Consider the following 51786-nt stretch of genomic DNA (forward strand, 5'->3'; position numbering starts at 1 on the left):
TTTGATTTTATTTTAACAGGTGATGAAAGCGCAATTTATGCCAGGCTGATATATCATTGGATGTCGACATTTTTAATTTCACCGGGCATTAACAGCACTAAGGCTATTTATTCCCGAAACCAGACCGAATAACGCCGTGTAAATCAGGTATGAAGTGGTGACTCCCTCTGCGAGAGGATGAGTCAGGCTTGCCTGAAATGATACATTTCAACCTTGCAAGGAGTACATGATGAGCCATAACCCCCTGAATCAATCATCACGTCGGATATTATTGAAACATACCCTTGCTGTATCCGCTCTCTCGATCACTGGACTGGCAGGTTTATTAGTGCCCACTATCAGCCTGGCAGCATCGCTTAGCAAAGCAGAACGCGATGCGATGACGCCTGATCAGGTTATTGAGCATTTCAGGCAGGGCAATGCGCGTTTCAGGGAAAACCGTCCTGCAAAACATGATTTTCTGGCGCAGAAACGCAGCAGCGCTGCGGGTCAATATCCGGCAGCAGTGATCCTCAGTTGCATTGACTCGCGCGCACCGGCTGAGATTTTGCTGGATGCCGGGATAGGGGAGACGTTTAATGCTCGCGTTGCGGGCAATATCAGCAACCGGGACATTTTGGGTAGCATGGAATTTGCTTGTGCAGTTGCCGGAGCGAAGTTAGTACTGGTTATGGGCCACACCAGCTGCGGTGCTGTTCGGGGCGCAATTGATAATGCAGAGTTAGGCAATCTGACGGGGTTGCTCGATGAAATTAAACCCGCAATTGAAAAAACAAAATACAGTGGCGAGCGTAAAGGCAGTAATTACGATTTTGTTGATGCGGTTGCCAGGCAAAATGTCGAAATGACGATTTTAAATATTCGAAAAAATAGCTCGGTGCTGAAAAGTCTGGAAGACGAGAAAAAGATTAAAATTGTTGGCAGCATGTATCACCTCGTGGGTGGCAAGGTTGATTTTTTTGAGGTGTAAAATCTTGCGAGTAAATTATTTTATTGGAATTGCCCTGATGGCTCGGAGGCCATGACTTCAGGGCAAGACCCGATGATATCTTGTTGGTGTTAAAAGATTCCCAATGGCTAAAATTTCAAACCTAAAACCTTCCGTACCTTCGCATCAAAAACTCTCTGTATGGTCGATTTTTAACGACAGCAGCCTTGGTAGCCGCGCAGCACAAGCCTGTCACTCTTCCAGTTGTTTCGGTGTTGGTGGTGTGCCATGAGTATGGAAAGTTTCGATCGTCTTCAGGCCCCATGCCTGTCCTTTTTTACGCTCGGTTTCCGTCCAGACGACTGTCTGCCAGTCAGGAGCCAGAATCAGCCGTGCCCCAGAATTTGCCAGCTCAACACGGTTGCCAGCAGGTTCCCATACGTATAAGAAGAATGTGCCCTGAATGGCATGCTTATGCGGTCCGGTTTCGATATGTACACCATTTTCGAGAAAGATATCCGCGGCACGCAAAATATCTTCACGGGTATCTGTCGCATAGGTGACATGATGAAGACGAGCATTACCCCCACCATGCTCTTCGGTGCAGGCCAGATCGTATGTTTTATTATTGATCGTGAACCAGCAACCGCCGATGCGTCCGTTATCAAGCTGAATCATTTCGGTGACACGCGAGCCGAGGCAGGTTTCCATAAAGGTTTTAAACTCGCTCACATCGGCTGCCAGCAGGTTGAGATGATCGAGACGACGTGGGCAAGCGCCGCGGCCATGATAGCGTTGCGCTAAGTTTTTTAATGAAGGGCGCTCAGCCGCATCTGCCTGATAACGTACCGTGTCGTAATAGATTTCAAATACGTGTCCGAAGGGATCTGAGAAGCGAAAAGCACGTCCATGTCCAGGTTCATCATCAACCCAGCCAATAACATCATATTTACTGGCCTCGATCGCCGCCACCCGTCGCATCAACGCGGCCTCTGAACTGGCGCGGTAGGCGATATGGCCCACACCTGTCGTTGAGTGGCGCGTCAGTTTCAGGGTATGGAATTCGTAGTCATCCCATGCCCTGAGCCAGGCATGGTTCTCATCCTGCGCAGAGACAGTGAGACCATACACGTTGACAAAGAAATCCAGGCTTTCCTCAAATTTATTTGAGAACATCTCAACATGTGCCAGGTGTGCAATATCATGACATGGCTCGGCTAAATGGTTTGTCATTCGAGGCTCCCAAAATCTGATCGTATCGTAGAGGTTTATTTATCCTTCGGTCAGGGTATCTTTAAGCGGCACTGGAAAGCAGGTGGCTTTCGCTTTTCAAGGTATGAGTTCCATTTATACTGTGACGGATGTATCACCGGATAGGGGCAAAACGCGGCGGATCGGCGGGAAAATGCCAATAGCGTATAAATTTCATAAATTGATCAGGCAGAGTGGCTGGCGGCAAACTGAACAAAGCATGAGGGCATCTCATGGCCAGATTGACGGATTTCTAAAGAAATCCGTTCCAGATAGCGTTGATTCTGTCGGGTACTGAGATTGATGCTACAGATAATTAAAATGACTTTACCCTTACCCGGGCAGTTTCTGGTTTACATCAACACTCAGGCTCACCCATTTGGCCCCGGTAATGCTGGCCAACTTTTCGGGTGAGATACGCACCCCTGAGCGTGCATTGCCGCCCGCAGGCAGCACTTCAGGATAACTGAGCAGGCTTTCATCACAGTAAATGTTAACTTCCGGGTTGATGCCGAATGGGCAGACACCACCCGGAGCAAAGCCCGTTTGCATCTCCACCTCATCGGCTGCCAGCATGCGCGCCTTCACACCAAAAAATTCTTTGTATTTTCGGTTATCCAGTCGACGATCGCCCGCCATAACCACCAGCACGACCTGGTCATTAACCCGGAAGGACAACGATTTTGCGATTTGTCCATGTTCAACGCCAAATGCTTCGGCCGCCTGAATCACGGTTGCAGTTGGTGCTTCCAACTCGGTCACGGTAATTTCTGGTGCGTGTGTTTGCAGGAAGCTGCGAACGCGTTGAATCCCCATATTGCTCTCCATGTTGCTGATTTCAGCTCGACGATATGATGAAAGAAAGCTCATCATTGTTATGAAATCAGATCGTTTTCTGTTTTACCAGTCCGGCAACGGGATCTAACTTTCTCATTTCCTGCTATTTAGATTAATTGTGGTGGTGGAGGTATTCTCAAATCTTACGTGATGATCCCAACATCAGCGCGGTGTATAACGTTGCTGGTGTGAATTAACGTGGATAGTTACCCACAGCACGATTCACCGCCGCCCATGCCGTCTTAAGATCCCGCTGGCTCATTGCCAATGCCTGACGTGCCTGAATATCGCTACGTTGGGCATCCAGGACATTAATAAAACTGGTTAATCCGCCGTTATAGCGTGCCTCAATCAAGGCCAGCGCCTGAGCAGAACTCTCAGCCCGCGTTCGTTGTTCAGCGAGTTTTTGTTGGGCTGCGCTATAGCGACTCAAAGCGTCATCAATTTCCTGCCACGCTCTCAGGACAGTTTTCTGATAATCGACAGCGGCCTGTTGCTGATCAGTCTCCCGCAATACGACAGTCGCTTTACGCCGTCCTCGATCGAAAATCGGTAAATTGAGGCTTGGGCCAACGGACCAACTGCGGCTGCCCCATTCACCGAAATTACCCGCGCTGTAGGTATCCATCCCAATTTGGGCACCGATTGTGATACTGGGGTAGAGTTCTGCTTCAGCCACGCCAATTCTGGCTGTGGCAGCATGAAGATGTGCTTCCGCAGCTTTGATGTCAGGTCGGTTTGACGCGACCTTTGAGGGGATACCTAACTGTAAAGGCGGCAGATTGCCTGCCTGTAAGCTGCCAGGTTTGAATTGCAGCAACGTTTTCAATGCACCAGGACGTTCATTCAGCAGCAGAAGAAGCTGATTTGTCGTCACACCCTCCTGTGCCTGTAATTCAATAAGATTTGCCCGCGTCGCTGCCAGTTCACTGCGTTGCCGTTCAAGATCCGTATTATCCTGTGCACCACTCAACGTTCGTGCTCGAATCAACGACAGACGTTCATCAAGTGCTCTTTCATCATCTTTTGCCAGGCTGATTTGCTGCTGAATCCCCCGCAAAGTCCAGTAACTGTTAACCACGTCACCAACAATACTCAATCTGGCAAATTCAAGCTGTGCCTGCTGCGCGGCGCTGTCAGCTTCGGAAGCCTCAATGGCGCGACGGACGTGCCCCCAGAAGTCAATTTCCCAGCTAAAATCCAGTCCTCCCTGATACCAGTTGTAGGGATCGGTCATCAACGTGATGAGCTCATCCGGATTTGGCAGCACCTCTTTTAACGCTCTGGTCGAAGGGCTGTTTTCGCTTTGCTGATTGCGGGTGATACTGGCTGTCGCATTGACATTTGGCGTTTGTTGCGACGACGTGATGTGTTGCTGTGCGCGTGCGCTGGCAAACCGAAGCGCGGCAGTTCTGATATCAGGACTGGCAGTTAAGGCCTTTTCAACCAGCACATTGAGCGTGGGGTCATCGTATCTTTTCCACCACTGGTTATCCGCTACCGCAGCGGCACCGGGAACATTAAGCAACGCAGGATCAGCACTACGCCAGCTTGTCCAGTCAGCCGGAGCTTTCTGCTCTGGTTTTTTGAAATCAGGACCAACGGTACAACCGCTAACGAGTATCATCGTCAGCAACGTTGCCACGACGGACAACCCAGGACGATTTAAGTGGGAAACACTGAGATTCATCTTCATTCCTGCATCAGTACAGTCGGTTACGAAACAACCATGCAGCCAGCGGCATAGTGACAACAGCCAGGGCAAGCATTGGAATAAAATCAAAGGCGATATCAGCGAATCCGGCTCCCTCGAGATAGACCCGGCGCACCAGATCGATGGCAAAGCGCAAGGGGTTGGCATAGGTGAGGGTATTGAGCAGGTCAGGCATGGTTTGTACCGGTGTCAGCAGCCCGGAAAGCAGCATGAGCGGCATAATCAGCAAGAAGGTGTAAAGCATCGCCTGTTGCATATTGATGGAAACAGCCGAAATCGACAGCCCCAGACCAACCGCAGCAATGTTGAAGCACAACAGGCCGGTGTAGAGCACCAGAAACGAGCCGTTCATCGGTATCCGGAACCAGAACAGAATGATCAGTAAAATTATCGTCGACTGTACCAGGCCCACCAATACAGGTGGTATGGCTTTGCCAACCAGTAACTGCATGGGTGTAAAAGGGGTCACAAGCAACTGATCAAATGTTCCCTGTTCCCGTTCTCTGGCGACAGACAGAGCAGAAAGTAACAGGGTTTGAATCATGCTGAGGGCCGCAATCAGAGTAGGCATTATTCCCCAGCGAGACTCAAAATTTGGGTTATACCAGGCTCTGACCACGACGTTCATGGCAGAAGGGCCAGCACTTCTCTGATTGAAGCCAGTGACTACCGCAGAGATATAACTCGCTGCGGCCCCGGCCGTTGAAGAGTTACGCCCATCCAAAATTACCTGCATGGGGGAGGCTAAGCCCTGGTTGAGTTTATCCTCAAAGTCGGGTGGGAAAGTCAGTACCATAAGCGCTTTACCGTCCATGACAGTCTGCGCTATCTGGGCAGATGAAGTCAGGGTCGCCGTACGGTTAAAAACACCGGTGCCATCAAGATGCGACAGAATCTCGATGGAAGACTGACTTCTGCTTTGATCCAGGACGGCGTAGTCAACATGATTGACATCATAGGTTGCGGCATAACCGAAGAGTACGGCCTGCAAAAATGCCGGTGCAATCAGGATCACCCGGTTGGCGGGTTCTTTGATGATCGTCAGCATTTCTTTTCTTATCAGAAAGCTGATATGTCGCAGCCACTGTATTAATGAATTCGTCATCTTTTTATCTCAACCGTTTACGAAGTGAGATCCGCGAAGCGTTAATAAGCAGCACTGCGTAAAGCAAAAGAATGCCGCACTGGCGGAAAAACAATGGCCAGTCATTCCCCCCCAGGAAAAGCGTTTTTATCAGAGACATGAAATGTGTGGCAGGCAGGATCTGACTGACTACCTGGATTGCCACCGGCAAATTGCGAAGATCAAAGACAAATCCTGACAGCATCATGGCTGGCATAAAGCTCGCAATCAGTGCCACCTGACTTGCCATGAACTGACTCGGCGCAAACCCAGAAATTGCCAGCCCCATACCCAGTGCCACCAGCAGGTAGAGCAAAGAGGCGATGATGATAGCGAACAGAGAGCCACGGATGGGGACGTCGAAAAGATAATGTGCAGCCAGAAGGCACATCATCAGGTCAACCGTGCCTATCACCATATACGGGGCAAGCTTGGCGAGTACAAGTTCCAGTGGGCGAACCGGGGTGACAAACAACGCTTCCAGCGTTCCCCGTTCTCGCTCCCTGGCTATCAGTAACCCGGTAAGAAAAGCACCAATGAGCGTCAGAATCAGGACAATGATCCCAGGAACGATGAACCAGGTGCTGTTGCTGGCTTCGTTAAACCACATACGCTGCTCGATGGAAACAGAACCCACCACCGAGGGGGTATTTTGCCTGTCTGATTCAACGGCAGACTGCACGGCCAGTGCCCCGGTAATGTAATTCTGAGCGGCAGATGCGACGCTGGTCACCGCCCCATTCAGGATTACCTGCAACTGTCCTGTGCCGACGCTACTACTCTGCGCATAATCTGAAGGAATACGGACAATGGCATCCGTTTTCCCCTGTTGCAGCGCCCTCTGCGCCGTAACGAAGTTTGGATACTCCTGCACTGACAGATAGCGACTTCCCTGCAATGCGCTAATCACCTGATGGCTTTGCGGAGTATGTTGTTCCTGAACGACAGCAACACGGGCATTGGCAAGGTCGAAAGAAATACCGTAACCAAATAAAAGAATTAGCACCACGGGTAACAGGAAACCCACGGCCAGATTGCTTTTATCACGAACCAACTGGCGTGTCTCTTTCCGTGTCAGCGAGATAAGACGATGAACGAATGTGGAGTCATGCATGTGATGACCCTCTCTCTATGGCGTTGGCTCGTGCATTCTCGACAATCGCAATAAATGCCGTATTCATATCGACATCGTGATGCAACCCGGCAAACTGTCGTACTTCTCCTGGGGTACCCAGTGCCAGCATTTTTCCTGCATCCTGAATCGCTATGCGGTCGCAATACTCGGCTTCTTCCATAAAGTGAGTGGTGACAATGATGGTGATCCCCTTATCGGCCAGCTCTCCGATGGTGTACCAGAAAAGGCGTCTGGCCAGCGGGTCGATACCACTGGTGGGTTCATCAAGAAAGACGATTTCGGGTTGATGCAATAATGCGACAGCCATCGACAAACGTTGTTTAAACCCACCCGGCAATTCACCACTGATAGCATCAGGATTGAGTTTGAACTGTTTAAGAGAGGCTTCAATTTGTCGAGTTAACACGTCCCCGGACAAGCCATAAGCACCGCCAAAGAATGTCAGGTTTTCCCTGACGCTGAGATTGCCGTACAGAGCAAACTTTTGCGACACATAGCCAATGCGGGCACGCGCTTTTGCTCTTGCGGTTCGCAGATTCATTCCGGCGACTTCCAGCTGACCACTGGTCGCAGGCAGTAGTCCACACAGCATGCGAAAGGTAGTGGTCTTTCCAGCGCCGTTCGGTCCGAGAAGACCGAAAATCTCCCCACGTTTTACCCCAAAAGAGGTGCTGGCAACCGCAGTAAAATCACCAAACTTACGGACCAGATCCTTTACAAGGATGACAGGGTTATCACTGTCATCTGCGGAATCACGGGATGACACCATTTCTGGCTTCACCGGGGCAGAGAATGTTGAGGGGTGTTCCTTCAATTGTGCACGATGCAGCAACAGCATGAAGCCGTCTTCAAGCTCAGGTTCGCGTGGTGTAGCGTTTATCCCGGCAGGGGTCGATGTGTCTTCAGGGGACTGACAAATAAACCTTACGGCATCCCCTTTAGGGACGGCGTCAGCAATCTTTTCCCGCTGTTCAAGTAAATGTGCCTGCAAGGTTCGTGATTTGATGCCTGATGCAGGAATTGCCTGCCATGTGCTGCCATTGGCGACCAGTCGAAGCTCGTCTGGTGTGCCAGAGGCGAGAATTTTACCCTGATCCATAATGTAAACCTGAGCACATCGTTCAGCTTCATCCATGTAAGCTGTGCTGATGATAACGCTCAGATTTTCTTCCTGGACAAGTTGCTCAATAATCTTCCATAAATCGCGACGGGAAAGCGGATCAACGCCGACACTGGGTTCATCCAACAACAATAAATCCGGGGAGCGCACCAGGGTACAGGCCAGACCCAGTTTCTGTTTCATACCGCCAGACAGCTTTCCTGCCGGGCGAGCGGTGAAACGTTCAAGGTCAGTAATAGCCAGCAAACGGGCAAAACGTGACTGCCTTTCCCCGGCTGGGACACCATGCAAGTCAGCATACAGGTCAAGATTCTCCTGCACGCTAAGATCCTCATAAAGACCAAATCGTTGCGGCATATAACTGATGCGGTTTTGCACAGATTGCGGGTCAGCAACTACATCGGTCCCCAGAACTGTCAGGGTACCCGATGTGGGGGTATACAGTCCGGCGATCAGTCGTTGAAAGGTGGTTTTGCCAGCACCATCCGGCCCGACGAGCGCCGTCACTTCACCGGCACGAATCCTCAGCGTGAGTCCATCCAGCGCTCGCAGGTCTGGCATATTTTTCCCAGGGGCAGGAAACTCGCGCACTAAATCTTGAGCCACCACCACGTCCTGACGATCAGTGAGGGGCATCATGTTGTTTCTCTGGTTGAGTGTTGATAGTGACCGTTGCAGGCTGTCCCATACGCAATACATCATTCGGGTCTTCAGCAACAATTCGCACTTCGTAAACCAGATTGGTTCGTAGCTCCTCGGTCTGAACCGATTTTGGGGTGAATTCGGCGACAGAAGAGATAAAGCCGACTTTGCCCTGCACGGGGTTATCAGGAAAGGAGTCTGTCCTGATCTGGGCGGGCATGCCTGACCTCACCCGGCCAAGATCATTTTGGCTCAGCCATACCCGAACCCATTTGGGTTCACTCAGTGCCAGAGTGAAGACGGCTTTCTGAGGTCCGGTCATGTCACCCGGCTCCTGAAGACGGGCACGTACCACAGCGTCGACAGGAGAACGTAACTCGGCCTGTGAAATGTGGTACTGCATCAGTGCCAGCTGGGCCTGCGTGGCGCGGACCTGAGCGACCGATGCCTCACGCTGCTCTTTTCGAACCCCTTTTTCCATTAACGTGAGGTTAGCCTGCCGCTCTTGCACACTCGCCTGTGCAATGAGCAGGGAACTTCTGGCCATATCCAGTTCCTGCTTGCTGATACCTTTACCACCCGTGGTGGCTGAAATCCGCTGGATCCGGGTGATATCCTCAGTGGCTTTTTGCAGTTGTGCCTGAGCGGATGCCAGTTGCGCTTTCGCCTGTGCGATTTCTTCCGGACGCGCGCCCGCCTGCTGTTCACGAACGGTCTGCTTTTGAACATCCAACTGCGCCACAGCCTGTTGTTCCTGAATTTCCAGCGCTTTGGTATCCAGCGTAGCCAGAATCTGCCCGGCTTTGACGTGGTCACCTTCATCAACGGCAACCGTACTGATACGGCCATTATTCTCAAATGCCAGTGAGACCTGACGGATGTCGACATTGCCATACAGTGTCAGTTGACCCGTATTCTGGTTGTTTCTGCCAAACAACCAGAAAGCGCCTGCGACAACGATGAGAACCGCCACGATCCCTCCAGCGATGATTTTTTTGTTCATGGGCATTGCGTCCTGACGCTCTTCGATGCTTAGTTTAAATTTAATTTAAACTTTAATTGTGTGATAATAAACCCCTTATGGTCATAAATAACTTATCCGGGCATTTTGAATAATGGGCAGAGCACGACGCAGCGATGGAGATATCACCCGCGAGAGCATTCTGGAGGCAGCAGGGGAATTGATTGCTGAGAAGGGGTTTGCTCAGACCACTAACAAAGAGGTCGCCAAAAAAGCCAATGTTGACCTGGCAGCGATCAACTATCACTTTGGCGGTAGAGATGGGCTATATCTGGCTGTGCTGACACTGGCTCATCATCATTACCTGGATGGTGATCAGCTTGCTCAGTTAGCGGCATCAGACCTTCCCGCTGAAGATAAACTGGGTGTGTTTCTGGAAACGTTTCTGGCGAAACTCAGCAATCCGGATGACTGGCACGGACGCGTATTTGCACGAGAACTGTTGTCTCCTTCGGTACAACTCGGTGATTTTATCAACTCAGAAGGTGCAGGAAAAATTCAGTCAGTCAGGCGGATTGTTGCGCAGGCAGCCGGTCTTGCAGAGGATGATCCCCGCCTGCTTCCCTGCATGCTCAGTGTCGTGGCACCCTGCATGATGCTGATGGTGGCCGGGAACCGGATACCTGGCCCGGTGCAGGAAATTGTCGCGATGCAGACGCAAGCGCTGACTGCGCATTTCAAACTTTTTTCTCTGGCTGGGTTAAAGGCGATACGTGGCGAGAACAGCAGTGAATCGCCGCAAAAAAGTTAACCGTCAGCTTAACCAGCGTTTCAGACACAGGCCTGTGCGACAGCGTAACTGTCTTCAAACAGCCGAAAACGCGTAATCAGGCCATCAGTCACCGTAAAATCAAGCACGAACTCGCTCTCGATCAGTTTTCCGGTTTTGTTCACCCGGGAGGCCAGCCTGCCGGGGATCATTACTCTGCCACCCAGCACCAACATCTCGCCGACTTCAAAGTGTTCCGAGCTAATCTGCTCGCGGATCTGCCGATAAAACTCGACGGCACCGGCTTTGCCGTGCTTGCGGCCAATCCACGGCACAACCGCCACATCTCCCGCCACGAACCAGTCAACCTCCTCGCTGACCAGCTCAGCAATGGTTGAAACATCTGGCGATGTTGCCGCACGTTGCAAAAATTCCTCAATAACCTCAACCGGTTGTCGTTCAGACATCATGCGCCTTCTATTCTGTAGTCAAAAATATATAATTGGTTCTAACCCGGCTGGATGATGCAGTCAATAATTTTGTAGTGATATTTACAGAAATGGTGTGCTATGACTTCTCGCGGAAGACCCCGCAGTTTTGACAGGCAAGCGGCTTTACAGGCGATGATGGAAGTCTTTTGGATTCGCGGCTATGAAGGCGCGCAACTCTCTGATTTAACTGCCGCAGCAGGTATTAACCCGCCCAGTTTTTACGCTGCATTTGGGTCCAAAGAAGCCGCATTTTGTGAGGCGGTGGATCATTACCTGGTGACAGTCGGAGAAGGGTCGCGGCTGGCGCTGGAGACGCCGCCAACGCTGCGGCAGGCGCTGCGTAATATGTTCCTGACCAGTATTGAGGCTGCGCTCGCCCATCAACCGGGCGGATGTATGCTGATCCTCGGTGTAGTGAATTGCCTGCCGGGTAATGAACAGGCAAGGCTGTACCTTAAGCAGGCACGGCACAAGATTGTTGAGGCGATTACCGCCCGTATTGAACGTGGACGTCATGACGGCGACATTCCCGCAGAAACCGATATTGGGCAAATGGCGGCGTTTTTTTATGGCATAACCCAGGCGATTTCCTTGCAGGCGCGTGATGGATCATCCAGAGAAGAGCTTATCGCCATGATTGATTTTGCCCTTCGTGCGCTGGATACAGTGGTGGTTACAGGTTAAAGCGGTCAGATAAAGAAGAGAGAATGCTCTGCGCAGCCATCAGGGCAATGGAATATTTCCTGTCGAAATTTTACCGCAAGAGTAAATAGAAAAAATGTTAATGTCTGATGGCGACTTTAGTCACATGTGAAGGTTAAATATGCAGAACATGTCTGTGTATGGCGTGTTTTCAACTGTCGAAATTAATGTTTGTTTTATGTGATTTATATCACTCCATTGGTCTTTCTGGCCTTTAATTATTATCTCCTTATTAATGTAATTTACTTAACTTATTGATTTGTATTTTTTATTTTAGCGCATGAAAGAAAATATAATGATATGCAACGATCTAAGTTTATGCCCGGAATCATATAGTAAATACATATAAACGTCCTGTCTAGATCTTGTTATTTACTGTGAGTGATTACTCCTGTTGCATTTTTTCAATGTTTTTAATAATTGCTAATCATTAATTGCAGATGTATTCTCCTTGCTCCTTTTTCGTAATATAAATAACTATATAACGCAATGATATGAACAAGAGATTAATCGCGATACTACTCGCCGGTTTGCCTGGGATGGTCGGTGCAGCAGTAACGAATGAACCTGTTGCGACAAAAGATAAAAGCACGTCGGCAAAAGAACCTACCCATGATGAACAGATGGTGGTTAACGCAGTGCCCTCGGGGGACATTTATTCAGACAGTCAGGGTGGAGCAGGGTTTACCACGCCGGATGTCAACCTGGGTCCCATTGGCAATAAGTCATGGACTGAAACGCCGTACTCGACCACGACCGTTACTCACCAGATGATTGATAATCAGCAGGCGAAAAGCGTCAGCGAATTATTGAAATATTCACCCAGTACGCAGATGCAGGCACGCGGTGGCATGGACGTTGGGCGGCCACAAAGCCGGGGGATGCAGGGTAGCGTGGTGGCAAACAGCCGTCTTGATGGTCTCAATATCGTTTCAACCACCGCATTTCCGGTAGAGATGTTAGAACGTCTTGATGTACTGAACAGTTTGACGGGAGCACTTTATGGCCCCGCCAGCCCGGCGGGTCAGTTTAATTTTGTTGCCAAACGTCCCACTGAACAACCGCTGCATCGGGTCACTTTGGGTTATCAAAGCCGCAATGCTTACAGTGGTCACGTCGACCTGGGGGGGCATTTTGGCGATGACGATAAGTTTGGCTACCGGGTGAATCTTCTTAATGAAGAGGGTGAGGGTAACGTGAAGGACAGCACGTTACGCCGCAAACTGGTCGCAGTCGCGTTTGACTGGAATATCCGACCGGGGACGCAGTTGCAACTTGATGCCAGCCATTATGAATTTATACAAAAAGGTTATGTTGGTGGCTTCAGCTATGGTGAGAGCATAAATCTGCCGAAAGCACCTAATCCGAATAATAAAAACTATACGTTGCCGACATCAGGTAATGACCTGACCACTGACACCATCAGCACCCACCTGATTCATTACCTGAACAGTAACTGGTCAGTAAATGCCGGGGTTGGCTTCCAGCAGGCTGACCGGGCAATGCGCACCGTATCTAACACGATTACCGATAATTCGGGGACACTCAGTCGCTCCCTTTCTGATTCTGCGGCTGCGGGGCGATTCAGAGTATTAAGCAATACGCTGACGCTGAACGGACACGTCGATACGGGAAGTATCGGTCATGATCTGGCCTTCTCCACGGGAGGATATGTATGGTCTATCTGGACCGCTAAAGGCAGTACCCAACGTTATAGTCTGGGAACGACTAACTATTATGATCCGTCGGCTATGCAGGAACCGGGTGATGGCAAAATTATCACTGATGGTGCGCGTTATAAATCGAGTGTGACCACGCAACAAAATATCACCGTTGGCGATACCGTCACTTTCAATCCACAGTGGTCAGCGATGTTCTATCTCAGCCAGAGTTGGCTGGAGACCAGTAACTACAGTAATGCGGGCCAGAAAACCGGGGTGGTTAGCCAGGATGGCTTAAGCCCGAATGTCGCGTTGATGTATTCGATCACCCCAGCCTTGATGGCATATATCAGCTATGCCGACTCGCTTGAACAGGGTGGCACGGCGGCAACAGGTGAAGGCATTAAAAATGAGGGGCAGACACTCGACCCTTACCGCAGCGAGCAATATGAAATTGGGCTGAAAGCGCAGGTTCAGGGGTTGAATCTGGGTGCCGCGCTGTTTCGCCTGAAACGTCCCTTTGCTTACGTTGACCCATCTGACATGGTCTACAAAGAGCAGGGTGATCAACTCAATAAAGGACTCGAACTCACCGCCAGCGGAAATGTGTTTGACGGGCTGAATATCTATAGCGGCGCCACTTTCCTTGATCCGAAATTGAAAAACACCGTTTCGGAAGACACCAGTAATAAACGGGTGGTCGGCGTACCGAAAGTTCAGGGGAATGTGCTGGTGGAATACAACCTGCCTTCCATGCCAGAACTGGTGTACAGCGCCAATGTGCATTATACCGGCAAGCGTGCAGGTAATGACCTGAATACCACATGGGCAGACAGTTATACCACCCTGGATCTCGGTACCCGCTACACCACGATGGTTGGAAATATCCCCACCACACTGCGCGTTGCGGTAAATAACGTGACGAATGAACACTACTGGGCGTCTATTTTCCCGGGTGATACCGACGGGAGTGGCAGCTCGGCAAGTGCCTTTGTCGGCAACGGCCGTGAAGTTCGCGCTTCAGTCACTTTCGATTTCTAATATCTGGAGCGGTGTCTCCCGCCAGGAGGCACCGGGATTATATGGAAAACTTTATTCGTCGATTAACGACGGTTTTATTCGCCGCCCTGTTGGCCTGGCCGTTGTATGGTAATGCTGCAAATGAGACGCACAGCGATATTCGTGTCGCGTCTCCCTGGCCTGCACAAAATACCATTATTGCCATGCTGGGTTATGGACCCAATATTGTTGGCACCTCAGAAATTGCCAAACGCATTCCTTTGTTTCGCCAGATCTATCCAGGCATCGAAAAAGTACCGGTCATTGGTGTGAACAGTGCGCATGAAATCAATCCTGAGCAGGTTATCGCACTCAATGCTCAGCTACTGATCATTCCCGCCAATATGCATTTGTCACAACCTGAACTGTTATCTCAGGCCGGTGTTAAGACGCTGGAGCTGAAAGCGAATTCGATGGATGCCTTGCGTGAGCGGGTATCACTGACGGCGCAGGCACTGGGGCCATCTGCACAGGTTATTAACGATCGTTATCAGCACTATTTTGACCGCAATATCGCGCTGATAAAGCAACGACTGAACGGGCTGTCGGAAAGTGAACAGGTAACACTTTATCACAGCATGGGAAGCCCACTAACGACCAGTGGTCGCCCTTCTCTCAACCAGGACTGGATGGATTTAGCTGGCGCGCGTAACGTGGCAGAACATTGGTTTGGCGTAAAACGGAACAACATGGGTGAAGTCCCGCTGGAGAAAGTCATCGCCAGTAATCCTGAGGCAATTGTTGCCATGAACAGACGCGATGCCGATGAAATCATGCATTCTCCCGCGTGGCAGGCTGTGTCTGCGGTAAAACAGCACCGGGTGTATGTCAATCCGCAGGGGATGTTCTGGTGGTGCAGGGAAACCAGTGAAGAGGCAATACAGATCTTATGGCTGGCGAAAACCCTTTACCCGACGCGATTTACTGATATCGATATGGCTAAGGAAACGCATGATTTTTATAGCCAATTCTTTGGTGTAGACCTGTCATCGCAGCAGGTTGAAGACATCCTTAATCCTGAGTCGTGAAATGAGTTGTATCTGTCAGGGTCGGATTTTCAGTACGGCTGAGCTCGACCCCGTGATGAAGGTGTTGCCAGATCATAACTATCCTCTGATTTTTGATATCATAGAAGTTGATATCAAAAATCATAAATCATAATTTTCTTTATTTCTTAAGTGCTGCCACCATTGACTCATCGACACACTGACTGGATTAAGAAATGAAAAAAACACTACTGGCTGCCCTCCTGAGTTCTGCTTCACTTTTCGCCGTGGGAAGTCATGCCGCACAGCAACAGGTATCTCCACAGATGCAGACTGAGGGATATGGCCCTGTCATTGTATGGCCCAAAAAGTTTACCCCGGGCACCACAGATAACTATGTTTCTAATGAAGTGGTAGTTAAGGGACTCACTATCAATGATGTCTGGCCTTTGCTCACTCATGCGTCTGAATGGCCGACCTACTACAAAAACGCAGCAAACATCATTTTTCATAAGAAAGGTGAAACAGAACTGCATATGGGAACCCGTTTTAAATTCACCACATTTGGTTTCCCGGTTGAGTCTGAGGTCACTGAGTTTCAGCCATCCGTTAATGGTGGGCCAGCACGCATCGCCTGGCATGGCTGGGTGGAAGGCGATGCCCAGCATCATCTCGATGTTCATCACGCCTGGTTACTGGAGAATCTTCCGGGGGGGCGCCTGCGCATCCTGACAGAAGAAAGCCAGATTGGTGTTCCTGCTCAACAACTGCACAACACATTACCTAATCCTATGCTCAACGCTCACCAACTTTGGCTGACAGGTCTGGTCCAGGCTGCGGAACAAGCCAAACAGTAATTTTCTGGCCTGAGTGGCCGTCTGGAACCGCACGCCGGCGGCTGTTAAGGAACTGGCTTCTGCCGGGGCTATCATCGGCAAAACGCCGCGTGAAGCGGTAGCCAGTGCTGATGTGGTTTTATCAATGGTGCGCGATGATGATGTCTCACATGAGGTCTGGCTTGATGCCGAGCACGGTGCGCTTGCCGGTATGCAACCGCATTCAATTGCTATAGAGAGCAGTACTCTCACGCCGGGCTGGATTAAGACGCTTGCCGCAGAAATGGCTACGCACACCAGGCACTTTGTTGAAGCACCGGTATCAGGTTCACGGCCTCAGGCTGAAGCAGGAACCCTGGTCTGGTTTGCTGGCGGAGAACAGGATGTGATCAAAAAAATCCAGCCTGTGCTTCTCCAGATGGGGTCTGTGGTTTACCACACCGGTGCGCACGGTTCAGCGGCACTGACCAAGCTGGCCACCAATGCCCTGATGGGCGTTCAGGTCACCGCGATTGCTGAGATCATTGGCATCCTTAATCAGGAGGGGGCTGATGTGGCCCGCGTACTGAATGCGGTTTCCGGCACGTCATGCTGGAGTCCGCTGGCTGGCGGTATTCCAGCGAGCTATCGACGCCGGACAGGGCGCGGACAATATGTCAGGTGTGGTAAGGCTGTTTCGCTGAAAGAGGAAGAGGCTTTGCGCAATAATTTCGCGGTCACTATCGCGGTAGGTCAGCCGACACTTCACGGCGGTAAAATCTGCGGGTGACTTCATCCGTAAATGCTCATTTACTCATTTGAGTAAACTCAGTCAGCAGTTATCAGAACACATCAGGCGATGGCAAAAACCATCGCCTGATATTTACCCTATTTTCGTTGTCGTCTGCGTACGAAAAACAGAAGAATCGCCAGGACAATAACACCACCAGCGACCATACCGCCTTTCGCCACGGCTAATAGCGGCGAAGGGTTACCGCCTGCTCTTAACTCTTTCACGCGCTCGGGTGTGGTCTGAACACGGGCATCGCCAAAATTATCGAACAGATAGTTAACCAACGTGGCAACCTGTTGGTCGTTCATATGCCGGGAGAAAGCTGGCATCGCTTGTCCGTGGTCGGGTACCAGACCATCCAGCACTGCCATGACAGCGTTATCCGCCACCGGGCGTCGAAGTGCCGCGTTGCCAGCCAGGGCAGGGAGTCCGTTACGTCCTTCTCCCGACAGCTGATGGCAACTGGCGCAGTGGCTGTTATACAGATTTGCGCCTTCGGACGCATTGCCCGATAACAGCTCCAGCTCATTCACCTGCTTTGCCGGGGTTATCTGCGTTTTCGTTGCCGTTGGATTGATTTGCTGTGCGGGTACATCGCGCAAATATGCGGTAATGGCTTTGATATCGGTGGGCGTCAGGTGACTGAAGCTTTTGTTGATGGCTTCCAGCATCGGGCCACCTGCCTGCGATCCTTCCCCTGAATTACCGGTAGTGAGATAAGCAGACAATGCCTGATCTGACCAACTGCCGATACCTGCATGGACATCCGAGGTAATGTTGGGTGCAAACCAGGTACCGAGAGATGCACCGGCCAGCGCCTTACCCGACTCTTCAGCCATCAGGGCGTTGCGTGGTGTATGGCAAGTGGAGCAGTGGGCTAACCCCTCAACCAGATACGCGCCCCGATTCCATTCAGCCGATTTGCTGTTATCCGGCGTAAACGGTTTATCGTCTGCAAACAACAAATTCCATCCTGCCATCGACAGGCGAATATTGAAGGGGAAGGGCAGATCGGTTTGCGGCCCTTTGTCGTCGACGGGTTGGACACCCTGCATGAAATACGCGTACAGCGCCTTCATATCCTCATCAGTAACTTTCGAGTACGAGGTGTAAGGCATGGCTGGATAGAGGTTTGCACCATCTTTGCGTACCCCATGACGTACCGCTTTTTCAAAATCAGTCAGGCTGTAAGCACCGATACCTGCTGTTTTCGACGGAGTGATGTTAGTGCTGTAGATACTACCGAGCGGCGTCTGGAGTGATAATCCACCGGCAAAGGGTTTGCCACCCGGCGCAGTATGACAGGCACCACAATCTCCCGCGGTGGCCAGATACTGCCCTTTGGCGATAAGTGCAGCGGATGCCGACTCATCAGCCTGGGCTGCTGCACTCAAGGAGAGTGCCAGCGCCACGCCTGTCAGACTTAAAGAAAGCGTCTTTTTCATTTACGGCTCTCCTTAAATTTTGCCAAGAATGGCGTCGGCAGTACGTAATCCGAGCGCGCAAGCGGTGAGGGTTGAGTTTGCGGTCGCAACGGTTGGCATGACACCCGTCGATACCATGTAGAGATTGTCGTATTCCCAGGCTTTGCCATGATGGTCAGTGACTGAGGTCTTTTCATCAAAACCCATCGCCAGCGTGCCGGTAATGTGTTGGTTATTGCTATACACGCCCGGCGTGGAGTAACGCACATTGGTGGCACCCAGCATTTTGGCAATATCGGCATACACCGCTAAGGAGTGCTGCATCCCTTTTTCAACATAACTGTCGAATGAATAAGAGAATGCCGGGGTGGGTAAACCCAACGCATCCTTTTTCGTGGTACTCAGCATGGTACGGTTGTTAGGATCGGGCAATTGTTCTAACACGTTCTTAAAACTCAGTTCATGGGAGGCGCGAAACCGGATAGCGTCATCCAGTGCCTGACCGGTAAGACCTTCTTTAATTGCACCCGCAGTGACGCCGGCGACCCGCGATGAGTTGGAAATATCAATACGAAACGCGGCGGATTCAGAACGGAAAGCACCATCACGCAACTGCTGGATAGAAGAGGGACTCATGGGGCCGCGTCCGGGCCAGAGGGGTTCATCAGCGAAAAAGGTGACGGAGTTTGATGGATGGTCCATCAAATTACGTCCCAGTTGGTCATAGTTATTGCACAGACCATGAGGGTTTTTCGCATCGGCAGACATGAACAATATTTTGGGTGTTTCAACCGCATTTGCCGCCAGCACGACGATCTCCGCTTCTACCCGGTGAGATTGTTTGTTCCAGTCGTAATAGTGAACAGCCGTGATCTTACCTTTCCCGTCCTGCTCCAGTTTGTAAACCACCGCCTGTGGCAGCAGTTTGACACCCGCTTTTTCAGCGGCATCCGCAGCAATGCCACCGTGATATTGCGCATCAATCGGACAGATTGGCATGCAGTTATTGTTACCACAGCATTGAGGACGACCATCATAAGGCAGTGAGTTACGCCCGGTGGTATTCGTCAGCACTTCATATTTCGGTGCCAGGCGGTCGGTAATTCGCTGCTCAAGCCACGATTTGGTGACGGGAGGCATCGGAAATGGCTGTTTTCTGGGTGAATATTTCGCCATTTCTGGCGGGCCTGATACGCCCCAGAGGAGTTCGGCCTCGTGATAATACGGTTCGAGATCGTCATAACTGATCGGCCAGTCGCGTCCAACGCCATACTGAGTTTTCAGGCGAAAATCAGCCGGCACCAATCGCCATGCCTGGGCTGCCCAGTGCCAGCTGGTCCCACCGACAACGCGCAGATATTCGGGTTTATAGTCCTTTGGACCCGTCTGGTCGAGATAACCGTTATCTTCAGGTTTGTAATCCGGAAACGGGGCGATTTTTGAATTTGGGTAGGGAGCGATGAAATCGTCCTTACGGGCAGAATGACGGAAATTGCTGACAATGGTGTCTCGTTCAATACGCGGGCCAGCCTCCAGCATCAGAACCTGGCGTCCCGCCAGCGCCAGCTTACGCGCGGTTAATGCGCCCACGACCCCGGAACCGATAACGACAATATCAGTAGTAATAGTTTCAGACATATTAGTTACTTAATCTCAATGGATAGATTGAACCCAGGGGTTAGAGCGGCTTTGCAGCCCAACTGCCATAAGCGCCGTAAGCGTAGGTCGGTGGTCTGAGCTTGTCGGCCACAACCTGATTCGCGAGCGCTTCGATATAAGCCACGCAAATGGCGTTCTCTCCTTTGCCGACGACCCCGAGATACCAACCAGTCAAAATGTCGGTAGGGAGGTGGGCTAAATCGGCTACTGAGGGATCGGCTGCCAGCTTGCTGCTCATTTCATTGGCGCTCACTGCGTGTTGGTCAATCCACTGCTGAAGTCTGGACGTTTTACTGCTGAAACTGCTGTCAATTCTGGAGAATGCAGCAAGAAGGACCCTGGTAAAGTTTTCCGGTAATTGTGATTTACCGGTTAGCAGGGTGGATAATTTTGCGAAACTACTGTCTTCGGGGGCACTGGCATAGGAAGGGAATGCAGGAATAACCGTCAGTGCAGCCAGTGCACCCATTCCCTGCAACAAACGCCTGCGCGAAACACGACTTGATTGCTCAACCATAAATAAATGACCTGCCATGTGTGATTCTATTGTTATGACTGAATGCTGCCAGCCACAGGTGTGGTGACATAAATTCAATCTCTCAATAATTATAGGGATATAAAAACTTAACCTGTATCACAAAAATGACGGTAAAATTTCACAAATTACATTTAATGTGATCTTTTCTTAAGGAGGTGTAACATTTTGTGTGTTGTGCGGCTTATGTTGTCAGTACATCTATGTATTACGCTTCTTCACTTCCCTTCTGCCAGATTTATCAAGAGCGGTGAGCCTGCAAGCCAGTTGTGTCAGAATTACCTCTACGTTGCCGGTTACTGATTCCGCAGTGAGTTTTTCACCGAGCGGGATACAACGGCGTTCGAACATTTCAGTATGAATTGAGTGGGGGTTTCATGAGTACAGGCAGTCTTTTCCTGCTACAGCCGCTTTCAGGCGACATCATTGAATTTAATCCTGAAACCGGGGAACGCGCTTCTGTTGTTTCCGGCTTACGCTCCCATCCCGATGGCATTGCCATAGATGTTATAAATAAGAGGATTTATTGGACAAATATGGGGGAGCACAAAGAGCCTGATACGTTGGAATTTTTCCAGGCCGATGGCAGTGTTGAAACCGCGAACCTGGACGGTTCTGGCCGTAAGCGCCTGGTTGAAAATGGGGTGTTTGTTACGGGTAAGCAGCTTCTCCACGACAGCGACAATGGTCATCTTTACTGGTGCGATCGAGAAGGAATGCGCGTTCTTCGCTCAAATGATGATGGCTCAAATCTGACGGTACTTATTCAGACGGGGCTGTTTCCCAAAGATTCCAGAGACTATACGCGGCATTGTGTTGGGATCGCGATTGATCTGAAAAATGATTTTATCTACTGGACCCAGAAAGGACCGTCAAAAGGTGGGAAGGGGCGCATTATGCGTGCATCACTCGCTCTCCCTGAAGGAAAAACGGCATCAACACGGCAGGATATTAAGCCTGTAATGGAAAACTTACCGGAACCGATAGATCTGGAGTTCGATTTCCACAATAACCTGATGTACTGGACAGACAGGGGAGACAAGCTGCAAGGGGGAAACACGTTAAACTGTGCTTCGGTGCAAAACGGCGAGTTTACCGATCATCGTATCCTTGCTATGGGTTTGGACGAAGGTATCGGATTAGCCATAGATCATCCTCGTGGAGTGATTTGGATTACTGACCTGGGCGGTAATTTATGGCAGTACAAACTGAACTCAGATGAGCCACTCCAGCGTATCGCCAGCTTCGAACCACTGACAGGTATCGCCCTCGGTTGAATGGCGTCTGTTCTGGCACGACTCCCGGCAGGAGCATTAAATAACGCCAATGGCGATTAACCTGTGCTTACGGTCGTGCCGGAATAAAGTGGAGTTGACAGGCATGATTTGGGTAAAGGCACGCTTAAATGTTTACGTAAAAAGAGCTTTGGCGGATACAGAAAATTCATTGATTCAAAGGGTACTGAACTGAGTTTATATATAAAAATAAGGACAGTTAGAACTGCCCTTATTTATATCCTCAGCCGTGCCTCCCTAATATTAGTGCTTTATTCGCATAAAAATTCGAGACAGAACCACGGCCTATGGTTAAAATGGATGCGCTTACAGTATGTTAAAGCAAACATTTATCGGGATGATAACCTGGCAGGATATAAAAATGAGAACCGCTTCCATTCTTTTAGCTTCAGCTTTGCTATGCATTTCAGCTACACAAGTACATGCCGAGACCGGCTCCGGGCTTCCAATGAATCAAGTTTATCGGGGAACAATCCACCTCCCGGATTTCAACGGAAGAGACAGTCAATACGCCAGATTTAAGACAAGAATTACCAACGAAATGAAGACTGGACCAAATTTTGCGGGCCACTATGCCATAGTGACTGTCGGGTGCGGCACCAGTTGCAACTTTTCATTTGTGGGGGACGTAGCGACAGGGCAGGTCTTCAGTTTTCCTTATGGTGGGGAAGAATACTATATGCTTCAGTTGCGGTACGGGGTTAAAGATAACTCTGTGTCGGTAAAATGGGTAGAAAACGATGTATGTAATTCTGACTACATTACCTGGAATGGTAATGAGTTTACTACAACTGGCAAAACTGTCCTCGGTGCAAGAGAGAAGTGTGACTATTAACAGCTTGTGATGACTCATATATTGTTCTGTTAAAAACTCCCAGCTTTGATAGCAATGCGGATAAGAAAAGTTAAAGGCATAAACTATGCAAAGCTGGCAACGTCACAGAATCTCGCGCGGTTAGACAGACAAAACTCTATTCAACCTTGATTATATGCCGACAACGCTTGGTAACATCCCAAAGCCGTTCTCTCCAGGTAACATCAGGTCAAGTAGAATCAAGTCAGTGCTATTTTTCTTCATCCACTCATGCCCAACTTCAGCTGAAGGACATGTTTCCACATGATAGCCCTGCGTTTTGAGAAACGAAGCAAGTGATTGGTTTATATCAATATCATCTTCGATTATTAGGATTTTTGTCTCGTTCATGTGTGTATTCAGCAATCTCAGGCATGAGCAATATTTTATCATTAATTGATAATAATAGTCATTATCAATTAACGAATCTGTATCTGTGAGATTGAGAGAAAAGAAAGGGCTTAAATATCTGAACTGGCAAAAGTCGATAGTTGTCGTTGGAGCTAAAATAAACATACCGGGATTCGCAGTATGCCGGTGCGGTTTATAACACGTTAACGAATTGCCATATTGTTCCAGGGAAGAAGGGGGCATGGTGGAAAATCACCACCACAACTTTACCCTCAGCTTCGAGTTTAGTCAGGAACCCGTTGTAAAACTGGTGGCGCAAAGTGGGAGCCCGATGGCTGCCCACTCATCAAGCGCAGTTAGTGAGACTTTTTCATAAACAACGCGGTGCCTGCGGAGAGCAGGCAGCCAGCCAGAAGGTAAATTGCCACGCTATGCCATTGGCCACCTGACAGGGTGACTAAAGAGGCCGCAATAAACGGCGTAAAACCACCGCCAACTACGCTGGCGACCTGATAACCTACCCCTGCGCCGCTGTAGCGATAACCTGCGCCAAACATTTCAGTAAACATGGGTTGCTGGACACAGACGACCATATCATGCGCAATATTCGCCAGCATAATTGAGAAGAATATTATCCAGACGAGGGATTTTGCCTCCAGTGCCATAAAGAAAGGAAAGGCACTCAACATACCGATCACCGCACCGATGATGTAAATGCGATGACGACCGAAGCGATCCGCTAAATGGGCAAAGCAGGGGATGGTAAGACAGCTTAGGCCACCGACCAGCAGACCGATATTAAGGAACAGTTCGCGTGGCAAGCCTAGATTCTGTGTGGAATAACTCAGTGCGAACGCGGTAACGATATACATTGTCAGTAATTCACACAGACGTAGTGCGATAATCTTTAAAAACGCACCCGGATGACGCACCAGTGCCTCCATGACAGGTATGCGTGATTTCTTTGATACTTCTGTTTTCTGCTGGCGCTCAAATTCAGCGGATTCTTCCATGCCTTTTCGTATCCACAGCGCGGCAAGAACCAGGATCGTGCTGCATAAGAAAGGGATGCGCCAACCCCAGCTCAGAAATTGCTGGTCCGATGTTAAATGACTGATGAGTGAAACCAGTCCGGTGGAGAGTAAAAGTCCCACGCCGTAGCCGACCTGAACACCACTGCTGTAAAAGGCTTTTTTCCGCTCAGGTGCACTTTCTACTGACAGCAACGCTGCACCTCCCCATTCTCCACCAACGGCAAAGCCCTGTATGGCTCGCAATGTGACCAGCAACACCGGTGCATACCAGCCAATGCTGGAAAAGGTGGGCAACAGGCCGATAAGGGCGGTGGAAATACCCATCATCCAGACCGTCATCATCAACATGCGTTTACGGCCCAGACGGTCGCCAAAATGGCCGAAGATTATCCCGCCCAACGGCCGGAACAGAAAGCCGACACCAAAGGTGGCGAATGCAGCGAGTGTTCCCATCGCTGGGCTAATCTGTGGAAAGAATTCATGGTTAAAGACCAGGGCGGCAGTGATGCCGTAAAGCAAGAAGTCATACCAGTCAACCACCGCACCGGCAAAGCTACCCCAGGCAGCACGCCGGGCACGATTCAGAGACGGAGTTTTGTTCATGGCTGATGGTGAAATAAGTGGAGAATCCATAGTTGTCCTGTTTGCACTATTTTTAGTTGTTAGAACGAGCAGCAAGTCATTCTCATCAAAGCGGGCATCATTCAGAGTCGGCCAAGAGACTACTCTGTCATCAGCTTGGATGAAACCCTTATCCGGTGATACTTGCGCGAAGCTGTCTGTGCCATAAGGCTAAGCTGAGAGGCTGTACAAGTTATCCAAATCGGTCACGCAAGTCTTAATTGATAAAAAATAAATATTTATCAATAAGATATAAAAGTGCGCAAAATGATAGTTATGTTAAATTACCTGTCCATCTATCACGGCCAGTCTGCGTCATCATTCCCTACCCGTAACTTCTGAATTATGAGGATTATCACTGATGACTATGCATAACCCCCCACACGCGGGTGAAATTATTTCCGATATTATGGAGGATCTTGATATCGGCATCAGAGAGCTAGCCCGTGCTCTGGCCGTTGCGCCCTCCACAGCTTCACGTATGGTTTCTGGATTGACTGCTATCACACCAGAAATGGCTATCAAGCTGTCAGTTGTAATCGGCAGTACTCCCGCGATGTGGTTACGTATTCAAGCTGCCTATGACCTTGACCGGGCGGAAAAAACTGTCGACCTCTCTGTTTTGAATACAAGTTATAAACCAGCCCCTTTAAAAGGTGCCAACTGAGCCGATTAAGAGGCTTCAAAGCCACTGTTTCTTAATGACATTCCCGAACTGGGCAGGCTACCTGTTCTGCCCAGATTTCAGGAGTGTTACGTCAAAATATGTTAGCAGTCAGAGCATTCTCTTTTAAAAATTCACGATTAATCGTGAAGCCCAACCCAGGCTCTTGCGGTAACGCTAACCAACCCTGTTCATGTTCAAGCGGATTCTCGACCAGCGCGGTGCGGAACGGATGTGATGATGTGTCGTATTCGAAAAGCGGTTGGCTGGCATAGAGCGCATAGTGGGTGACCGGGGTTGAGGCGATCAGATGCAAAGAAGCGTATTGACCCACCGCAGTGCCCCAGACATGAGGGTTGACCTGAACGCCGCCTGCCGTGGCTAACACGTTAATATGACGTAATGCAGTCACCCCACCCGCCAGGCAGATATCCGGTTGGGCAATATCAATGGCCTGAGATGCAATGAGATCACGGAAGCCAAACAATGAAAACTCCGCTTCACCACCCGCGATGGGAATATCCAGCGCATCCCTCACCCGGCGGTAAGCAACATAATCTTCAGGAATAACCGGCTCTTCCATCCACAGCAAATCGTAATCGGCCAGGGCGCGTCCAAGGCGAATGGCATCATTGGCACCATAGCCGTGGTTAACATCGATCATAAATTTGCTGCGTTCGCCAACGGCTTCCCTGATAGCAGACATCACTTTTACGTCATCATCAACACCAAAGCCTAACTTCACCTTCATCAGGGAAAAACCGGCTTCACTGTGGCGTATCGCCTCACTGGCCATAGCATCCGCCTGGCCGCGTCCTTCCGTACGGAAAAAACCTGTCGCATAACATTGCACGCGCTCACGAAACGCGCCGCCAAGCAGTTGCCAAAGCGGCAACCCTGCCGCTTTACCGCAGATGTCCCACAACGCAATATCAACTGCGCTGATGGCCCCCAGCACCACCCCCTTACGGCCATAATCTCGCGTTTTGACATACATGTCATGCCACAAGACTTCTGTATTGCGCGGATCTTTACCGATGATCAATGGCTTCAGGGCGCTGTTGATGGCGGCGGCAGCGATTTCAGGAGGCTGCAAGCCAACACTGAACGTCTCACCCCACCCCTCAATGCCTTCGTCGGTGGCGATGCGCACCAGCACGGTGGATCGTCCCTGCACCCAGCCTTGTGAGTAGGCAAATGGCCGATCCAGTTTGCTCTTCAGGATATAGGTTTCTACTTCAGTAATTTTCATCTCAGATTACTCCTGCGTAGCTTGTGCCATAAGGGATGAGGATTTTTCTTCGCGGATAACCGGCTTACCGACGAACCAGAAATAAATACCTGCGCCAAGCACAGAGACAACCGCGGAAATCAGAAACACCAGCGTAAAACTGTGAGTAGCATCGACAATCGCGCCAGCGACCAGCGGTGAAACTGTCGCACCGAGGAAGCCACCGAAATTCTGCACTGCGGCGACAGAGGCTACGGTGCCAGGGGCTGTGACTTCGGCTGGAATCGACCAGGCATGCGCGACTACGCCACCATTAAAACCGAGCGCAAACGCCATTAAGATCACCGCGACAGTCAGGCCCGCACCTTCACCGAACATGCCATTAAATGGCAGCAGCGCCAGGACGATAGCCTGTAACACCAGCGCACCAATGATGGTGACCTTCTTGGCTTTAAGTGTGCTCCAGCCGGAACGTTCGGAGAGCTTACCTGAAATCACACCGCTCACGAGATCACCGATGATCGCACCAATCCACGGGACGCTGGCGACCAGTCCTAAAGAGGAAAATTTAATCCCAAACTGGTTAATGATATAAAGTGGGATAAAGACCAGGAAAATCTGGTAAACCCACATATTACAAAAGAAACCCGCCATCATGCCCCACATCGTTTGATGTTTGAATAATTCCCTCCAGGGTAAATTATTTTTTGTAATTATGGGGGTGGCATCATGCTGAATATATTCCCGTTCTTCTTTTGTCAGGGATTTATGTTTCTCAATATCCCGATAGAAGGCAAAAAATATCACTGCGGCAATAATTCCTGCCCCACCGGCAATGAAATACATTTCACGCCAGCCAATTTCTGAAACGATCCAGATAAGTAAAAAGGTAAAGAAGGCCGGTCCTACTTTAAGTGCAGCATCCCAGCTGGCATTGGCGATGCCCTGCTCCTTTTTTGGGAACCAGCGGGTAACAATTTTATTCGTGGCTGGTAAGGAGGGTGCTTCAGCCAGACCGAGCCAGATACGGGCCAGTATAAAGCCAGTAAGCGTATAGGACATACCCATCGCGACTGTCGCGGCACTCCAGATGATCACGGACGCGCCCAACAGGATACGCGGGCTGAAACGATCGACAAACCAGCCGGAAGGTAATTGACCAAATGCATAAGCTAAAGCAAAGGCGCTTCCCAGCAGGCCGATATCCGTAGCGGTGATATGCATTTCAGTTTGCATTACCGGCGCTGCGATAGAAAGCGTCAGGCGGTCAATATTATTAATGATCGCCAGCAGGCACAGTAACCCTAGCACTCCCCAGCGTTGCCGCCCTGGAGGTTTCATGGTCGAGCTTTGTTTTGACAGAGTAAATCCAGACATTTATTTTCTCCTGTAGGGTAGAGAGAATAAGGCCACGTTCTTTATGCCGTAGCCGTTTTATTACGGGAAAATAGTTATTGGTTTTTTATGGCGTCCCAGGCGTGCACCAGATTTATTGCTCTTTGCGAAACCATTCGTGCGTTATCTCCGGCTTTATACAGATTGCTACCAAGCCCGAAAAAATGAATACCGGCTTGGTGATAATCAATAAACTGCCCAGCTTCTATTCCGCCAACCGCGCCCAATGGGATGTCTGAAGGTAGAACTGCGCGCAGCGCATTGATACCACTGGCCCCTATCACGGATGCCGGAAAGAACTTAAGGCCGCTGGCTCCTGCGGCAATCGCCGTAAAAGCCTCGGTTGCTGTCAACACGCCCGGCAGAGATAACATGCCCCGTGAACGGGTTTGCTCAATGACGGCCTTATCGACGTTGGGACTCACGACGATGCCGCCACCACAGTCTGCCAGTCGGTCGACATCATGTGGGTTCAGCACTGTGCCAGCACCGATGAGAATGTTCGAAGGTAATGTTTTTATCAGCCGAGATATGGATTCAAACGGTTGCGGGGAGTTCAGGGGAACCTCAATGATCTCGATTCCCGCTTCGACCAACGCATAGCCAATATCCACCACTTCGTCGGGTTTAACACCGCGCAATATGGCGATAAGCCCCCGCTTAGCCCCTGATAAAGTTAATTCAGACATGATGTTGCTCCTCCTGCCGCTGCCACAGGGTTTGTGCACTCTGGAACAGCCCGGCGCGTACCGCTTCGTCAGCATCCACCAGGGTGACAGCAAAGCCCGCCAGCGTTAAAGCCTGGCGATAAAGCGCGGAGAGGGAGCCTGATGCAATTAACATTACCTGGCGCTGCGACGTCTGTTGATGGCATGCCGCTACCTCTGCACCAATCAACAATCCCGATAAGCGCGAGGCGCTTGCTGTCGGGGTGCAGTCACTCAGTAAGGTGGTTGAGCGCACGGTGAACAACTGTTGAGAGAGTGATCCCCCACTTAACATCAGCTTCACTGCCGCGATAAACGCCGGAGAGTGTTCATCAATTTCACCGACAGCATCGGCGACCGCGTGGCGCAGGATAGAATGCGTGCTCATCAGGTTGAACAGTTCCCCGGTCATAAACGTGCTAAAACCGGTGACAACTGCATCCTCCAGCGAGACCCATTTGCTGTGAGTGCCGGGCATCACGATCAATCCGTTCTTAAGCTGGCCTGATCGCACTGCACCCAACAACATGGTTTCCTCGCCACGCATGACATCGTAAGCCGGTGAACGTTGGCATACGCCTGGCAAGATACGGATGTCTCTTTCGCCAGCAATTCTGATCGGTGACATCAGAAGCTCGTTCACCGTCAGCGGGACCGTGCTGTAACCGGCGTCCTGCCAGCCCTGGCGGGAGCCCGCCATCCCACAAATCAATACCGGCAGGTCGGATGATGCGCCAAGTTGCGCCAGATGCTGCTCCAGCACGCGTGAAAACGACCGGTCGGCCATACTGCCTAACCCCTGGTGGGTACGCACCTCACTCAGGGTTTTGCCCTGCCCGTCCACCAGCCACAGTCGAAAGCTTGAGGTGCCCCAGTCACAGAGTCCAAATTCCGCAGTGTTGCTCATCTTTATCTCCGGGTTCACATGCTCTGCACCCTGGGTGCAGAGCAAACGGTCAGATACGGCCAAACTCTGCCAGCAGGTCTTCAACGGTTTTGCCCTGCTTCACCCATTCGCGCGTGGCCTGTTCACGCTCAACCTGTTCTTTCGCCAGATTTAAAACGTCTTGCGCATTTTCCAGAGGGATCACCACCACCCCCATCAGGTCAGCCACGATAAAATCGCCAGGTTTTACTAACTGACCGCCGACCGCGATGGGAACGTTGATGGACAGTTCTTCTTTACGCCCGGAAAACATGGTGTGGGTACCGCGAGGCGTGATCGCCCGGCTCCAGATTGGCCAGTTAATATCTTCCAGTTCATCGGTGTCGCGCCCGGCCCCGTCAATGATCATGGCGCGAATCCCACGATTCTGCGCCAGGCCCCCCATCAGCCCTCCGCAAACGGAGGTGTTACCGTCACCGCCGGCATCCACCACGATCACATCACCAGGTTGTCCCATCTCCAGTGCTTTCAATGGATCAACCAGGTCGCCTTTAGAGAGCTGCACGGTAATGGCCTGTCCACAGACTTTGGCGCGGAATGCGGGTTTAATGCCGCTGTCCATCACGCCAGTGCGGTACTGCACATCGGCAAAAACCGCAGCAATGGAATAGCTCTGCAATAAAGCGTCAAACTGAGCCAGCAGCTCTGGCTGGCGGGTGAAATCATTAAACTGCTTCAGCATGGTCATTTGCTCCTTTGCTGCGAAGCGCAAGGGCTTCGCCATTAACCGGGAATCGTGGTGTTTTGCCTGTCAGCACACTGGCAACTTCAGTGGCCGCCAACTGGCGTGCGGCACGAATTGATTCTTCGGAGTAGTAGGCCGAATGGGGTGTCACGATGACATTTGGCAGAGAGAAAATCGGGTTGTCCGCAGGATTCCATTGCGCGCGTTTTGCCGGTTCCTCTTCGGGATCGTCCAGTGCCGCACCGGTAATCCAGCCTTCATGCAGTGCGCGGTACAACGCCTGATTATCGATAGTGGGGCCACGTCCGGTATTAATGATTAACGCCCGACGCTTCATGGCTTTGAATTCTGCTTCGCTAAGGAAATGACGGGTATCCGTGGTCATCGGTACCTGCATCATGAAAATGTCGGATTGTGTGATGAGCGTTGCTTTGTTGACCAGTTTCACCTGATGTTGCTGTGCTAATGCCGGATCGATGTAAGGATCGTAGACGATGACATTCACGCCAAAGGCGCGAGCGCGTTCGGCGATTGCCTGGCCAATGCGGCCAAATGAAACAATCCCCATCGTTTGTCCACGCAGGCGATAGACAGGTGCGCCGGATTGCCACTGCCAGACGCCCTGATGTGTGGCGGTATTGTAAGCAAACAGGTTACGGGCCAGCGCCAGCCACATGCTGATGGCATGATCGGCGACTTCCTCGGTGCAGTAATCCCGTACATTTGTTACCAATATGTTTCGATTGGTAGCGGCGTCCACATCGACAATATCGACACCGACACCGTAACGGGCAATCACCTTGCATTGAGTCATGGCGGAGATCACCTTTGCGCCGACACGGGCGTACTGACTCATGATGGCGTCGCAATTACGAGCAGCTTCAACCAGGTCATCCTCAGATTTCGCCTGTAAACCAATAACATCCGCACCTGCGGCATTGAGGATCTCTTCTTCAATGGCAATGTCGCCGTAATCGTAATCAGTAATAACCACCTTAAATCTTCGACTCATCAGACGCTCCTTTAACCAGATTGAGTAGGTTTCGTGGCCAGCATTAGCTGCCGGTTTTGAAAAAAACTAACTGAGATCTGGTATACCAGTCAAAGAAAAGTTAAAAAAATGTGACCAGGATTGGTTTTTTAGTGATTACGCAGGAATGGGCCAGGTATCCCTGGCTCAGAAGATCAGGAGGACGTCGTCAGGGAAGCCGCGTCGGCGGCGGCAATGTCTTCAACGCCGATCTCATAGGTTTCGCGGGTACGGCCTAAATGGCGTTCGAGAATGGTCAGAACTTCTGCGTGCGCATCATTTCTGATGGCAGCAACAATGTCACCATGTTCCTGATAAGAAAGGGATGTGTGCTGAGGTTTTGCAGACAGATGGGTACGTAGCGCCGCAATCTTCGCCGCATAACGCACATAAGAGTTGGTCAGGTAAGCGTTGTCACAGAAATCAAAAAAGCGCTGGTGGAAATCATTATCCAGCTCCAGATAACGGCGAAAATCCCCCTCACTCTGAGCGACATCCATTTGTTTAACCACTGCATCCAGTGCATCGGCCAGCCCTTTTGCATTCTGCTGCATAGCCAGAGTGAGTGCCGCGGTTTCAAGAACCTGCCTGAAAGCACAGATTTCGCGGACTTCTCTGGCGCTCAGTGTAAACACCCGCACGCCTGATTGCGGCTTAATCGTAACAAGACCCTCGTTACTGAGCTGGGCAAGCGCTTCACGAACCGGTGTTTTTGAGACATTCAACTCAGCGGCAACCGTGCGTTCGCTAATGGCTGCACCCAACGGAATATCGCCATGAACTATCAGCTTACGAACGTGATCGGTTACCACCGCTGTCAGTGACTTAGGTCGCTCAAAATCTGCCACGGATGACTCCCTGTTGATGGACGAGATGCCACATTTTAGCGAATCAACTCAGGACAACAATCCTTTTACATTTATTACTGGTTAGTCAGAGGTCGTTAAGAAGATGTCTGCGGCCCGGATCATCATCCGCCTCGGGGAATACCATCACTTCAACAGATAAGCCAATGAAAGATTATCGCTAAACGTTATCCTGCCAATTTCAGACAAAAATACATCCTCTGCATTTTTGTCATGTCTTGCGATACTGTGATAGCTATAGACAATATTAATCACGTCATCTTCAGTAAAGTTATCATTCAGCGCAATACTTGCAGCAATTAGCCACTTTAGTAATAACCATTCCGATATCATCAAATAAAGGTTGGTGAAGAGTTCTCTCCCATTCTTCAGTGGGAAAAAATCCTCATACATACGATACTGGATATAGTTACTAAGCAGATGGGGGCGTTCCTGGAACCAGGGGCGTGCTTTATCTTGCCAGATTGTATTTATTCGCTGCATTGTGTCTGCGGAATTGTTGCTTTGCATATCATGCAGTTTTTGCGAATAGAATCGTAGGGTGGACCACCCACGACCTTCATGTTTTGTACCCAGGTATGTTTGCAGTCGAGAAAGGAGTTCGGATTGTAGCTGATAATTCGGATTTAATTCATCAATTCTTTTTCTAATTTGATCGTTATGAATCGCCGTCTGGATATCCTCGAAATAATTTAAAATATTTCCTTCCGGCTCATTGTCTTTTGCCAGTTTATCACGATAAAAGAATAACAAGATGATACCGTAAAAGCCCGCCTCGATGTCTGAACCGCAGGTTAGCATAATGTTGGTGCACATCAGATTGAGCAGACGATCCTGCTCGCTAATGTCAGGTGCATCCAACGCCTCGGGACTTGGCTTGATTTTTTCGCTGTAGAGCATCGCGCCCGGGGTTGTTAACAGTCTTTTTGCCGCCTCCGGGCACGATAAGGTCAGGTTACTTCTGATTTCATATTTATAGCTGGCGTAAAGACGTGGATAGACCGCACAGGTGGTGCTGAGCGCTTTTTCCCCAAGTGACTTATGCACTTTGCACAAGCGCTCTTCATCAAGAAAAGTACAGTTACCATTACTTGTTAATTTTATTTTTCCCCAACGACTCTGACTCTCTTTAGTGGTAATAATATTTTCAACAGCAATATGACGAATTTCAATGGCTTCGCTCTGCATGTATCGATTTACCGTTGATTCATCGAACTCAATATCCCATCCTTTGCAGCAATGGTCGGGGCAGGCACTACCCACACACTGAAACTGGTTGAAAAATGCCGGTTCTACAATAACGATCTCTTCCATTAAGGCAGCGCTCTCTTCAAAGAAGAAAAAATAACAATGCCCAACGATAGCAACAGGTGAATGAATCGATAGTAGAAAATAATAACCAAATTGCTGCATGTTCTGCTCATAAAATACCGTTTTAGAGCGGTGGGTGCCTGTGGATTTGGCGATATAAAAGACGGGTGTTGTGTCATTTAACTTGTTTTTAACATTTTTAGTGGGGAATAAATACATGGAAAGGGAATTAAAAGCATATAATGTTAAAGATGACAGGAACCCAATATCTCAGAAAAGAAAATTATTCTTATCCATTTGGGGCATGCCCGCGGCTTCTGAGCCAATGGGGAATGTTGAAGTCTCTGAATAGCGGGTATACATTTCAGTTTTTCCCCGCCAGATGCAGAAGGTTTTATTCGCGAACTGGCCCAACGTTTGCCACAGCATGAGAATGAACTTATGACCATTGCACAACAACTTGAGCAAAAAGGTGAGCAGAAAGGCCTGCAAAAAGGCTTGCAAGAAGGCAAGCAAATCGCTGAGCGCGATACCCGGCTGGAAATCGCCCGCAATATGCTTGAAAGCGGTTTTGACTGGGCATTTGTCATGAAAATGACCGGTCTTACCGAGCAGGACCGTCAGCATATTAAGCACTAATGATGTTGCCCTGCTAAGCCCAAACACCTGGTGAGTTAGATGCAGCACAAGCGCTGGCGTTGAAGAGAACACATGCTGCGTCAGCAGGAACATTCAAAATCTTCCTTTAGCCAGAGAACAATAAGCAGGAATAATTTTGAAGATGGCAAGGACATGAGCGAGCAGCGCGTGTCCTGCGCTGCTCAAGCCGTCTTTTCTTAAGATATAAATTACTCACCCGCCATGCGTCTGTACTGCTCAAAGCGTTGTTTTGCATCCTGTTCCGTCTGTTCAAACAAGCGATCCACAATATCTGGCGCTGTCCGACGCAGCGAAGCATAGCGCACCTCGCCCAATAAAAAGTCGCGGAAACTCTCTTCCGGCTCCTCCGAATCCAGGATGAACGGATTCTTGCCTTTCTCTGCCAACTGCGGGTTATAACGCCACAGATGCCAGTAGCCAGCGTCGACCGCACGCTTCGCTTCGCGATGGCTGCACCCCATGCCCGCTTTTAGCCCGTGGTTGATGCACGCCGCATAGGCTATGACCAGGGAAGGACCGGGCCATGCTTCCGCTTCGGCGATGGCCCGCAATGTCTGAGCTTTATCGGCCCCCATCGCTATCTGCGCGACATAGACGTTGCCGTAACTGAGCGCCATCATACCCAGGTCTTTTTTACGGGTGCGTTTGCCTTGCGCTGCAAATTTGGCAATAGCCGCAGCCGGTGTCGATTTCGAGGATTGACCGCCGGTATTGGAATAAACTTCGGTATCATAAACCAGTACATTCACATCCTCGCCTGAAGCCAGCACATGGTCTAAGCCACCAAATCCAATATCATAGGCCCAACCATCGCCACCAAAGATCCACTGCGAGCGTTTGGCGAAGTAGTCCTGATTTTGATAAAGGTGATTGAGCAAGTCATCATCGCCCTTTTCTTCCGCCAGCAGCGTACTCAGACGCTCACTGCGTTCTCGCGTACCGTTGCCCTGATCTTTCAGCGTCAACCATTGCTGCAATGCCTGATTCAGCTCAGCACTGAGCGGGCGTTTCAGGGCTTCGGTTGCATAATGGGCGAGTTGTTCGCGCACTGCCCGACCGCCCAACATCATACCAAGGCCAAATTCGGCGTTATCCTCAAACAGCGAATTCGCCCATGCCGGTCCCTGCCCTTTATGGTTGGTGGTCCAGGGAATGGAGGGGGCACTGGCTCCCCAGATGGATGAACAACCGGTGGCGTTGGCGATCATCATTCGGTCGCCAAACAGTTGTGTCACCAGCCGCGCATAAGGGGTTTCACCACATCCGGCGCAGGCACCGGAAAACTCCAGCAACGGGGTTTCGAACTGGCTGCCTTTTACCGAGGTTTTGCCAAATGGATTGGGTTTTGGGGCCAGCCCCAGTGCATAGTCCCACACCGTGCTCATATGTCGCTGACTTTCCAACGGCTGCATACTGAGCGCTTTGCCCCTGGAGGGGCAGATATCGACGCAGTTTCCGCAGCCAGAGCAGTCCAGCGGCGAGATCGCCAGGTGATACTCATAATCGGTGGCGCCTTGCGCGGGTTTACTTAACAGCTCCGGCATCGCGAAATAGCGTTCCTCATTGGTCAGCAGTGCCGGACGCACGGCGGCATGGGGGCAGATAAACGCACATTGATTACATTGGGTACAGCCCTCAGGCTGCCACACCGGTACATCCCGTGCGATGCCGCGTTTCTCCCAGGCCGACGTACCGGTGGGAAAGGTGCCATCTTCGCGACCGGCGAAGGCACTGACCGGCAATTTATCGCCACACTGGCGATTCATCGGCTCAAGAATGTCATTGATAAAATCAGGCACCAACTGCGCGACGGCGGGATGATCTTCTCCGGTTGCCCAACGTTCGGGCACCATCACTTCCTGCAATGCTTCCATCCCCAAGTCAATGGCCGCATTATTCATGTCGACCACGTTTTGGCCTTTGCTACCGTAGGATTTCTCAACAGCCTGTTTTAAATAGACCGCGGCAGTTGCTGGGGCGATGATCCCGGTCAGTTTAAAAAACGCCGCCTGCATCAGCATATTGAAACGCCCTCCCAGCCCCAGGCGGCGGGCAATGTCCACGGCGTTCAGGGTGTAAAATCGAATCCCGTTACGCGCGATGTAGCGTTTCATACTGGCGGGGAGTTTCGCCTCCAGTTCCTCGCCAAACCAGGTGCAGTTAAGCAGAAAGGTGCCGCCAGGATTCAATCCTTCCAGCAGGTCGTATTTGTCGACATAAGATTGCTGCGAACAGGAGATAAAATCGGCGCGATGGATCAGGTACGGGGCATTGATCGGACGTTGACCAAAGCGCAGATGAGACACGGTAATCCCGCCCGATTTCTTCGAGTCATAGGCGAAATACGCCTGCGCGTACATCGGGGTGTTATCCCCGATGATTTTAATCGCGCTTTTGTTGGCGCTTACGGTACCGTCCGAACCTAATCCCCAGAATTTACAGGCGGTGATCCCTTCGGTAGAGACTTGCACCTCCTGAACGGGCACCGGCAGGGAGGTATGGGTGACATCATCAAAGATCCCCAGGGTAAAGCCATCTTTAGGCTGCGGTCTTTTCAGATTTTCAAAAACTGAGACGATATGTGATGGCAGGACATCCTTACCACCGAGGGCGTAACGCCCACCGACGATCAGCGGCGGATTAGCACGTTGGTAAAAGGCATTTCTCACATCCAGACACAGCGGTTCGGCTTGGGCGCCGGGCTCTTTGGTTCGATCCAGCACCGCGATACGTTTTACGCTGGCAGGAATGCGGGCAAAAAAATGCGCTAACGAGAATGGCCGGAACAGATGGACCATCAGCACCCCAACCTTCCCGCCGCTGTCGAGCAGGGCGTCAACCACATCCTGAATGGTGTCGCATACCGACCCCATGGCAACAATCATCTGCTCGGCATCCTCCGCACCGTAATAATCAAACAGATGGTATTCCCGGCCAGTGATGGCGGCGATCTCCGCCATATAGCTTTCGACAATCTCCGGCAATGCGGCATAGAAACCGTTGGCGGCCTCGCGTTCCTGAAAATAGATATCCGGGTTCTGGGCTGTGCCGCGGATAACCGGATGATCGGGGTTGAGGGCATTCCGGCGAAACCGGTCCAGCGCGTCGGTATCCAGCAGCGGTGCCAGCGCATCGTACTCCAGCACCTCAATCTTCTGGATTTCGTGCGAAGTGCGGAAACCGTCAAAGAAGTTAATAAAAGGCACGCGCCCTTTGATGGCGGCCAGATGGGCCACCGCAGACAAATCCATCACCTGCTGCACATTGCTTTCTGCCAGCATCGCGCAGCCAGTCTGGCGTACAGCCATGACATCCTGGTGGTCGCCAAAGATATTTAATGAATTGGTCGCCAGTGCCCTGGCACTGACATGAAACACGCCAGGTAACAGTTCACCGGCGATTTTGTAGAGATTGGGGGTCATCAGCAGCAACCCCTGGGAAGCGGTATAGGTGGTGGTTAATGCCCCCGCCTGTAGCGCCCCGTGTACCGCGCCCGCAGCACCCGCTTCCGACTGCATCTCCATCACCCGCACCGGTTGACCAAACAGGTTCTTTTTCCCGGCAGCCGCCCACTCATCAACATTTTCCGCCATTGGCGTGGAGGGGGTGATGGGGTAAATCGCCGCCACATCGGTAAAGGCATAGGAGATCCAGGCCGCCGCCGCGTTACCATCCATCGTTTTCATCGTTCCGGACATGTCTGTTTCCTCGAAAATCGTCGTGACCTTGCCCGAAGCACAGCCTGTGCCAGTTTGTATTTAACTAATAAAAACAATGAGATGAATTGGTTTTATGTTGCACGGTGCGGGATGTATTGCGCGGAACAACACAGCCAACCCGACAACCTGTTGTACAGCCGACAAATTAACCGGCCACGTCGGAATTGTGCTGTTTCCAACAATTGGTCTGGCGATTGTTTCTTCTTTGTTATACCCGGCGGCGACACGAAAACAACATGCCTATATTTATCAATGCATTAGCCATCCTGGCACGGCTGGTATGTTCCCTGCACAGATTCCTGAGCAAACACACCAAACCAACAGGAGACATACGATGACCATGCGTCAATGTGCCATCTACGGCAAAGGTGGTATCGGCAAATCCACCACGACACAAAACCTGGTCGCCGCACTGGCGGAGATGGGTAAGAAAGTAATGATTGTTGGCTGTGATCCCAAAGCGGACTCCACCCGTTTGATCCTGCATGCCAAAGCTCAAAACACCATTATGGAAATGGCCGCAGAAGTCGGCTCCGTGGAAGACCTGGAGCTGGAAGATGTGCTGCAAATTGGTTATGGCGACGTGCGCTGTGCCGAATCCGGTGGCCCGGAGCCAGGCGTTGGCTGTGCCGGTCGAGGCGTGATCACGGCTATCAATTTCCTTGAAGAAGAAGGTGCCTACGTGCCCGATCTCGACTTCGTTTTCTATGACGTGTTGGGGGACGTGGTGTGCGGTGGTTTTGCCATGCCTATCCGTGAAAACAAAGCGCAGGAGATCTACATCGTCTGCTCCGGTGAAATGATGGCGATGTATGCCGCCAACAATATCTCCAAAGGGATCGTGAAATACGCTAAATCCGGCAAAGTGCGGCTCGGCGGGTTGATTTGTAACTCACGTCAGACCGACCGCGAAGATGAGCTGATCATCGCGCTGGCGGAGAAACTCGGCACCCAGATGATCCACTTCGTTCCTCGCGACAATATCGTCCAGCGCGCCGAGATCCGCCGGATGACGGTGATTGAGTACGACCCCACCTGTAAACAGGCCAATGAGTATCGCACCCTGGCGAGCAAAATCGTCAACAACACCATGATGGTGGTCCCCACCCCCTGCACTATGGACGAGCTGGAAGAGTTGCTGATGGAGTTCGGCATTATGGATGCGGAAGACACCAGCATCATCGGCAAAACCGCAGCGGAAGAAAACGCCAACTAACAGGATGCGCCCATGAGCAATGCAACAGCCGATCGCAATCTGGAGATCATCCAGGAAGTGCTGGAGATCTACCCGGAGAAAACGCGCAAGGAACGCCGTAAACACATGATGGTGACCGACCCGGAGATGGAGAGTGTCGGAAAATGCATCATCTCTAACCGCAAATCACAACCGGGCGTGATGACGGTGCGTGGTTGTGCCTATGCCGGTTCCAAAGGGGTAGTGTTTGGGCCGATCAAAGATATGGCCCACATCTCGCACGGCCCGGTAGGCTGCGGTCAATATTCACGCGCCGGACGCCGCAACTACTTCACCGGCATCAGCGGTGTCGACAGTTTTGTCACCCTTAACTTCACCTCCGATTTTCAGGAACGTGACATCGTGTTTGGTGGGGATAAAAAACTCACCAAACTGATTGCGGAGATGGAGGAACTGTTTCCGTTGACCAAAGGGATCAGCATTCAGTCGGAGTGCCCGGTCGGGCTGATTGGCGACGATATCTCTGCCGTCGCCAAAGCCAGTAGCACCGCCATCAACAAACCGGTGGTGCCGGTGCGTTGCGAAGGCTTTCGTGGCGTATCTCAGTCGCTGGGGCACCATATCGCCAATGATGTGATCCGTGACTGGGTGCTGGACAACCGTGAAGGGCAACCTTTTGCAACCACACCCTATGATGTGGCGATCATCGGTGACTACAACATCGGCGGTGATGCCTGGGCCTCGCGTATCTTGCTGGAGGAGATGGGGTTGCGGGTGGTGGCGCAGTGGTCAGGCGACGGCACGCTGGTCGAAATGGAAAACACCCCGTTTGTGAAGCTCAACCTGGTGCACTGCTACCGTTCAATGAACTACATCTCGCGCCATATGGAGGAGAAGCACGGCATTCCGTGGATGGAATATAACTTCTTCGGGCCAACCAAAGTGGCGGAGTCGCTGCGTAAAATCGCCGATCAGTTTGATGACCACATTCGTGCCAATGCCGAGGCGGTGATTGCCCGCTACCAGGCGCAAAACGACGCCATCATCGCGAAATATCGCCCACGTCTGGAAGGCCGCAAAGTGCTGCTTTACATGGGTGGGCTGCGCCCACGCCATCTGATTGGTGCTTATGAAGATCTGGGCATGGAGATCATCGCCGCCGGTTACGAGTTCGGTCATAACGACGACTATGACCGGACTCTGCCGGAACTGAAGGAAGGCACATTGTTATTCGATGATGCCAGCAGTTATGAGCTGGAAGCCTTTGTCAAAGCGCTCAAGCCGGACCTGATCGGCTCGGGTATCAAAGAAAAATACATCTTCCAGAAGATGGGCGTGCCGTTCCGCCAGATGCACTCCTGGGACTACTCCGGCCCCTATCACGGCTACGACGGCTTCGCCATTTTTGCCCGTGATATGGATATGACGTTAAACAATCCCGCCTGGGGCCAGCTTACCGCGCCCTGGTTGAAGTCCGCCTGACATCTCTTATGCAATCCCGTCAGTTCACAGATTTGTGGCGCGGGAGGAGAAAAACATGAGCCAGACTGTTGATAAGATTCATAATTGTCATCCCTTATTTGAACAGGATGAGTACCAGAAACTGTTCAGTGGCAAACGATCTCAGGAAGAAGCCTGGGATCAGGCACGGGTGCAGGAGGTATTCCAGTGGACGACGACTGCCGAATATGAAGCCCTGAATTTCAAACGCGAAGCGCTGACCATTGATCCGGCCAAAGCCTGCCAACCATTGGGCGCGGTGCTCTGCTCGCTGGGGTTTGCCAACACCCTGCCCTACGTACACGGTTCTCAGGGATGCGTGGCCTATTTTCGCACCTATTTTAACCGTCATTTTAAGGAGCCGGTGGCCTGCGTGTCAGACTCGATGACCGAGGATGCGGCGGTATTCGGTGGCAATAACAATATGAATACCGGGCTGCAAAACGCCAGCACCCTGTATAAACCGGACATCATCGCCGTCTCCACCACCTGCATGGCAGAGGTGATTGGCGATGATTTACAGGCGTTTATCGCGAACGCCAAGAAAGAGGGTTTTGTCGATGCCAGCCTGCCGGTGCCGTTCGCACATACACCGAGTTTTATCGGCAGCCATATCACCGGCTGGGACAATATGTTTGAGGGGTTTGCCAAAACCTTCACGGCCGATCACCAGGCGCAACCCGGCAAAATTCCCCGCCTGAATATGGTGACTGGCTTCGAAACTTATCTGGGCAATTACCGTGTATTGAAGCGCATGATGGCGGAAATGGCGGTGCCCTGTAGCCTGCTGTCTGATCCCTCTGAGGTGCTGGATACGCCGGCAGATGGTCACTATCACATGTACGCCGGAGGCACCACGCAGCAGGAGATGCGTGAGGCTCCCGATGCCATCGACACCCTACTGCTGCAACCGTGGCAACTGGTAAAAAGCAAAAAAGTGGTACAGGAGATGTGGAATCAGCCTGCGACTGAGGTGCAGGTGCCAATGGGGTTGGCTGCGACCGACGACCTACTGATGACCATCAGCCAGCTCACCGGCAAACCCATCCCCGCTGCGCTGGCGCTGGAACGTGGCCGCCTGGTGGATATGATGCTGGATTCCCACTCCTGGCTGCACGGTAAAAAATTCGGGCTGTATGGCGACCCGGATTTCGTTATGGGCTTAACACGTTTTCTGCTGGAGCTGGGCTGTGAGCCAACGGTGGTGTTGTGTCACAACGGCAACAAGCGCTGGCAGAAAGCCATGAAAAAGATGCTGGAAGCGTCACCCTATGGCAAAGAAAGTGAAGTATTCATCAACTGCGACCTGTGGCATTTCCGCTCACTGATGTTTACGCGTCAGCCGGACTTTATGATCGGTAACTCCTACGCCAAATTCATCCAGCGCGACACCCTGGCGAAAGGCGAGCAATTTGAGGTGCCGCTCATTCGTCTTGGCTTCCCGTTGTTCGATCGCCACCACCTGCATCGCCAGACCACCTGGGGCTACGAAGGTGCCATGAGCATGCTCACCACGCTGGTGAACGCCGTGCTGGAGAAAGTGGACAAAGACACCATCAAACTCGGCAAAACCGATTACGGCTTTGACCTTATCCGTTAACCATCATGCGCCCCGCCGGAGCGGGGCCACAGGAGGACGTGATGCCAAGGGTGATTTTTCGACAACGTGGTGCCGACTTGTATTGTTATATCGCCAAGCAGGATCTGGAGGCCAAAGTGACGCAGGTTGAACATGATACGCCGGAACGCTGGGGCGGAGCGATTTTGCTGGAGGGGGGGCGTTGCTACTACGTCAGCGAGCAGCCGGGACGTCCGAACTTCCCGGTGAGCCTGCGCGCCAGCCGCGATGCACAAATGCAGGAGGGGAGATGATGTCTGATAACGATGTACTTTTCTGGCGTATGCTGGCGCTGTTTCAATGCCTGCCGGAGTTACAACCTGCGCAGATCATGGCCTGGCTGACCCACGATTTGGATGAAGCGCTGACCCCTGCCCGCCTCGCGGCTTTCACTCAGCGTCAGCTCGAAGCCAACTTTCCTGGTCAGGAGGTGATGATGTCACCGGGACGCTGGTCACGCATTCGATCCTGTCTGCGCGGGGAGTTGCCCTGGCATCTGCATATTGAAACCTTGCCGCAGCGGAAACCCCAGTTGCGCGTAGCCTTTTGTTCGCAGGACGGTCTGATGATCAATGGCCATTTTGGTCAGGGGCGGTTGTTCTTTATTTACGGTTTTGACGATGAGGGGTGCTGGCTGCACAGCTTGCGCCGTTATCCTTCTGCGCCGCAGGAGGATGAGCCAAATGAAGTTCGGGCGAAGTTACTGGATGACTGCCAGTTATTGTTTTGTGAAGCGATTGGCGGACCAGCAGCAGCCCGGTTGATCCGTCACAACATCCACCCGATGAAAGTGGCACCCGGACTGGCGATCTCGTCCCAGTGCGACAACATCAAAACGCTGCTTGCCGGACGATTACCGCCGTGGCTGGCGAAACGACTCGACCGTGCCAATCCGTTAGAAAGCCGCGTGTTCTGATCCGCCCTCTGCCTCACAAGGCACAGTGTGTCTTGTGGGGTCCCTGTCGTCATTGTCTGCTTTGTCGTAAAAACGACAACATTTTCTTCTTTAAAATCAATGCGCATTAGCTGGTCTGCGATTTGCAACAGGCAAGGTAACCCAATCTGTCAATGAGGTCACTATGAAGGGGAACGAGATACTGGCGCTGCTGGATGAGCCTGCCTGTGAGCATAACCACAAACAAAAGTCCGGTTGTAGCGCGCCAAAACCCGGCGCGACGGCGGGAGGTTGCGCCTTTGATGGCGCGCAAATCACGCTGCTACCGATTGCCGATGTGGCGCATCTGGTTCATGGCCCAATCGGTTGCACCGGCAGTTCCTGGGATAATCGCGGCAGTTTCAGTTCGGGGGCGCTGATTAACCGGCTGGGCCTGACCACCGATTTAAATGAACAGGATGTGATCATGGGTAATGGGGAGCGCCGCTTATTTCACGCGGTGCGGCATATCGTCAATCGTTACCATCCGGCGGCGGTATTTATCTATAACACCTGTGTCCCGGCGATGGAGGGTGACGATATCGAGGCGGTGTGCCGGGCGGCGGCAACCGCCACCGGCGTGCTGGTGATCGCCATTGATGTTGCCGGTTTTTATGGCAGCAAAAACCTCGGTAATCGGCTGGCCGGGGAGATGATGGTCAAACAGGTGATTGGTGGGCGTGAACCGGCCCCGTGGCCCGAAGATTCCCCTTTTCTGCCGGAACATCGTCACGATATTGGTTTGATCGGTGAATACAATATCGCCGGGGAGTTCTGGCATATCCAGCCGTTGCTGGATGAACTGGGCATTCGCGTGCTGGGTACCCTGTCCGGTGATGGACGTTTCGCCGAGATCCAGACGTTGCATCGTGCGCAGGTCAATATGCTGGTGTGCTCCCGCGCGTTAATCAACGTGGCGCGCGCCCTCGAACAACGCTATGGCATCCCGTGGTTTGAAGGCAGTTTCTACGGTGTGCGTGCCACTTCGGAATCCCTGCGGCAGTTGGCCGCGTTAACCGAAGATCACGACCTGATGCGGCGTACCGACGCCGTGATTGAGCGTGAAGAACAGGCGGCTAATCAGGCTCTGGCCCCCTTCCGAGAGCGCCTGCGTGGGCGCAAAGCGCTGCTTTATACCGGTGGCGTGAAATCCTGGTCGGTGGTGTCGGCGTTACAGGATCTGGGTATGACCGTGGTTGCCACCGGTACGCGAAAATCCACCGAAGAGGATAAACAACGTATCCGCGAGCTGATGGGCGACGATGCTTTGATGCTGGATGAAGGTAACGCCCGCACCTTGCTCGATGTGGTGTATCGCTACCAGGCAGACATGATGATCGCCGGTGGGCGCAACATGTATACCGCCTATAAAGCACGGCTGCCGTTCCTCGATATCAATCAGGAACGTGAGCATGCCTATGCGGGATATCGGGGCATTGTCACCCTGGCCGAGCAACTGTGCCAGACGCTGGAAAGCCCGATATGGACCCAAACCCATGCGCGCGCACCGTGGCATTAATCACAGGAGCAGGTTATGGCAGAGATTATTCGTTCGAAAAAACCGTTAGCCGTCAGCCCGATCAAAAGTGGACAGCCGCTGGGGGCCATCCTTGCCAGCATGGGGTTTGAACACTGTATCCCGCTGGTACATGGTGCGCAGGGGTGCAGCGCCTTTGCTAAGGTGTTTTTTATCCAACATTTTCACGACCCGATCCCACTGCAATCCACCGCGATGGACCCGACGTCGACCATTATGGGGGCCGACGACAATATCATGACGGCGCTCAACACGCTGTGTCAGCGCAATAACCCGAAAGCTATCGTGCTACTCAGCACCGGGTTGTCGGAGGCGCAGGGTAGCGATATTTCCCGCGTGGTACGTCAGTTTCGCGAGGCCTCTCCACGCCATAAAGGGGTGGCGCTATTAACCGTCAACACCCCCGACTTTTATGGCTCGCTGGAGAATGGTTTCAGTGCCGTGGTGGAAAGCATGATTGAGCAATGGATACCGGAAACCCCGCTGCCTGCGGGAAGGAACCGACGCGTCAACCTGCTGTTGAGCCATCTGATCACCCCCGGCGATGCGGAGTTACTGCGCAGCTATGTCGAGGCGTTTGGCTTGCAGCCCGTGATGGTGCCGGATCTGTCGTTATCGCTCGATGGACATCTGGCGAGCGGCGACTTTTCTCCGGTGACACAGGGGGGCTCGTCCCTGTCGCAGATAGAACAGATGGGACAGAGCTTGTGCACCTTCGCCATCGGTGTCTCACTGTCGCATGCTGCTGCGCTGCTGGGCAGACGCAGTCGTGGTGAGGTGATCGCCTTGCCGCATCTGATGACGCTGGATTTCTGCGATCAATTTATCAATCAACTGAAGTTGATCTCCGGTCGCAACGTACCAGGCTGGATTGAACGGCAGCGCGGGCAGCTTCAGGATGCGATGATCGACTGTCATATGTGGTTGCAGGGGGTGCCGATAGCGATGGCAGCAGAAGGCGATTTGCTGGCGGCTTGGTGTGATTTTGCTGCCAGCCAGGGCATGGTACCCGGTCCGATTATTGCCCCGGTCAGCCAGAAGGGATTATCCCGTTTGCCGGTAGAAAAGGTGGTGATCGGTGACCTGGAGGATATGCAGGATCTGCTGCGTCTCACCCCGGCCAACCTGTTGGTGGCGAACTCGCATGCGGTCGATCTGGCACAGCACGCAGGTTTATCCCTGATTCGCGCCGGTTTTCCCATTTATGACCGGCTGGGCGAGTTTCGTCGGGTGCGGCAGGGTTATATGGGAATGCGCGACAGCCTATTTGAGCTGGCGAATGTGATGAGCCAGCACCACCATTCCCTTACGCCCTGGCACTCACCCTTACGTCAGCAATTTGCTCCGGGAGCACAGCATGTACCACATTAACCGGCAGTTCAGTACGGTCTGCGCTGAGGAGTGGCCGATGAAAGTGGCCTTCGCCAGTTCGGATTGTCTTCATGTTGACCAGCATTTTGGCGCGACCCCACGTCTGGTGGTGTATGGCGTAAAGGAACATGAAGTCATGCTGTTACGGGTGGCCGACTTTTCGGTATTTTCAGGTCATCTGGAGGAGAAAATCAGCTGCCGCATCAACGCGCTGGAAGATTGTGTCACCCTGTATTGTGTGGCAATCGGCGAAAGGGTGTTTCGCCAACTGCTACAAATTGGCGTGCGCGCCGTGCGTGTGCCGGCGACCACCACCATTGGGGAATTGCTCCAGGAAATACATCACTACTGGTACGACAAAGAGCAGCGCAAAAAGATGCGTGATCCCGAACGCTTCGCCCGACTGCTGGAGGAAAAGGAATGGGATGATAAAAACCTCCGCTAGTCGTTTCTCTGACACAACTGTGACAAACCCCACATTTAACCGCGACACTGATCGCGGTTTTTTTGCCACTTAATCATCTATCAAACTGAATATTAACGACTTTAATTTCTGGTACTGCTTTTGCTTGCTAGTGATATCCCGCTATTTATTACGCGGGGAAATGCGCCAAAGCGCTTTCCGTCATAGTCCTGGGAGCTGAAAGCATGTGGAATTATTCTGAGAAGGTGAAAGACCATTTCTTCAATCCCCGCAATGCCCGAGTGGTGGATGAAGCTAACGCGATTGGCGACGTGGGATCCCTGAGCTGTGGCGATGCCCTGCGACTGATGCTACGGGTTGACCCGGAAAATGAAACCATCCTGGAAGCCGGATTTCAGACCTTTGGTTGCGGCAGCGCCATTGCCTCTTCGTCGGCCCTGACCGAGCTGATTATTGGCCGCACCCTTGCTGAAGCGGAGCTGGTCACCAATCAACAAATCGCTGACTACCTCGATGGCCTGCCGCCGCAAAAAATGCATTGTTCGGTGATGGGCCAGGAAGCCCTCCATGCGGCGATTGCCAATTATCGCGGCCTGACACTCGACGATGACCACGAGGAAGGCGCGCTGATTTGCAAATGCTTCGGCGTTGATGAGGGACACATTCGCCGTGCCGTGCTCAGTAACGGCCTGACCACGCTTGAGGAGGTGATTAACTACACCAAAGCGGGCGGCGGCTGTACTTCCTGCCATGAAAAAATCGAGCTGGCGCTCGCCACTATTCTCGCCAGCGCTCCCGAAGCCACCGCCCCGCTTAGCCCCGCTAAAGATCCGCACTGGCAGGAGGTGATGGAAACCATTACCGAGTTGCGTCCCCATATTCAGGCCGATGGCGGTGATATGTCACTGGTCAATGTTGCCAATCACACCGTCACCGTCAGCCTGACCGGCAGTTGCAGCGGCTGCATGATGACCGATATGACCCTCGCCTGGTTGCAGCAAAAGCTGATGGAACGCACCGGTTGTTATATGGAAGTGGTCGCGGCTTAGACCGTCGTTAACGATAGGGGAATACGCATATGAAACAGGTTTATCTGGATAACAACGCCACCACCCGTATTGATCCGATGGTGCTTGAAGCGATGATGCCGTTCTTAACTGACTATTACGGTAATCCCTCCTCGATCCATGACTTCGGCACGCCGTCGCGGGCTGCATTAGAACGCGCACATCAACAGGTGGCGGCGCTGCTGGGGGCGGAACACAGCAGTGAAATTATCTTTACCTCCTGCGCCACCGAAGCCACCTCCACCGCGATCCATAGCGCAGTCGAAGCACAGCCGGAGAGACGGGAAATCATTACCACCGCGGTAGAACATCCGGCCACGCTGGAGGTGTGTGAATATCTCGAACGTCAGGGTTACCTGATTCATCGGCTGGCGGTCGACAGCGAGGGTGCCATCGATATGGCGCAGTACCGACAAGCGTTGAGTCAGCGGGTGGCGCTGGTGAGTGTCATGTGGGCCAATAACGAAACCGGGGTGATGTTTCCGGTGGAGGAGATGGCAACGCTGGCACATGAGTCTGGCGCCTTGTTTCACTGCGATGCGGTACAGGTGGTGGGAAAGATCCCTCTCAATGTCCGGCAAACGAACATCGATATGCTCTCCTGCTCTGCCCACAAACTGCACGGCCCGAAAGGGGTAGGCTGCCTTTATTTGCGGCGCGGCACGCGCTTCCGACCGTTGCTGCGCGGCGGTCACCAGGAACGGGGACGCCGTGCTGGTACGGAAAACATTGCCGGCATCGTGGGTATGGGTATGGCGTGCGAGCTGGCGCAGGTGCATCTGCCAGGGATGAGCACCCTCGCCCGGCTACGGGATCTCCTTCAGGAAAGCGTGGTCGCGCACGTTCCCTCCGTCAGGGTGATGGGTGGCAAGTCGCCACGCGTGCCTGGCACCGTCAATCTGGCGTTTGAATATATCGAAGGGGAAGCCATTTTGTTGCTGCTGAATCAGGCCGGGATTGCGGCTTCCAGCGGTAGCGCCTGCACCTCGGGATCGCTGGAACCCTCGCATGTGATGCGGGCAATGAATATTCCCTACACGGCTGCGCACGGCAGCATTCGTTTCTCGTTATCTCGTTACACGCGGGAAAAAGAGATTGAGTACGTCATCCAGACACTGCCCGCGATTATCGCCCGCCTGCGCTTGCTGTCGCCTTACTGGCAGGACGGTAAACCCGCCCCGGAACAAGCCGCCTTTATGCCCACTTACGGTTAAGGAGTGACAGCGATGTCTACGGTGTTGATCAATGATACCACCCTGCGCGACGGTGAGCAGAGTCCCGGCGTTGCGTTTCGCGCCAGTGAAAAAATTGCTATCGCAGAAGCGTTATTTGATGCCGGTATCACGGCAATGGAAGTGGGCACCCCGGCTATGGGCGAGGAGGAACGCACTCGTATCCAACTGGTACGCCGCCATCTGCCCGCTGCCATCTTGATGACCTGGTGTCGGATGAGCGGTGACGAGATTCGTCAGAGCGCAGAGCTGGGGATGGACTGGGTCGATATCTCCCTGCCCACCTCCGAGAAGCTGCGGCAGTACAAATTACGCGAGGCACTGCCGGTGCTGCTGGAGCGGCTTGCCAACCTCATTGTGTTGTCGCGCTCGCTGGGGATGAAGGTTTGTGTGGGATGTGAAGATGCCTCCCGCTCCAGTGACAACGATCTGCGCTTGGTGGCGGAGGCGGCGCGGGAAGCCGGCGCACAACGGTTACGCTTTGCCGATACCCTTGGTGTACTTGATCCCTTCACCACCGCAGCCCGTATCTCCGCGTTGCGTAGCGTCTGGCCGTCAGAAATTGAAATGCATGCGCACGATGATTTGGGTCTGGCAACGGCCAATACGCTAGCCGCCGTTCAGGCTGGCGCAACCAGTGTGAACACCACGGTGCTGGGATTGGGTGAACGCGCGGGTAATGCTGCGCTGGAGACCGTTGCGCTCGGTCTCAGCCGTTGCCTGGGGCAGGACTGCGGCGTCGATTTTCGTTTGCTTCCTGCGCTGTGCCAGCAGGTCGCTACCGCCGCGCAACGTACCATTGACGTGCAGCGCCCGTTGGTGGGCGATCAGGTGTTCACCCATGAATCCGGCGTGCATGTCGCCGCCCTGCTGCGCGATCGCGAGAGTTATCAGGCCATCGATCCGGCGCTGGTGGGGCGGGAATATCGGCTGGTGCTGGGTAAACACTCCGGGCGGCAGGCGGTAGATGGGGTATTCAGCAAAATGGGATATACCCTCGACACGCTACAGATTGATCTGTTGCTGGCGGCGATCCGTCGCTTTGCCGAAAGCTGGAAACGTATCCCGCAGGATTACGAGTTGATCGCCCTTTATGACCAGTTGTGTGGTGAATCTGCATCAACGCTAAGGATCTAATATGCAATGGTTTTATCAGATTCCCGGCGTTGATGCGCTGGACACGGCGGAATCCTTTTTTGTGTTTTTTGCTGTCGATTACGATGCCACGCTGTTGAAGCCTTGTTGCCTGCCGGTGTTGCGCGAATTTCACCGCAAGATACGTGACAACGTGCCGTTGCAAAATCATCTCGAGGCTGAACCGCGTGCGCCCTGGCTGTTGGCCCGGCGCTTATTGGCTGAGAGTTATCAGCACTACACGCAAGGGAGTCAGGCATGAGAACAAAATTCGCCTTAGGCGATGAAGTCAGGGTAATCCGCGCCATCCGTAATGACGGCACCATGTACGGTTATGCGACGGGTGAGTTACTGGTTCGTCGCGGTAGTACCGGCTTTGTGCGTTCATGCGGGACTTTTTTGCTGGACCAGATTATTTATCAGGTCCACTTTCTCACCAGTGACATGATTGTCGGTTGTCGCGAGCAAGAGATTATCAGCGCAGCGGCGGCCTGGCATGCCGGGCATTTTCAGTATGGCGACAGCGTTATTTGTCGTCATACCCTGACGGTGGAGGGGAAAGTTGCGGTGCGGTCGGGGGCGCGTGGCCGCATTGAACGCACCGACCAGGGGGAGAATGGCGAAATCTATACCGTTATGTTTGGTGAACGCTGGTTCCAGGTCCCTGCCAGCGCCATCAAATTGCTGGAGGAATAACCGCCATGCCCGAACTGTGGGAACGTTTTTCCCGGCAACAACTGGCACAATCTCGCTGGCAGTGCTCACCGGAAGCGCTATCCGTCAGCCAACAGGCGGAGTTTCACCGGCTCTGGCAACGCCAGCGAAAGATGGAGTGTGCGCTGGCCGGAGCGGCGGGTAATGATCCTATCCCGGAAAAGCATCTTATCAGCGTGACAACGTCACTCAGTCCCCTGTTGGCTGAACAGGTTTTTTCTGACGCTGAACGGACGTCAATCATCCAGCATCATGCGCGCATGGAAATTCAACTGGCGCGCGTGGCAGAACAGGCCCCTGCACCCGATGAGTTGCAGGTGCTGGCCTGGTACCGACAACACCAGGACAAATTTATGCGCCCGGAGCAGCGTTTGTGCTGGCACCTGCTACTGACAACGGACAATGATCGCCCGGCCATGTATCACCAGATCCAGCAACTACGCCAGCAAATCATCACCTCCCGGCAGCACTTTAATTCACTGGCGCAACGCTGGTCTCATTGCCCCAGCGCGCTGGAGGGCGGCCGTATGGGCTGGATCAGCCGGGGTTTGCTGTTTCCTGAACTGGAAAGCGTCTTGTTTGCGATGAAACCGAATGGCGTGAGCCATCCGATTGAAACTCAACTCGGCTGGCATTTGCTATGGTGCGAAATGATTCGTCCACCTGCCCCTATGGAACAGAACGCTGCGCTGACGCAAGTGCGAACGATATTAACTCGTCAAAACCAGCAGCAATGGCTGCGACAATGGCTAAAGCTGCCAGGGTGTAATGGTGGGTAAAACTGACAGATTCCGTAGCTACCGTCTTGAACGTCAAGCGGTAGCTGCGTAATTTTCATCCCACTTCATCCGCGTTTTCAGCACCCCGAAGCACTGATGAACCAGCTTGCGCATCACCGCTCCAAGCGCGGCCTTGCTGGCTTTGCCCTTCGCGATTAGCCTCTGGTACAGCGCCTTCGCCGGGGCATTCCACCTGATCGCTACGATCGCCGCCATATACAGTTTCGCCCTTACGTCTGCCGGGCCTGTTTTTGACATCCGCGCACGCCCCCTGACTGAGCTCCCGGACGTTTTTTCCACCGGTACCA

General features: G+C 52.1%; 47 protein-coding genes and 1 pseudogene. 25 read left to right on the forward strand and 23 right to left on the reverse strand.

The window, feature by feature from the left end; genetic code table 11:
- Positions 1 to 229: 229 nt before the first annotated feature.
- Positions 230 to 970 carry a carbonic anhydrase gene (locus CTZ24_RS24795; protein ID WP_208727084.1) on the forward strand — a complete coding sequence of 247 codons (741 nt, stop codon included), beginning with the start codon at positions 230 to 232 and terminating at the stop codon, positions 968 to 970.
- Between the two features lie 210 nt (positions 971 to 1180).
- Here the strand turns inward: CTZ24_RS24795 and CTZ24_RS24800 are convergent, their stop codons facing one another.
- From CTZ24_RS24800 to CTZ24_RS24830, 7 genes are all read right to left on the reverse strand, one after another.
- Positions 1181 to 2161: a VOC family protein gene (locus tag CTZ24_RS24800; RefSeq protein ID WP_208726891.1), complete on the reverse strand. Its 981-nt coding sequence runs from the start codon at positions 2159 to 2161 to the stop codon at positions 1181 to 1183.
- A gap of 351 nt (positions 2162 to 2512) precedes the next feature.
- Complete coding sequence (locus CTZ24_RS24805; RefSeq protein ID WP_208726892.1) at positions 2513 to 2995, reverse strand: YbaK/EbsC family protein; 483 nt, start codon at positions 2993 to 2995, stop codon at positions 2513 to 2515.
- Between the two features lie 214 nt (positions 2996 to 3209).
- Entirely contained in the window at positions 3210 to 4706 is a 1497-nt protein-coding gene (locus tag CTZ24_RS24810) for an efflux transporter outer membrane subunit (protein WP_208726893.1), read from the reverse strand.
- Between the two features lie 13 nt (positions 4707 to 4719).
- Positions 4720 to 5835: an ABC transporter permease gene (locus tag CTZ24_RS24815; protein ID WP_021183915.1), complete on the reverse strand. Its 1116-nt coding sequence runs from the start codon at positions 5833 to 5835 to the stop codon at positions 4720 to 4722.
- 4 nt (positions 5836 to 5839) lie between these two features.
- Positions 5840 to 6967, reverse strand: coding sequence for an ABC transporter permease (locus CTZ24_RS24820; protein WP_208726894.1), 1128 nt, complete (start codon positions 6965 to 6967; stop codon positions 5840 to 5842).
- A complete protein-coding gene (locus CTZ24_RS24825) occupies positions 6960 to 8747 on the reverse strand; it encodes an ATP-binding cassette domain-containing protein (RefSeq protein ID WP_208727086.1) in 1788 nt (595 codons plus the stop codon). Before CTZ24_RS24825 ends, CTZ24_RS24820 begins: the two co-directional genes overlap by 8 nt.
- A complete protein-coding gene (locus tag CTZ24_RS24830; RefSeq protein WP_208726895.1) occupies positions 8731 to 9753 on the reverse strand; it encodes an HlyD family secretion protein in 1023 nt (340 codons plus the stop codon). Before CTZ24_RS24830 ends, CTZ24_RS24825 begins: the two co-directional genes overlap by 17 nt.
- Positions 9754 to 9865: 112 nt before the next feature.
- Between CTZ24_RS24830 and CTZ24_RS24835 the strand changes: the two genes are divergently transcribed.
- Positions 9866 to 10522 carry a TetR/AcrR family transcriptional regulator gene (locus CTZ24_RS24835; protein WP_208726896.1) on the forward strand — a complete coding sequence of 219 codons (657 nt, stop codon included), beginning with the start codon at positions 9866 to 9868 and terminating at the stop codon, positions 10520 to 10522.
- A 20-nt stretch (positions 10523 to 10542) separates the two neighbouring features.
- Here the strand turns inward: CTZ24_RS24835 and CTZ24_RS24840 are convergent, their stop codons facing one another.
- Positions 10543 to 10950: a nuclear transport factor 2 family protein gene (locus CTZ24_RS24840; protein WP_235056576.1), complete on the reverse strand. Its 408-nt coding sequence runs from the start codon at positions 10948 to 10950 to the stop codon at positions 10543 to 10545.
- Between the two features lie 153 nt (positions 10951 to 11103).
- Between CTZ24_RS24840 and CTZ24_RS24845 the strand changes: the two genes are divergently transcribed.
- From CTZ24_RS24845 to CTZ24_RS24865, 5 genes are all read left to right on the forward strand, one after another.
- Complete coding sequence (locus tag CTZ24_RS24845; RefSeq protein ID WP_303464584.1) at positions 11104 to 11655, forward strand: TetR/AcrR family transcriptional regulator; 552 nt, start codon at positions 11104 to 11106, stop codon at positions 11653 to 11655.
- Positions 11656 to 12167: 512 nt separating this feature from the next.
- On the forward strand, positions 12168 to 14375 hold the full coding sequence (locus tag CTZ24_RS24850) for a TonB-dependent siderophore receptor (protein ID WP_208726898.1): 2208 nt from the start codon (positions 12168 to 12170) through the stop codon (positions 14373 to 14375).
- Positions 14376 to 14416: 41 nt separating this feature from the next.
- Positions 14417 to 15421, forward strand: coding sequence for an ABC transporter substrate-binding protein (locus tag CTZ24_RS24855; RefSeq protein ID WP_208726899.1), 1005 nt, complete (start codon positions 14417 to 14419; stop codon positions 15419 to 15421).
- 284 nt (positions 15422 to 15705) lie between these two features.
- Complete coding sequence (locus tag CTZ24_RS24860) at positions 15706 to 16236, forward strand: SRPBCC family protein (RefSeq protein ID WP_036626223.1); 531 nt, start codon at positions 15706 to 15708, stop codon at positions 16234 to 16236.
- Between the two features lie 13 nt (positions 16237 to 16249).
- Positions 16250 to 16984, forward strand: a complete 735-nt coding sequence (locus tag CTZ24_RS24865; protein WP_208726900.1) for an NAD(P)-dependent oxidoreductase — start codon at positions 16250 to 16252, stop codon at positions 16982 to 16984.
- A gap of 98 nt (positions 16985 to 17082) precedes the next feature.
- On the opposite strand, the gene CTZ24_RS24870 is transcribed toward CTZ24_RS24865, so the two are convergent.
- Genes CTZ24_RS24870 through CTZ24_RS24880 form a run of 3 tightly spaced genes read right to left on the reverse strand, consistent with a single transcriptional unit; the run spans position 17083 to position 20605 of the window.
- Positions 17083 to 18432 carry a cytochrome c gene (locus tag CTZ24_RS24870; RefSeq protein ID WP_208726901.1) on the reverse strand — a complete coding sequence of 450 codons (1350 nt, stop codon included), beginning with the start codon at positions 18430 to 18432 and terminating at the stop codon, positions 17083 to 17085.
- A 12-nt stretch (positions 18433 to 18444) separates the two neighbouring features.
- Positions 18445 to 20049, reverse strand: coding sequence for a GMC family oxidoreductase (locus CTZ24_RS24875; protein ID WP_208726902.1), 1605 nt, complete (start codon positions 20047 to 20049; stop codon positions 18445 to 18447).
- A 40-nt stretch (positions 20050 to 20089) separates the two neighbouring features.
- Positions 20090 to 20605: a sugar dehydrogenase complex small subunit gene (locus tag CTZ24_RS24880; protein ID WP_244634090.1), complete on the reverse strand. Its 516-nt coding sequence runs from the start codon at positions 20603 to 20605 to the stop codon at positions 20090 to 20092.
- A 377-nt stretch (positions 20606 to 20982) separates the two neighbouring features.
- On the opposite strand from CTZ24_RS24880, the gene CTZ24_RS24885 reads away from it, so the two are divergent.
- Positions 20983 to 21882 carry a hypothetical protein gene (locus CTZ24_RS24885; RefSeq protein WP_208726903.1) on the forward strand — a complete coding sequence of 300 codons (900 nt, stop codon included), beginning with the start codon at positions 20983 to 20985 and terminating at the stop codon, positions 21880 to 21882.
- 331 nt (positions 21883 to 22213) lie between these two features.
- Positions 22214 to 22735 carry a hypothetical protein gene (locus CTZ24_RS24890; protein ID WP_244634091.1) on the forward strand — a complete coding sequence of 174 codons (522 nt, stop codon included), beginning with the start codon at positions 22214 to 22216 and terminating at the stop codon, positions 22733 to 22735.
- 150 nt (positions 22736 to 22885) lie between these two features.
- On the opposite strand, the gene CTZ24_RS24895 is transcribed toward CTZ24_RS24890, so the two are convergent.
- Complete coding sequence (locus CTZ24_RS24895) at positions 22886 to 23104, reverse strand: response regulator (protein ID WP_208726904.1); 219 nt, start codon at positions 23102 to 23104, stop codon at positions 22886 to 22888.
- A 356-nt stretch (positions 23105 to 23460) separates the two neighbouring features.
- On the reverse strand, positions 23461 to 24771 hold the full coding sequence (gene shiA, locus CTZ24_RS24900; RefSeq protein WP_208727091.1) for a shikimate transporter: 1311 nt from the start codon (positions 24769 to 24771) through the stop codon (positions 23461 to 23463).
- A gap of 349 nt (positions 24772 to 25120) precedes the next feature.
- Between shiA and CTZ24_RS24905 the strand changes: the two genes are divergently transcribed.
- Positions 25121 to 25426: a HigA family addiction module antitoxin gene (locus tag CTZ24_RS24905; protein WP_208726905.1), complete on the forward strand. Its 306-nt coding sequence runs from the start codon at positions 25121 to 25123 to the stop codon at positions 25424 to 25426.
- 91 nt (positions 25427 to 25517) lie between these two features.
- On the opposite strand, the gene CTZ24_RS24910 is transcribed toward CTZ24_RS24905, so the two are convergent.
- The 8 genes from CTZ24_RS24910 to fliB form a co-directional block, all read right to left on the reverse strand.
- On the reverse strand, positions 25518 to 26675 hold the full coding sequence (locus CTZ24_RS24910) for a mandelate racemase/muconate lactonizing enzyme family protein (protein WP_208726906.1): 1158 nt from the start codon (positions 26673 to 26675) through the stop codon (positions 25518 to 25520).
- 6 nt (positions 26676 to 26681) lie between these two features.
- Positions 26682 to 28031, reverse strand: coding sequence for an MFS transporter (locus CTZ24_RS24915; protein ID WP_021183937.1), 1350 nt, complete (start codon positions 28029 to 28031; stop codon positions 26682 to 26684).
- Between the two features lie 74 nt (positions 28032 to 28105).
- The gene (locus tag CTZ24_RS24920) at positions 28106 to 28738 is read right to left on the reverse strand and encodes a 2-dehydro-3-deoxy-6-phosphogalactonate aldolase (protein WP_208726907.1); all 633 of its coding nucleotides are present in this window, start codon (positions 28736 to 28738) and stop codon (positions 28106 to 28108) included.
- Entirely contained in the window at positions 28731 to 29663 is a 933-nt protein-coding gene (locus tag CTZ24_RS24925; RefSeq protein ID WP_208726908.1) for a 2-dehydro-3-deoxygalactonokinase, read from the reverse strand. Before CTZ24_RS24925 ends, CTZ24_RS24920 begins: the two co-directional genes overlap by 8 nt.
- A gap of 49 nt (positions 29664 to 29712) precedes the next feature.
- Positions 29713 to 30384 (reverse strand): RraA family protein, encoded by a 672-nt coding sequence (locus CTZ24_RS24930; protein WP_244634092.1) that lies wholly within the window; start codon positions 30382 to 30384, stop codon positions 29713 to 29715.
- On the reverse strand, positions 30368 to 31399 hold the full coding sequence (locus CTZ24_RS24935; protein WP_208726910.1) for a C-terminal binding protein: 1032 nt from the start codon (positions 31397 to 31399) through the stop codon (positions 30368 to 30370). The genes CTZ24_RS24930 and CTZ24_RS24935 overlap by 17 nt, the downstream gene beginning before the upstream one ends.
- 173 nt (positions 31400 to 31572) lie before the next feature.
- Positions 31573 to 32265, reverse strand: coding sequence for a GntR family transcriptional regulator (locus CTZ24_RS24940; protein ID WP_021183942.1), 693 nt, complete (start codon positions 32263 to 32265; stop codon positions 31573 to 31575).
- Between the two features lie 144 nt (positions 32266 to 32409).
- Entirely contained in the window at positions 32410 to 33696 is a 1287-nt protein-coding gene (fliB, locus tag CTZ24_RS24945; protein ID WP_208726911.1) for a flagellin lysine-N-methylase, read from the reverse strand.
- 279 nt (positions 33697 to 33975) lie between these two features.
- On the opposite strand from fliB, the pseudogene CTZ24_RS26805 reads away from it, so the two are divergent.
- Positions 33976 to 34233 (forward strand): annotated as a pseudogene (locus CTZ24_RS26805) (Rpn/YhgA-type helix-turn-helix domain-containing protein); the annotation flags it as partial.
- Between the two features lie 209 nt (positions 34234 to 34442).
- Here CTZ24_RS26805 and nifJ read toward each other — a convergent pair.
- Positions 34443 to 37952: a pyruvate:ferredoxin (flavodoxin) oxidoreductase gene (gene nifJ / locus CTZ24_RS24955; protein WP_208726913.1), complete on the reverse strand. Its 3510-nt coding sequence runs from the start codon at positions 37950 to 37952 to the stop codon at positions 34443 to 34445.
- 355 nt (positions 37953 to 38307) lie between these two features.
- Here nifJ and nifH point away from each other — a divergent pair, with 355 nt between their 5' ends.
- The 14 genes from nifH to nifM all read left to right on the forward strand — a co-directional run bounded on the left by nifH (position 38308) and on the right by nifM (position 51478).
- Entirely contained in the window at positions 38308 to 39189 is an 882-nt protein-coding gene (gene nifH / locus CTZ24_RS24960) for a nitrogenase iron protein (protein ID WP_021183946.1), read from the forward strand.
- A gap of 12 nt (positions 39190 to 39201) precedes the next feature.
- Positions 39202 to 40650, forward strand: a complete 1449-nt coding sequence (nifD, locus tag CTZ24_RS24965) for a nitrogenase molybdenum-iron protein alpha chain (protein WP_021183947.1) — start codon at positions 39202 to 39204, stop codon at positions 40648 to 40650.
- A 55-nt stretch (positions 40651 to 40705) separates the two neighbouring features.
- Complete coding sequence (gene nifK / locus CTZ24_RS24970) at positions 40706 to 42268, forward strand: nitrogenase molybdenum-iron protein subunit beta (protein ID WP_208726914.1); 1563 nt, start codon at positions 40706 to 40708, stop codon at positions 42266 to 42268.
- A 41-nt stretch (positions 42269 to 42309) separates the two neighbouring features.
- The gene (nifT, locus tag CTZ24_RS24975; protein WP_208726915.1) at positions 42310 to 42540 is read left to right on the forward strand and encodes a putative nitrogen fixation protein NifT; all 231 of its coding nucleotides are present in this window, start codon (positions 42310 to 42312) and stop codon (positions 42538 to 42540) included.
- Positions 42540 to 43202, forward strand: coding sequence for a NifB/NifX family molybdenum-iron cluster-binding protein (locus CTZ24_RS24980; protein WP_208727093.1), 663 nt, complete (start codon positions 42540 to 42542; stop codon positions 43200 to 43202). Before nifT ends, CTZ24_RS24980 begins: the two co-directional genes overlap by 1 nt.
- 163 nt (positions 43203 to 43365) lie before the next feature.
- Positions 43366 to 44739, forward strand: a complete 1374-nt coding sequence (nifE, locus tag CTZ24_RS24985; RefSeq protein ID WP_208726916.1) for a nitrogenase iron-molybdenum cofactor biosynthesis protein NifE — start codon at positions 43366 to 43368, stop codon at positions 44737 to 44739.
- Positions 44740 to 44754: 15 nt separating this feature from the next.
- Positions 44755 to 46128 (forward strand): nitrogenase iron-molybdenum cofactor biosynthesis protein NifN, encoded by a 1374-nt coding sequence (gene nifN, locus CTZ24_RS24990; RefSeq protein WP_208726917.1) that lies wholly within the window; start codon positions 44755 to 44757, stop codon positions 46126 to 46128.
- Entirely contained in the window at positions 46115 to 46573 is a 459-nt protein-coding gene (locus tag CTZ24_RS24995) for a NifB/NifX family molybdenum-iron cluster-binding protein (RefSeq protein ID WP_036626047.1), read from the forward strand. The genes nifN and CTZ24_RS24995 overlap by 14 nt, the downstream gene beginning before the upstream one ends.
- A gap of 203 nt (positions 46574 to 46776) precedes the next feature.
- The gene (gene nifU / locus CTZ24_RS25000) at positions 46777 to 47601 is read left to right on the forward strand and encodes a Fe-S cluster assembly protein NifU (protein WP_208726918.1); all 825 of its coding nucleotides are present in this window, start codon (positions 46777 to 46779) and stop codon (positions 47599 to 47601) included.
- 29 nt (positions 47602 to 47630) lie between these two features.
- Positions 47631 to 48833, forward strand: a complete 1203-nt coding sequence (gene nifS, locus CTZ24_RS25005) for a cysteine desulfurase NifS (RefSeq protein ID WP_208726919.1) — start codon at positions 47631 to 47633, stop codon at positions 48831 to 48833.
- A 12-nt stretch (positions 48834 to 48845) separates the two neighbouring features.
- On the forward strand, positions 48846 to 49988 hold the full coding sequence (gene nifV, locus CTZ24_RS25010) for a homocitrate synthase (RefSeq protein ID WP_208726920.1): 1143 nt from the start codon (positions 48846 to 48848) through the stop codon (positions 49986 to 49988).
- A gap of 1 nt (position 49989) precedes the next feature.
- Positions 49990 to 50247: a nitrogenase-stabilizing/protective protein NifW gene (locus CTZ24_RS25015; protein WP_208726921.1), complete on the forward strand. Its 258-nt coding sequence runs from the start codon at positions 49990 to 49992 to the stop codon at positions 50245 to 50247.
- Positions 50244 to 50681, forward strand: coding sequence for a nitrogen fixation protein NifZ (locus CTZ24_RS25020; RefSeq protein ID WP_021183958.1), 438 nt, complete (start codon positions 50244 to 50246; stop codon positions 50679 to 50681). Before CTZ24_RS25015 ends, CTZ24_RS25020 begins: the two co-directional genes overlap by 4 nt.
- Positions 50682 to 50686: 5 nt before the next feature.
- The gene (gene nifM, locus CTZ24_RS25025; protein ID WP_208726922.1) at positions 50687 to 51478 is read left to right on the forward strand and encodes a nitrogen fixation protein NifM; all 792 of its coding nucleotides are present in this window, start codon (positions 50687 to 50689) and stop codon (positions 51476 to 51478) included.
- A 33-nt stretch (positions 51479 to 51511) separates the two neighbouring features.
- Here the strand turns inward: nifM and CTZ24_RS25030 are convergent.
- On the reverse strand, positions 51512 to 51786 hold a 275-nt coding region (locus tag CTZ24_RS25030), incomplete at its 5' end, for a transposase (RefSeq protein ID WP_208724128.1).

Origin of the sequence: Pantoea phytobeneficialis, from assembly GCF_009728735.1 — a bacterium.
Lineage (GTDB): Bacteria > Pseudomonadota > Gammaproteobacteria > Enterobacterales > Enterobacteriaceae > Pantoea > Pantoea phytobeneficialis.

Bases quoted from the DNA above. Each gene is read 5' to 3' on its own strand.
- CTZ24_RS24810 (WP_208726893.1), bottom strand. From the start codon at position 4,706: ATGAATCTCAGTGTTTCCCACTTAAATCGTCCTGGGTTGTCCGTCGTG.
- CTZ24_RS24890 (WP_244634091.1), top strand. From the start codon at position 22,214: ATGTTAAAGCAAACATTTATCGGGATGATAACCTGGCAGGATATAAAA.
- CTZ24_RS24905 (WP_208726905.1), top strand. From the start codon at position 25,121: ATGACTATGCATAACCCCCCACACGCGGGTGAAATTATTTCCGATATT.
- CTZ24_RS24825 (WP_208727086.1), bottom strand. From the start codon at position 8,747: ATGATGCCCCTCACTGATCGTCAGGACGTGGTGGTGGCTCAAGATTTA.
- CTZ24_RS24820 (WP_208726894.1), bottom strand. From the start codon at position 6,967: ATGCATGACTCCACATTCGTTCATCGTCTTATCTCGCTGACACGGAAA.
- CTZ24_RS24925 (WP_208726908.1), bottom strand. From the start codon at position 29,663: ATGAGCAACACTGCGGAATTTGGACTCTGTGACTGGGGCACCTCAAGC.
- CTZ24_RS24995 (WP_036626047.1), top strand. From the start codon at position 46,115: ATGTACCACATTAACCGGCAGTTCAGTACGGTCTGCGCTGAGGAGTGG.
- CTZ24_RS24845 (WP_303464584.1), top strand. From the start codon at position 11,104: ATGATGGAAGTCTTTTGGATTCGCGGCTATGAAGGCGCGCAACTCTCT.
- CTZ24_RS24915 (WP_021183937.1), bottom strand. From the start codon at position 28,031: ATGTCTGGATTTACTCTGTCAAAACAAAGCTCGACCATGAAACCTCCA.
- CTZ24_RS24850 (WP_208726898.1), top strand. From the start codon at position 12,168: ATGAACAAGAGATTAATCGCGATACTACTCGCCGGTTTGCCTGGGATG.
- nifN (WP_208726917.1), top strand. From the start codon at position 44,755: ATGGCAGAGATTATTCGTTCGAAAAAACCGTTAGCCGTCAGCCCGATC.
- CTZ24_RS25020 (WP_021183958.1), top strand. From the start codon at position 50,244: ATGAGAACAAAATTCGCCTTAGGCGATGAAGTCAGGGTAATCCGCGCC.
- CTZ24_RS24920 (WP_208726907.1), bottom strand. From the start codon at position 28,738: ATGTCTGAATTAACTTTATCAGGGGCTAAGCGGGGGCTTATCGCCATA.
- CTZ24_RS24840 (WP_235056576.1), bottom strand. From the start codon at position 10,950: ATGATGTCTGAACGACAACCGGTTGAGGTTATTGAGGAATTTTTGCAA.
- CTZ24_RS24980 (WP_208727093.1), top strand. From the start codon at position 42,540: ATGTCTGATAACGATGTACTTTTCTGGCGTATGCTGGCGCTGTTTCAA.
- CTZ24_RS24815 (WP_021183915.1), bottom strand. From the start codon at position 5,835: ATGACGAATTCATTAATACAGTGGCTGCGACATATCAGCTTTCTGATA.
- CTZ24_RS24895 (WP_208726904.1), bottom strand. From the start codon at position 23,104: ATGAACGAGACAAAAATCCTAATAATCGAAGATGATATTGATATAAAC.
- nifJ (WP_208726913.1), bottom strand. From the start codon at position 37,952: ATGTCCGGAACGATGAAAACGATGGATGGTAACGCGGCGGCGGCCTGG.
- fliB (WP_208726911.1), bottom strand. From the start codon at position 33,696: ATGCAGCAATTTGGTTATTATTTTCTACTATCGATTCATTCACCTGTT.
- CTZ24_RS24830 (WP_208726895.1), bottom strand. From the start codon at position 9,753: ATGAACAAAAAAATCATCGCTGGAGGGATCGTGGCGGTTCTCATCGTT.
- nifV (WP_208726920.1), top strand. From the start codon at position 48,846: ATGTCTACGGTGTTGATCAATGATACCACCCTGCGCGACGGTGAGCAG.
- nifE (WP_208726916.1), top strand. From the start codon at position 43,366: ATGAAGGGGAACGAGATACTGGCGCTGCTGGATGAGCCTGCCTGTGAG.
- CTZ24_RS24860 (WP_036626223.1), top strand. From the start codon at position 15,706: ATGCAGACTGAGGGATATGGCCCTGTCATTGTATGGCCCAAAAAGTTT.
- CTZ24_RS24885 (WP_208726903.1), top strand. From the start codon at position 20,983: ATGAGTACAGGCAGTCTTTTCCTGCTACAGCCGCTTTCAGGCGACATC.
- CTZ24_RS24910 (WP_208726906.1), bottom strand. From the start codon at position 26,675: ATGAAAATTACTGAAGTAGAAACCTATATCCTGAAGAGCAAACTGGAT.
- CTZ24_RS24870 (WP_208726901.1), bottom strand. From the start codon at position 18,432: ATGAAAAAGACGCTTTCTTTAAGTCTGACAGGCGTGGCGCTGGCACTC.
- CTZ24_RS24835 (WP_208726896.1), top strand. From the start codon at position 9,866: ATGGGCAGAGCACGACGCAGCGATGGAGATATCACCCGCGAGAGCATT.
- CTZ24_RS24805 (WP_208726892.1), bottom strand. From the start codon at position 2,995: ATGGGGATTCAACGCGTTCGCAGCTTCCTGCAAACACACGCACCAGAA.
- nifM (WP_208726922.1), top strand. From the start codon at position 50,687: ATGCCCGAACTGTGGGAACGTTTTTCCCGGCAACAACTGGCACAATCT.
- nifS (WP_208726919.1), top strand. From the start codon at position 47,631: ATGAAACAGGTTTATCTGGATAACAACGCCACCACCCGTATTGATCCG.
- shiA (WP_208727091.1), bottom strand. From the start codon at position 24,771: ATGGATTCTCCACTTATTTCACCATCAGCCATGAACAAAACTCCGTCT.
- CTZ24_RS24880 (WP_244634090.1), bottom strand. From the start codon at position 20,605: ATGGCAGGTCATTTATTTATGGTTGAGCAATCAAGTCGTGTTTCGCGC.
- CTZ24_RS24930 (WP_244634092.1), bottom strand. From the start codon at position 30,384: ATGCTGAAGCAGTTTAATGATTTCACCCGCCAGCCAGAGCTGCTGGCT.
- nifT (WP_208726915.1), top strand. From the start codon at position 42,310: ATGCCAAGGGTGATTTTTCGACAACGTGGTGCCGACTTGTATTGTTAT.
- CTZ24_RS24875 (WP_208726902.1), bottom strand. From the start codon at position 20,049: ATGTCTGAAACTATTACTACTGATATTGTCGTTATCGGTTCCGGGGTC.
- nifK (WP_208726914.1), top strand. From the start codon at position 40,706: ATGAGCCAGACTGTTGATAAGATTCATAATTGTCATCCCTTATTTGAA.
- nifU (WP_208726918.1), top strand. From the start codon at position 46,777: ATGTGGAATTATTCTGAGAAGGTGAAAGACCATTTCTTCAATCCCCGC.
- CTZ24_RS24855 (WP_208726899.1), top strand. From the start codon at position 14,417: ATGGAAAACTTTATTCGTCGATTAACGACGGTTTTATTCGCCGCCCTG.
- CTZ24_RS25015 (WP_208726921.1), top strand. From the start codon at position 49,990: ATGCAATGGTTTTATCAGATTCCCGGCGTTGATGCGCTGGACACGGCG.
- CTZ24_RS24935 (WP_208726910.1), bottom strand. From the start codon at position 31,399: ATGAGTCGAAGATTTAAGGTGGTTATTACTGATTACGATTACGGCGAC.
- CTZ24_RS24795 (WP_208727084.1), top strand. From the start codon at position 230: ATGAGCCATAACCCCCTGAATCAATCATCACGTCGGATATTATTGAAA.
- CTZ24_RS24800 (WP_208726891.1), bottom strand. From the start codon at position 2,161: ATGACAAACCATTTAGCCGAGCCATGTCATGATATTGCACACCTGGCA.
- nifD (WP_021183947.1), top strand. From the start codon at position 39,202: ATGAGCAATGCAACAGCCGATCGCAATCTGGAGATCATCCAGGAAGTG.
- nifH (WP_021183946.1), top strand. From the start codon at position 38,308: ATGACCATGCGTCAATGTGCCATCTACGGCAAAGGTGGTATCGGCAAA.